At 55.4% G+C, this 56,935-nt stretch carries 60 protein-coding genes and 1 pseudogene (1 of these 61 cut by a window edge); 51 read left to right on the top strand and 10 right to left on the bottom strand.

Going from position 1 to position 56,935, the window contains the following annotated elements:
• The 42 genes from flhB to BUA65_RS07505 all read left to right on the top strand — a co-directional run.
• Positions 1–930: the 3' portion of a flagellar biosynthesis protein FlhB gene (gene flhB, locus BUA65_RS07715; RefSeq protein WP_072868617.1), read on the top strand. 141 nt of this gene lie to the left of the window's left edge; 930 of the gene's 1,071 nt are visible here — the last part of the coding sequence; its start codon lies beyond the left edge, outside the window; the stop codon is at positions 928–930.
• Positions 931–948: 18 nt separating this feature from the next.
• The gene (gene flhA / locus BUA65_RS07710; protein ID WP_072868615.1) at positions 949–3,024 is read left to right on the top strand and encodes a flagellar biosynthesis protein FlhA; all 2,076 of its coding nucleotides are present in this window, start codon (positions 949–951) and stop codon (positions 3,022–3,024) included.
• The gene (locus BUA65_RS07705) at positions 3,021–4,307 is read left to right on the top strand and encodes a flagellar biosynthesis protein FlhF (RefSeq protein ID WP_072868614.1); all 1,287 of its coding nucleotides are present in this window, start codon (positions 3,021–3,023) and stop codon (positions 4,305–4,307) included. Before flhA ends, BUA65_RS07705 begins: the two co-directional genes overlap by 4 nt.
• Complete coding sequence (locus BUA65_RS07700) at positions 4,282–5,214, top strand: MinD/ParA family protein (RefSeq protein ID WP_084062158.1); 933 nt, start codon at positions 4,282–4,284, stop codon at positions 5,212–5,214. Before BUA65_RS07705 ends, BUA65_RS07700 begins: the two co-directional genes overlap by 26 nt.
• 26 nt (positions 5,215–5,240) lie before the next feature.
• Positions 5,241–5,885, top strand: a complete 645-nt coding sequence (locus BUA65_RS07695) for a flagellar brake protein (protein ID WP_072868612.1) — start codon at positions 5,241–5,243, stop codon at positions 5,883–5,885.
• A 4-nt stretch (positions 5,886–5,889) separates the two neighbouring features.
• On the top strand, positions 5,890–6,642 hold the full coding sequence (locus BUA65_RS07690; RefSeq protein ID WP_072868610.1) for a FliA/WhiG family RNA polymerase sigma factor: 753 nt from the start codon (positions 5,890–5,892) through the stop codon (positions 6,640–6,642).
• A 60-nt stretch (positions 6,643–6,702) separates the two neighbouring features.
• A complete protein-coding gene (locus tag BUA65_RS07685) occupies positions 6,703–7,473 on the top strand; it encodes a flagellar hook-basal body protein (RefSeq protein ID WP_072868608.1) in 771 nt (256 codons plus the stop codon).
• A 67-nt stretch (positions 7,474–7,540) separates the two neighbouring features.
• A complete protein-coding gene (gene flgG, locus BUA65_RS07680; protein ID WP_072868607.1) occupies positions 7,541–8,341 on the top strand; it encodes a flagellar basal-body rod protein FlgG in 801 nt (266 codons plus the stop codon).
• A 62-nt stretch (positions 8,342–8,403) separates the two neighbouring features.
• On the top strand, positions 8,404–8,913 hold the full coding sequence (locus BUA65_RS07675) for a chemotaxis protein CheD (protein ID WP_072868605.1): 510 nt from the start codon (positions 8,404–8,406) through the stop codon (positions 8,911–8,913).
• A 2-nt stretch (positions 8,914–8,915) separates the two neighbouring features.
• Complete coding sequence (locus tag BUA65_RS07670) at positions 8,916–9,704, top strand: CheR family methyltransferase (RefSeq protein ID WP_072868603.1); 789 nt, start codon at positions 8,916–8,918, stop codon at positions 9,702–9,704.
• Positions 9,701–10,321: a chemotaxis protein CheC gene (locus BUA65_RS07665; protein ID WP_072868601.1), complete on the top strand. Its 621-nt coding sequence runs from the start codon at positions 9,701–9,703 to the stop codon at positions 10,319–10,321. Before BUA65_RS07670 ends, BUA65_RS07665 begins: the two co-directional genes overlap by 4 nt.
• Positions 10,322–10,351: 30 nt before the next feature.
• On the top strand, positions 10,352–10,726 hold the full coding sequence (locus BUA65_RS07660; RefSeq protein ID WP_072868599.1) for a response regulator: 375 nt from the start codon (positions 10,352–10,354) through the stop codon (positions 10,724–10,726).
• Positions 10,727–10,746: 20 nt separating this feature from the next.
• Positions 10,747–11,742: a flagellar motor switch protein FliM gene (gene fliM / locus BUA65_RS07655; protein ID WP_072868597.1), complete on the top strand. Its 996-nt coding sequence runs from the start codon at positions 10,747–10,749 to the stop codon at positions 11,740–11,742.
• Entirely contained in the window at positions 11,729–12,973 is a 1,245-nt protein-coding gene (fliY, locus tag BUA65_RS07650; protein ID WP_072868595.1) for a flagellar motor switch phosphatase FliY, read from the top strand. Before fliM ends, fliY begins: the two co-directional genes overlap by 14 nt.
• Before the next feature lie 180 nt (positions 12,974–13,153).
• A complete protein-coding gene (locus BUA65_RS07645) occupies positions 13,154–14,707 on the top strand; it encodes an O-antigen ligase family protein (RefSeq protein WP_072868593.1) in 1,554 nt (517 codons plus the stop codon).
• A 91-nt stretch (positions 14,708–14,798) separates the two neighbouring features.
• The gene (locus BUA65_RS07640) at positions 14,799–15,656 is read left to right on the top strand and encodes a tetratricopeptide repeat protein (protein WP_131821477.1); all 858 of its coding nucleotides are present in this window, start codon (positions 14,799–14,801) and stop codon (positions 15,654–15,656) included.
• Positions 15,657–15,675: 19 nt separating this feature from the next.
• Complete coding sequence (locus tag BUA65_RS07635) at positions 15,676–16,452, top strand: ABC transporter permease (protein ID WP_072868590.1); 777 nt, start codon at positions 15,676–15,678, stop codon at positions 16,450–16,452.
• A 10-nt stretch (positions 16,453–16,462) separates the two neighbouring features.
• The gene (locus BUA65_RS07630; protein WP_072868588.1) at positions 16,463–16,669 is read left to right on the top strand and encodes a hypothetical protein; all 207 of its coding nucleotides are present in this window, start codon (positions 16,463–16,465) and stop codon (positions 16,667–16,669) included.
• A gap of 59 nt (positions 16,670–16,728) precedes the next feature.
• Positions 16,729–18,117, top strand: coding sequence for a UDP-glucose dehydrogenase family protein (locus tag BUA65_RS07625; RefSeq protein ID WP_278246271.1), 1,389 nt, complete (start codon positions 16,729–16,731; stop codon positions 18,115–18,117).
• Between the two features lie 54 nt (positions 18,118–18,171).
• Positions 18,172–19,146 (top strand): glycosyltransferase family 2 protein, encoded by a 975-nt coding sequence (locus BUA65_RS07620; protein ID WP_072868584.1) that lies wholly within the window; start codon positions 18,172–18,174, stop codon positions 19,144–19,146.
• 208 nt (positions 19,147–19,354) lie between these two features.
• Complete coding sequence (locus tag BUA65_RS07615; protein WP_165613216.1) at positions 19,355–20,596, top strand: glycosyltransferase family 4 protein; 1,242 nt, start codon at positions 19,355–19,357, stop codon at positions 20,594–20,596.
• Positions 20,593–21,363: a class I SAM-dependent methyltransferase gene (locus BUA65_RS07610; protein WP_072868580.1), complete on the top strand. Its 771-nt coding sequence runs from the start codon at positions 20,593–20,595 to the stop codon at positions 21,361–21,363. Before BUA65_RS07615 ends, BUA65_RS07610 begins: the two co-directional genes overlap by 4 nt.
• A complete protein-coding gene (locus BUA65_RS07605) occupies positions 21,348–22,283 on the top strand; it encodes a lysylphosphatidylglycerol synthase domain-containing protein (protein ID WP_072868579.1) in 936 nt (311 codons plus the stop codon). The genes BUA65_RS07610 and BUA65_RS07605 overlap by 16 nt, the downstream gene beginning before the upstream one ends.
• 497 nt (positions 22,284–22,780) lie before the next feature.
• Positions 22,781–24,991, top strand: a complete 2,211-nt coding sequence (locus tag BUA65_RS07600; protein WP_072868577.1) for a hypothetical protein — start codon at positions 22,781–22,783, stop codon at positions 24,989–24,991.
• Between the two features lie 676 nt (positions 24,992–25,667).
• Entirely contained in the window at positions 25,668–26,405 is a 738-nt protein-coding gene (locus BUA65_RS07590; protein ID WP_072868573.1) for an ABC transporter ATP-binding protein, read from the top strand.
• Positions 26,406–26,517: 112 nt separating this feature from the next.
• On the top strand, positions 26,518–27,498 hold the full coding sequence (gmd, locus tag BUA65_RS07585) for a GDP-mannose 4,6-dehydratase (RefSeq protein ID WP_207543871.1): 981 nt from the start codon (positions 26,518–26,520) through the stop codon (positions 27,496–27,498).
• Entirely contained in the window at positions 27,486–28,430 is a 945-nt protein-coding gene (locus BUA65_RS07580) for a GDP-mannose 4,6-dehydratase (RefSeq protein ID WP_072868570.1), read from the top strand. Before gmd ends, BUA65_RS07580 begins: the two co-directional genes overlap by 13 nt.
• 68 nt (positions 28,431–28,498) lie before the next feature.
• On the top strand, positions 28,499–29,887 hold the full coding sequence (locus BUA65_RS07575; protein WP_072868569.1) for a class I SAM-dependent methyltransferase: 1,389 nt from the start codon (positions 28,499–28,501) through the stop codon (positions 29,885–29,887).
• Positions 29,878–30,981, top strand: a complete 1,104-nt coding sequence (locus BUA65_RS07570; RefSeq protein ID WP_165613215.1) for a glycosyltransferase family 4 protein — start codon at positions 29,878–29,880, stop codon at positions 30,979–30,981. The genes BUA65_RS07575 and BUA65_RS07570 overlap by 10 nt, the downstream gene beginning before the upstream one ends.
• Positions 30,978–32,219 (top strand): glycosyltransferase family 4 protein, encoded by a 1,242-nt coding sequence (locus BUA65_RS07565; protein ID WP_072868567.1) that lies wholly within the window; start codon positions 30,978–30,980, stop codon positions 32,217–32,219. The genes BUA65_RS07570 and BUA65_RS07565 overlap by 4 nt, the downstream gene beginning before the upstream one ends.
• 58 nt (positions 32,220–32,277) lie before the next feature.
• Complete coding sequence (locus BUA65_RS07560) at positions 32,278–33,468, top strand: glycosyltransferase family 4 protein (protein ID WP_072868566.1); 1,191 nt, start codon at positions 32,278–32,280, stop codon at positions 33,466–33,468.
• 51 nt (positions 33,469–33,519) lie between these two features.
• Entirely contained in the window at positions 33,520–34,614 is a 1,095-nt protein-coding gene (locus BUA65_RS07555; RefSeq protein ID WP_072868565.1) for a glycosyltransferase family 4 protein, read from the top strand.
• 83 nt (positions 34,615–34,697) lie between these two features.
• Positions 34,698–36,095 (top strand): phosphomannomutase/phosphoglucomutase, encoded by a 1,398-nt coding sequence (locus BUA65_RS07550; protein WP_072868564.1) that lies wholly within the window; start codon positions 34,698–34,700, stop codon positions 36,093–36,095.
• Positions 36,096–36,188: 93 nt separating this feature from the next.
• Complete coding sequence (locus tag BUA65_RS07545; protein WP_072868563.1) at positions 36,189–37,145, top strand: Rpn family recombination-promoting nuclease/putative transposase; 957 nt, start codon at positions 36,189–36,191, stop codon at positions 37,143–37,145.
• 59 nt (positions 37,146–37,204) lie between these two features.
• Positions 37,205–38,278: a mannose-1-phosphate guanylyltransferase gene (locus BUA65_RS07540; protein ID WP_084062155.1), complete on the top strand. Its 1,074-nt coding sequence runs from the start codon at positions 37,205–37,207 to the stop codon at positions 38,276–38,278.
• Positions 38,279–38,416: 138 nt separating this feature from the next.
• Entirely contained in the window at positions 38,417–38,683 is a 267-nt protein-coding gene (locus BUA65_RS07535) for a type II toxin-antitoxin system Phd/YefM family antitoxin (RefSeq protein WP_072868562.1), read from the top strand.
• Positions 38,680–38,937, top strand: coding sequence for a hypothetical protein (locus BUA65_RS07530; protein ID WP_072868560.1), 258 nt, complete (start codon positions 38,680–38,682; stop codon positions 38,935–38,937). The genes BUA65_RS07535 and BUA65_RS07530 overlap by 4 nt, the downstream gene beginning before the upstream one ends.
• Positions 38,924–40,072 (top strand): glycosyltransferase family 4 protein, encoded by a 1,149-nt coding sequence (locus BUA65_RS07525; RefSeq protein ID WP_072868558.1) that lies wholly within the window; start codon positions 38,924–38,926, stop codon positions 40,070–40,072. The genes BUA65_RS07530 and BUA65_RS07525 overlap by 14 nt, the downstream gene beginning before the upstream one ends.
• A 79-nt stretch (positions 40,073–40,151) precedes the next feature.
• On the top strand, positions 40,152–41,579 hold the full coding sequence (locus BUA65_RS07520; protein WP_072868556.1) for a sugar transferase: 1,428 nt from the start codon (positions 40,152–40,154) through the stop codon (positions 41,577–41,579).
• Positions 41,580–41,707: 128 nt separating this feature from the next.
• Positions 41,708–41,974, top strand: a complete 267-nt coding sequence (locus tag BUA65_RS07515; protein WP_072868554.1) for a type II toxin-antitoxin system Phd/YefM family antitoxin — start codon at positions 41,708–41,710, stop codon at positions 41,972–41,974.
• Positions 41,971–42,408 carry a type II toxin-antitoxin system VapC family toxin gene (locus tag BUA65_RS07510; RefSeq protein ID WP_072868552.1) on the top strand — a complete coding sequence of 146 codons (438 nt, stop codon included), beginning with the start codon at positions 41,971–41,973 and terminating at the stop codon, positions 42,406–42,408. The genes BUA65_RS07515 and BUA65_RS07510 overlap by 4 nt, the downstream gene beginning before the upstream one ends.
• Before the next feature lie 108 nt (positions 42,409–42,516).
• Complete coding sequence (locus tag BUA65_RS07505) at positions 42,517–43,095, top strand: Uma2 family endonuclease (RefSeq protein WP_072868551.1); 579 nt, start codon at positions 42,517–42,519, stop codon at positions 43,093–43,095.
• Positions 43,096–43,136: 41 nt separating this feature from the next.
• On the opposite strand, the gene BUA65_RS07500 is transcribed toward BUA65_RS07505, so the two are convergent.
• Together BUA65_RS07500 and BUA65_RS07495 are read right to left on the bottom strand one after the other, a co-directional pair.
• Entirely contained in the window at positions 43,137–43,496 is a 360-nt protein-coding gene (locus tag BUA65_RS07500; protein WP_072868549.1) for a DUF5615 family PIN-like protein, read from the bottom strand.
• Positions 43,493–43,726, bottom strand: coding sequence for a DUF433 domain-containing protein (locus BUA65_RS07495; protein ID WP_084062154.1), 234 nt, complete (start codon positions 43,724–43,726; stop codon positions 43,493–43,495). The genes BUA65_RS07500 and BUA65_RS07495 overlap by 4 nt, the downstream gene beginning before the upstream one ends.
• Positions 43,727–43,955: 229 nt before the next feature.
• Here BUA65_RS07495 and BUA65_RS07490 point away from each other — a divergent pair, with 229 nt between their 5' ends.
• A complete protein-coding gene (locus tag BUA65_RS07490) occupies positions 43,956–44,135 on the top strand; it encodes a hypothetical protein (protein ID WP_131821475.1) in 180 nt (59 codons plus the stop codon).
• Positions 44,136–44,371: 236 nt separating this feature from the next.
• On the opposite strand, the gene tnpC is transcribed toward BUA65_RS07490, so the two are convergent.
• The 5 genes from tnpC to BUA65_RS07465 form a co-directional block, all read right to left on the bottom strand.
• Positions 44,372–45,943 carry an IS66 family transposase gene (tnpC, locus tag BUA65_RS07485; RefSeq protein ID WP_072868669.1) on the bottom strand — a complete coding sequence of 524 codons (1,572 nt, stop codon included), beginning with the start codon at positions 45,941–45,943 and terminating at the stop codon, positions 44,372–44,374.
• 111 nt (positions 45,944–46,054) lie between these two features.
• Positions 46,055–46,411, bottom strand: a complete 357-nt coding sequence (gene tnpB, locus BUA65_RS07480) for an IS66 family insertion sequence element accessory protein TnpB (protein ID WP_072868544.1) — start codon at positions 46,409–46,411, stop codon at positions 46,055–46,057.
• Positions 46,405–46,731, bottom strand: coding sequence for an IS66 family insertion sequence element accessory protein TnpA (gene tnpA, locus BUA65_RS07475; RefSeq protein WP_072868542.1), 327 nt, complete (start codon positions 46,729–46,731; stop codon positions 46,405–46,407). Before tnpA ends, tnpB begins: the two co-directional genes overlap by 7 nt.
• Positions 46,732–46,820: 89 nt before the next feature.
• Entirely contained in the window at positions 46,821–47,375 is a 555-nt protein-coding gene (locus BUA65_RS07470) for a PIN domain-containing protein (RefSeq protein ID WP_072868540.1), read from the bottom strand.
• Positions 47,344–48,423 (bottom strand): helix-turn-helix domain-containing protein, encoded by a 1,080-nt coding sequence (locus BUA65_RS07465; RefSeq protein WP_278246269.1) that lies wholly within the window; start codon positions 48,421–48,423, stop codon positions 47,344–47,346. The genes BUA65_RS07470 and BUA65_RS07465 overlap by 32 nt, the downstream gene beginning before the upstream one ends.
• Here BUA65_RS07465 and BUA65_RS19105 point away from each other — a divergent pair.
• The 8 genes and pseudogenes from BUA65_RS19105 to BUA65_RS07425 all read left to right on the top strand — a co-directional run.
• Positions 48,383–48,721 (top strand): annotated as a pseudogene (locus BUA65_RS19105) (hypothetical protein); the annotation flags it as partial. The gene BUA65_RS07465 and the pseudogene BUA65_RS19105 sit on opposite strands and share 41 nt — an antisense overlap.
• Positions 48,722–48,762: 41 nt before the next feature.
• Entirely contained in the window at positions 48,763–48,942 is a 180-nt protein-coding gene (locus BUA65_RS07455; protein ID WP_072868536.1) for a hypothetical protein, read from the top strand.
• Positions 48,943–49,136: 194 nt separating this feature from the next.
• Positions 49,137–49,376, top strand: coding sequence for a YlcI/YnfO family protein (locus tag BUA65_RS07450; RefSeq protein WP_072868534.1), 240 nt, complete (start codon positions 49,137–49,139; stop codon positions 49,374–49,376).
• 27 nt (positions 49,377–49,403) lie between these two features.
• The gene (locus BUA65_RS07445; RefSeq protein ID WP_278246270.1) at positions 49,404–49,721 is read left to right on the top strand and encodes a Uma2 family endonuclease; all 318 of its coding nucleotides are present in this window, start codon (positions 49,404–49,406) and stop codon (positions 49,719–49,721) included.
• A 123-nt stretch (positions 49,722–49,844) separates the two neighbouring features.
• Positions 49,845–50,189: an AbrB/MazE/SpoVT family DNA-binding domain-containing protein gene (locus tag BUA65_RS07440; protein ID WP_072868532.1), complete on the top strand. Its 345-nt coding sequence runs from the start codon at positions 49,845–49,847 to the stop codon at positions 50,187–50,189.
• A 311-nt stretch (positions 50,190–50,500) separates the two neighbouring features.
• Positions 50,501–51,685, top strand: a complete 1,185-nt coding sequence (locus BUA65_RS07435) for an outer membrane protein assembly factor BamB family protein (protein ID WP_072868530.1) — start codon at positions 50,501–50,503, stop codon at positions 51,683–51,685.
• Positions 51,686–51,868: 183 nt separating this feature from the next.
• Positions 51,869–53,533 (top strand): S-layer homology domain-containing protein, encoded by a 1,665-nt coding sequence (locus BUA65_RS07430; protein WP_072868528.1) that lies wholly within the window; start codon positions 51,869–51,871, stop codon positions 53,531–53,533.
• 257 nt (positions 53,534–53,790) lie between these two features.
• Positions 53,791–55,674, top strand: coding sequence for a tetratricopeptide repeat protein (locus BUA65_RS07425; RefSeq protein WP_072868527.1), 1,884 nt, complete (start codon positions 53,791–53,793; stop codon positions 55,672–55,674).
• Positions 55,675–55,710: 36 nt separating this feature from the next.
• Here the strand turns inward: BUA65_RS07425 and hepT are convergent, their stop codons facing one another.
• The 3 genes from hepT to BUA65_RS19100 form a co-directional block, all read right to left on the bottom strand.
• Positions 55,711–56,133 carry a type VII toxin-antitoxin system HepT family RNase toxin gene (gene hepT, locus BUA65_RS07420; protein WP_072868525.1) on the bottom strand — a complete coding sequence of 141 codons (423 nt, stop codon included), beginning with the start codon at positions 56,131–56,133 and terminating at the stop codon, positions 55,711–55,713.
• Positions 56,127–56,573 (bottom strand): type VII toxin-antitoxin system MntA family adenylyltransferase antitoxin, encoded by a 447-nt coding sequence (gene mntA, locus BUA65_RS07415; protein ID WP_084062148.1) that lies wholly within the window; start codon positions 56,571–56,573, stop codon positions 56,127–56,129. The genes hepT and mntA overlap by 7 nt, the downstream gene beginning before the upstream one ends.
• Before the next feature lie 95 nt (positions 56,574–56,668).
• Entirely contained in the window at positions 56,669–56,920 is a 252-nt protein-coding gene (locus tag BUA65_RS19100; RefSeq protein ID WP_341349610.1) for a hypothetical protein, read from the bottom strand.
• Positions 56,921–56,935 lie beyond the last annotated feature (15 nt).

The raw sequence follows: 56,935 nt of genomic DNA, 5'->3' as shown, positions 1-56,935 counted from the left end.
TACCTTTTAAGGGGTCCGGCCATGGAAAACTGGCAGAAAGAGCTCACCTGGTATTTCAGCAACTGTCTGGCCTTTGATCTGGCACCCGAACACCTGCCCCGGGTAATTTACGATGTCGCCCGCGGGGCGATATGGATGTGCACGCCGTTTTTTCTGGCGCTCACCGGTGCAGCCCTGGCGGTGCACCTGGTGCAAACAGGCTTCATCTTTGCTCCGGAGGTGATCAAACCCAACCTGGAGCGGCTGAACCCGGTAAGCGGCCTTTCCCGCATGTTCAGTCTGCGCACCCTGGTGGAGCTGGGTAAAAGTATCCTTAAGGTAACGGTGGTGGCGGGGGTCAGTTACCTGGTGGTCAAAGCGCACCTGCATGAGCTGCTGCTGGTTTTTCACCGTGCCCCCCAGGCGGCCTTCGGTACGGTGACCGGCGTCATGCTGGCGGCGGCCGCGGCCGCGGGCGGCACCTTCCTGCTTCTGGCGGTAATTGACCTCTTCTACCAGCGCTGGGAATATATGCGCAGCATGCGCATGACCAAACAGGAGGTAAAGGATGAACTTAAACAGACCGAAGGAGATCCGCTCATCAAAGGCTGGCAAAGGCGCCGCCAGCGGCAGATTCTGCTCAACCGCATCCGTCAGGAAGTGCCCCGGGCTACGGTGGTAATCACCAACCCCACCCACCTGGCGGTAGCCCTGCGCTACGACGAAAAGGAAATGTCCGCACCCCAGGTGGTGGCCAAAGGAGCCGGAGACCTGGCCCGCCGCATCCGGGAGCTGGCCGCCGAGCATAAAGTACCAATCATACATAATCCCGAAGTGGCCCGGACCCTTTACCACCAGGTGGAAATCGGGCAGGAAATCCCGGTGGAACTCTACCAGGCCGTAGCCCAGATCCTGGCCCTGGTCTACCGCCTGAAAAAACGGCCGGTGTAAGTTAAGGAGGGACAAACCATGCCCGCACCCGGCACAACCTTAAGATCACAATTGAAACACAACACCGACCTGCTTATCGCCGGTCTGATCGTGGGCATTGTGCTGATGATCATCATCCCCATGCCCCCCAGGGCTCTGGACGTACTGCTTTCCATCAGCATCACCCTGGGGCTGGTGATCCTGCTGATTACCATGTTCACCACCGAGCCCCTGCAGTTTTCCATCTTTCCGGCCCTGTTGCTGGTGACAACCCTGTACCGTCTGGCCCTGAACATCTCCTCCACCCGGCTGATCCTGGGGCAGGGGTACGCGGGCAATGTCATTGACGCCTTCGGGCATTTTGTGGCCGGGGGCAACTACGTGGTGGGATTCATCGTTTTCATCATCATCACCGTGATCCAGTTTGTGGTAATCACCAGCGGTGCCGGCCGGGTGGCCGAGGTGGCCGCCCGGTTCACCCTGGACGCCATGCCCGGCAAGCAGATGAGCATCGATGCCGACTTCAACTCCGGCCTGATCACCGAGGCCGAGGCCCGGGAAAGACGCAGGAGGCTGCAGCGGGAGGCCGATTTTTACGGCGCCATGGACGGTGCCAGCAAATTTGTGCGGGGAGACGCCATCGCCGGCATCATCATCACCCTGATCAACATCCTGGGGGGCATCGCCATCGGCACCCTGCAGATGGGCATGCCCGTATCGGAAGCCCTGCGCACCTTCACCGTGCTTACCATCGGGGACGGGCTGGTGACCCAGGTGCCTTCGGTGCTCATCTCCACCGCCGCCGGCATCCTGGTCACCAGGGCCACCTCCGATGCCAGCTTCGGCACGGACATCTCCCGGCAGTTTACCGGTTTTCCCCGGATCCTCTACCTGGTAGCGGGGATCCTCTTCGTCCTGGGATGCATCCCGGCCATGCCCAACGTTCTTTTCCTCCTGCTGTCGGGAATCAGTTTTGTCGCCGGAAGAACCTTAGTGCAGGAAAAGCAAAGGGAGGAAGCCCGCCGGCAGGAGGCAAGGGCCAGGCAGCAGGTGCAGGAAACCCGCCGGGAACCGGAAAATGTGACCACGTATTTCCAGGTGGACCCCCTGCAAATTGAAATCGGCTACAACCTCATTCCCCTGACCGACGAGTCCCAGGGCGGGGATCTGCTGCACCGGCTGGCGGCAGTGCGCCGGCAGTGCGCCATAGAAATGGGTATTTACGTGCGGCCCATCCGTATCCGGGACAACCTGCAATTGTCACCCAACGCCTATGTCTTTAAAATCCGGGGAGAACAAACCGCCAGTGGAGAATTGATGCCCGGATACTACCTGGTGATGGACCCTACGGGGCAGGCCACCGATATACCCGGCATACCCACCACCGAACCCACCTTTGGCCTGCCGGCCTGGTGGGTGCCGGCCGGTGAAAAGGAAAAGCTGGAGCTGGCCGGACTTACGGTGGTGGATCCTTCCACCGTTATGGTTACTCACCTGACGGAATTCATCAAGGCCCACGCTCACGAACTGCTGGGCCGCCAGGAAGTGAAGGAACTGCTGGAGGCCATTAAAGAGAAGGATCCGGCGGTGGTGGAAGAACTGGTTCCCGATCTGCTGACCCTGGGCGAAGTGCAGAAGGTGCTGCAAAATCTCCTGCGGGAAAGGGTGCCCATCAGAGACCTGGTGACCATTTGCGAGGCCCTGGCCGATGGAGCCCGCTTAAACCGGGATAGCGATTTTCTTACCGAACACGTACGCAGCCGTCTTTCCCGCACCATCAGCCGGCTCTACCTGACGCCCGAAAACAAACTGGCCGTGCTCACCCTGCACCCCCGGATGGAGCAAACCATTACGGATTCCATCCAGCAGACCCAGATCGGGGCCTACCCGGTGCTGGAACCCGGGCTGGCCAGAAAGATCCTGGAAAGGCTGCAGGAGCAGGCCGAAAAGATAAGCCTGAAGGGCCTGACCCCGGTGGTGCTCTGTTCGCCCCGGATAAGGTTACCCTTCCGGCGGTTGATTGAACGCAGCCTGCCGGCAGTGGCCGTATTATCCCTGAATGAAATCGCACCCGGTATCGAAGTGGAAGTGGTGGGGACGGTGATTGTGGAGTGAAAATTAAAAAATATATCGTCAGGGAAATGCAGGAAGCCATGCGCCTGATCAAGGAGGACATGGGACCCGATGCGGTGATTATCGGCAGCTACCGCCTGCCCAGGAAGAGCATTTTTGATTTTTTCCGCCCGCCGCAACTGGAAGTAACCGCGGCCCTGGACGAGCTGCCTGCGGCCCCCGCCCCGGCGGAGCTACCTCCGGGAAGGCCGCCCGGGGCTGATCCTGCCACGAGGGAAGTGGTAACCGCCGGGACGTTTGCCCCGCCTTCGACCACGCCCCCGGAGGTACGGCGTACACGGAGGGAAGAGGTAATACGGTTGGAAGCGGATGTTTTAAAGATGCATGACCCGGCACAGGCATTGCCTGCCGGTGAAAAAATATCCGAATTCACCTTGGGCACGCCAACCGGACAGGAGGAAAACAATTCCTTCTCCTTTAATACTATCCTGAAACAACAGGAGGAAGCCATGATGGACGGGGACGTTCTTGAAAGATGGCGCCGGCGCCTGCTGGACATGGAAGTGATGGAAGGAGTGGTGGAAAACCTTTTACGCGGTCTCGAGGTAAACGATACCACCGGGGACGGCGAGGACTTTTTGCTCCTGCAATTAAAGGGACGGCTGGCCTCCCTGGTGGAAGATGTCTATTCTGCACGGGACCACAGTGGCAGAATCTATGCCTTTATCGGCCCCACGGGAGCGGGCAAAACCACCACCCTGGCCAAACTGGCCACCAGACAGGCCCTTTTCGACCAGAAAAAAATAGCGCTAATCGCCGTGTACAGCCACCGCTTCGGGGTAGTCGAGGAACTGAAATTTTATGGCCAGACGATCGGCGTGCCTGTAGAAGTGGTAATGACTCCAGCTGAACTGGCATCGGCAGTAGAAGCCCATCAAGACAAAGAAGCCGTTTTCGTCGATACCGAGGGCATTTCCTGCCGCAATGCCAGTCAGCTGCTTAAATTAAAAGGGTTTATGGACGCCCTGCCGCCGTCCCGCCGGATCTTCCTTGTCTTAAGCGCCACCACCCGCAACCGGGATCTTTTACATATGGCCCGGGAATTTGCCCGGGTGGGATATTCGGAGTTCATCTTTACCAAACTGGACGAAACCCAAACCCGGGGAGGGGCGTTAAACCTGATCCACCAGATGCGCCGCCCGCTGGCCTACGTCACCAACGGGCAGAATGTCCCCGACGATATCGCCGGCATGACCCCCCGGCGCCTGGCCGCCCTCCTCCTGGAGGGGGGCGAAAACAATGTGGGGGCGGGCTTCCGGGGTTAAGGGGGGGCGCATCTTCGGCCGCGTACCGGGTGGCAGCCCCCCGGCAGGCGTCAACCCGGATGAAGACGTGGTTCCGTCAGCGGAGTCCCGGACTGCCGTGGCCCGGGTCATCGCCGTCACCAGCGGCAAAGGCGGGGTGGGCAAAAGCAACCTGACGGTAAACCTGGGACTGGCCCTGGCCGCTTTAAATCAGCGGGTGATTATCCTGGACGCCGACCTGGGCCTCGCCAATGTGGAAGTGCTCCTGGGAATAAGCCCTCCCTGTACCCTCTACGACTGCCTCTACAGGGACCGGGATATCCGGGAAGTGCTGGTGCCCGCTCCGGGAGGGGTGCAGTTCATTTCCGGCGGTTCCGGTTTTTTGGAACTGGCCAACCTGGACCGGGCCCGCTGGCAAAGGCTGCTTACATCCCTGGCCCTTTTGGATAACCTGGCCGACTTCATTCTCATCGATACGGGGGCGGGTCTTTCCAAAAATGTGCTGGGCTTTCTGGCTGCCGCCGGGGAAGTAATCGTGGTCATCACCCCTGAACCCACTTCCCTCACCGACGGTTACAGCTTGATCAAGGTACTGGCCCGCTTCAAGGTACACCGGGAGGTCCTGCTTGCAGTCAACCGGGCCGGCAGCGAACAGGAGGCCCTGGCCACGGTCCGCCGGGTGGGAACGGTGGCCGACCGTTTTCTGGGTCTGCCGGTGACCTACCTGGGTGCCATCCATGAAGACCGGGCGGTGATCCGGGCCGTGCGAAACCAGAGGCCTTTTTACCTGGCGGAACCCCGCTCCCAGCCCGCCAGAAGTGTAGCCGCCATGGCCCTCTGCCTCACCGGCGGCGGGTTCCGGGAGGAACCGCCCCGACCGGGATTTCGGGGTTTTGTGCAACGCCTGGCCAGGTTATTTGACCGTTAGGGAAACTGTACGGGAGGTCACGCATATTGTTGGACCAGCTCAGGATAAACCAGAAGATACAGGTGGCAAGGGAGGGGGAAAGGGACTGGTATGCCTCCACCATCCAGGACATCAAAGGCGGTGAACTGCACATCGCCCTGCCCCGCCTGCGGGGGGATGTGCTCGTCTTGACGCCGGGCGATAATGTAAAGATCCGTTTTTTCGACGAAAATGCCAGCTTCATTTTCCCCGCCCGCTGCCTGGGGCGTACCATAGAAGCCATACCACTTTACCGCCTGGCTCCCACGGGAGATTGCCAGCGGGTGCAACAGCGCCAGCACGTGCGTCTGAAGACTCTCCTCGAGGTCCACTACGCCCATCCTCCGGAGAAAAACCGCCGCCCCCGGTACAAAAAATCCTTTACGGTGGACATCAGCGGCGGGGGTATGCTTCTGGCCATGGACGAACCGGTCCTACCCGGCAGGGAACTGCTGGTGGAGTTCAACCTGCCCCTGCGCACCGGTGCCCGGAAAATGGAACTCCGGGGCCGGGTGGTGCGTCTTCAGGAAAGGGAAAAGTCAAAATACCACGTAGCCCTGGAGTTTGTGGATATTACAACCGCCCAGCAGGATCTGATCATGCGCTACATTTTCCAGTGTATGGCCCAACAGACCCGGCTCACCAGGATGTGAGAGCGTGGATAATAAAGAAAAGCTCTGGCAGGAGTACAAGCGAACAAGGAGCCCGGAAATCCGCCACCAGCTCATTCTGTCTTACCTCTGGCTGGTCAAGTATCTGGCCGGCCGGTTGGCTGTCAAGCTGCCTGTATGCTTGAGCCAGGAGGACCTGGAAAGCTGCGGGATTTTTGGATTAATAGAAGCAATTGACAAATTTGACCCCGACCTGGGGTGCAATTTTGAAGCCTACGCCAGTACCCGGGTGCGGGGAGCCATGCTGGATGAGGTGCGCCGGGCCAACTGGGTGCCCCGCACCCTGTGGTACAAATTACAGCGGCTCAGGGTTGCCCGGGATAAGCTGGAAAACCTGCACCAGGAAAAGGTACCCATGGAGGCGGTGGCGCAGGAAATGGGTATTTCCCAGGCCGAAGTGCACTACCTGGACAGCCAGCTGTACCGCCTGTTCACCCTTTCCCTGGATGAAATGGTGGCCACAGGCAACGGTGAGCCCGTCCGGCTGGGGGACCTGTTGCCCGACGAGACCAGCCCCGACCCCCTGGACCGCATTATGGAGGAGGAAAACAAGGAACTGCTGGCCCGGGCCGTGGCCAGCCTGCCGGAAAAGGATCAGCTGGTGCTGGCCCTGTACTACCAGGAGGGGCTCACTTTAAAGGAAATCGGGGCCGTGCTGGAAGTTTCCGAATCAAGGGTATGCCAGCTGCACAGCCGGGCCATCAACCGCCTGCGCAAGAAGCTGGCGGAATTAAGCTGATAAATTTTGAAACCCGTACCGATGGCAATCTCCAATACTTTTTAAGGGGGAACCCTGATCATGATCCGTGGCATTTATACCGCCGCTTCCGGCCTGGGCGTGCAGCAAGCCCGGCTGGACGTGCTGGCCAACAACCTGGCCAACGCCTCTACCAGCGGCTTCAAGGCAGACGGCGTCATTCAAAAACCTTTTCCCGAACTCCTGCTGGTGGAACAGCAGGACCGGGGACCCGCGAGAACCGGGCCCCGCTGGCGCTATGTGGGCGTAACCAACCAGGGCGCAGCCATCACGCGGGTGGTCACCAATTTTTCCCCCGGTTCCCTCAAAGCCACGGGCAAAAACACCCACCTGGCCCTGGCCACCGCCAATGCATTTCTGGTGGTTCAAACACCACAGGGGGAACGTTACACCCGGGATGGAGAGCTGGCCATAGACGGCGAGGGCTACCTGGTGGACTCCCGGGGCAACCGGGTGCTGGGGGAAACCGGGCCGGTGCAGGTGGAGAAGGACGATTTCCACATAACTGCCGGGGGAGAAATTATCCGGCCCGGGCAGGGAACAATAGACCGCCTGCGTATAGTACAGTTTGCCGATCTCAACCTGCTGGCCAAAACCGGAGACAACTACTATACGGCTCCGGCCGGCAGCGCCCAGCCGGCGGTCAATCCCGAAGTGTGCCAGGGCTATCTCGAAGGAGCCAATGTGGACCCCGCTGCTTCCATGGTGCAGCTGGTCAGTGCCATCCGTTCCTACGAGGCCAACCAGCGCATCCTGCAGGCCCAGGACCAGCTTCTGGATCTGGCGGTCAACCGGGTGGGAGCGCTGCGGTAACGCCTTTCCTTCACATAGAAACGACCTGCCGCCCGGGCAACAAAACATATCTTAATGAGGTGATCCCATGCTGCGAGCCCTTTCGACCGGTGCTGCGGGGCTAACTGCCCAGCAGATCCGCCTGGATACCTGCGCCAACAATCTGGCCAACATAAACACATACGGCTACAAAAAGCAGGGGGTCAGTTTTGCCGACCTGCTCTACCAGGAAATGGGCCGGGAAGGTATACCCGCCGAAAGGTTGACCCCGCCGGGAGCAAACACCCCCGGCCCCACGCCCCCGGAGGGAAGTGGTGTGCGGGTGGCCGCCGTTTCCCGGGACTTTCGCCCCGGCGGCTTGGTCCGTACCAACCGGCCGCTTGATGTGGCCATCCAGGGCGAAGGTTTTCTCCGGGTGCTTCTTCCCGGCGGCGAATACGCCTACACCAGAGCCGGCAGGCTGACCGTGGATACGGACGGCCGCCTGGTCACCCTGCAGGGCTATCCCCTGGAACCGGAAATAATTTTGCCCCCCGGATATCAGTCCGTCACCCTTCATTCCGACGGGCGGGTGACGATAATAAACAGTGATCGGCAACAGGAAGAGGTGGGCCGGCTCGCCCTTTACTCCTTTACCAATCCGGCGGGTCTTGCCGCCCGGGGGGAAAACCTCTACCTGGCCACGGCAGCCAGTGGCGAAGCAGCGGAATATTATCCGGGAACCGGCAGCGCGGGTACTTTAATCCAGGGCTGTTTGGAGGCCTCCAACGCAGACCTGACCACCGAGTTAACCGGACTTATCGAAGCCCAGCGCGCCTACCAGATGGATTTACGGGTAATCAGCTCGGCCGATGAAATGTGGAGTATGGCCAACAACCTGCGCAAGTAAAACCGGTACTGGCCGGGGACAGACGAAAAACCCCGGCAGGCAGCCCCAAAAGGAGGAATGGAATGGAGCCGGCCAAGGTTGGTAACAACCCTGTGGAAATACAGGTAGGTATAGCCGATTACAAGATTGGCAGGGAGCCGGCCCGGCTGATTACCCTGGGCCTGGGCTCCTGCGTGGGGGTCAGCCTTTACGATCCCGTGCTTAAACTGGGCGGGCTTTTGCACCTGATGCTTCCCGACAGCACCCAGTTCAACAACGTTACCAAGCCGGCTAAATTTGCCGACCTGGGCATTCCACTATTGATTGACGAGATGAGAAAAAACGGCGCCCATCTGAACCGCCTCCAGGCCAAGCTGGTGGGAGGAGCCCAGATGTTCTCGGGTCTGGACAACAAAATGATCCTGAATATCGGACAGCGCAACGTGGAAAAGGCCCGGGCGCTGTTAAAGGAAGCAGGTATTCCCATCCTGGCCGAAGAGGTGGGAGGCAACCGCGGACGGACCATGATTTTCGACACCAGCAATGGCCAGGTAAGTATCCGCATGCTGGGGAGCAAATTGAAGGTGATTTGACCATGGATTTTACCCGGTTCAAAGAAATGATGCGCCAGCACTTTCGCCTGGACCTGAACAGCTACAAGGAAACCCAGCTCAAAAGGCGGCTGGATGCCTACCTGGTGCGGCAACAGCTTGCCGGTTATGGAGCATTATTCCAAAAACTAAAGGATGACCCCTGGGCTTACCAATCCTTTCTGGACTACCTGACCATAAACGTATCGGAGTTTTTCCGGGACCCGGAAAGGTTCCGGGAGCTGGAGAGCATTATTCTACCGGCCCTTTTAAAAGAAAAAAGAACGTTAAAAATATGGAGCGCCGGCTGCGCAGCGGGTGCCGAACCGTACTCGGTGGCCATCATCCTGGAAGAGCTTACCCCGGGGCACCTGCACCACCTGGAGGCTACGGACATAGATCAAAACATCCTGGTCAAAGCAAAAGAAGGCCGGTATCCTCCCGAGGTTGTACGCAACGTTAGCCCGCAGCGGCTGGCCCGGTTTTTTGACCGGGAAGACGGTCTGTACGTCATAAATGAAAAATTTCGCCGGCGGGTGGCCTTCCGGCGCCACGACCTGCTGAACGATCCTTTTGGTCAGGGTTACGACCTGATCCTGTGCCGCAACGTAACCATTTATTTCACCCGGGAAGCCCAGGACAGGCTGAACGAGAAACTTGCCCGGGCCCTGGCCCCGGGAGGGGTACTGTTTATTGGAGGAAGCGAGATGATCTTTAATTATCAGGAACTGGGGCTGGAAAAATTGCGCACCTGTTTTTACCGCAAGCGGGAGGCAAAGGGGGGGGGCTTTTGAGCTACAGGCATCTTTCACCGGTGGAACTGGACGCCCTTAAAGAAGTTGGCAATATCGGGCTGGGCAACGCCGTAACTTCCCTCGCCCAGCTAATTAACCGGCGGGTGAACATGCGCGTGCCCCGCAGCAGCTTTCTGCCCTTTGAAGAAATGATTGAACTGGTGGGGGGCTACGAGGAGCTGGTGGGATGCGTGAGCCTGCGGGTGCTGGGCGATGCGCCGGGAATAGTCTTATATATTTTTGACGGGGAAAGCACCCTCCACCTGGTGGATATGCTCATGGGGCTGCCGGTGGGAACCACCGAGGAACTGGACGAATTGGCCCAGTCGGCAATAAAGGAAATCGGCAATGTGCTTACGGGTTCCTTTGTCAGCGCCATCAGCATGATGACGGGTTTGAACATGATTACCACCGTGCCGCTGTTTGCCTTCGACATGCTGGGGGCGGTGCTAACTTCCCTGATGGTGGCCGCCGGCAGAGTGGAAGAACAGGTGCTGGTTATTGAAACCGAACTATTCCATGAGGATGAAACATTGATCAAAGGACATTTTTTCCTGCTCACCGAACCGGGTGCCATAGACCGTTTGATGGCCGCTCTCGGTTTCAACGAAGGGTAGAGCGCTCAATATATGTGAGGGGGAAACAGCATGGGTAAAAGGATCCTGGTTGTTGATGACGCCGCCTTCATGCGTATGATGATTAAAAACATCGTCACCAAAAACGGCTACGAAGTGGCGGGGGAAGCCGAAAACGGCAAGCAGGCCGTTGAGATGTACGCCGAATTAAAGCCCGATATTGTCACCATGGACATCACCATGCCCGAGATGGACGGTATTGAGGCGGTTAAGGCCATTAGAGCCATTGATCCCAACGCCAGCATCGTCATGGTCAGTGCCATGGGCCAGCAGGCCATGGTCATGGACGCCATCCAGGCCGGGGCCAGGGACTTCATCGTCAAACCCTTCCAGCAGGACCGTCTCCTGCAGGCCATTGAGCGGGTATTGGCCCGCTCCCGCAAGTAATACAAAAGGGGGCACATTGAATGCAGGAAGTCCTGAGCCAGGGGGAAATAGATTCCCTTCTGGCGGCCCTTACTTCCGGCGAGCTGAGCCTGGAGGAGGTAAAAAAGCCTCCGGCTCCTCCGATTAAACCTTACGACTTCCGCCGGCCGAACAAGTTTTCCAAAGAACACCTGCGCACCCTGGAAATGTTGCACCAGCATTTTGCCCGGCTTTTGTCCAGCTTTCTTTCCGGTTACCTGCGGACGGCGGTCAACGTGGAAATGGCCTCGGTGGGGCAAATGATTTACGAAGAATTTATCCGTTCCATTCCCAGTCCCACAGCCCTGGCCGTCTTTGGTTTAAAGCCCCTGGAAGGCTCGGCCTTGATGGAAATCAACACCCAGGTGGTTTTTCCGATGCTGGACCTGCTTTTTGGGGGACCGGGTACTTCCACCGTTCAGATGAGGGAACTGACGGACATTGAGCTGACCGTGGTAAGACGGCTGGTGGAACGCATTTTAGAGCACCTGGCCCTTGCCTGGCATGATTTTTATACCGTAGAGCCCCGGGTCGAAGCCATCGAATCCAATCCCCGCATGCAACAGCTGTACTCACCCAACGAAGTGGTAGCCCTCATTACCTTTGCCGTAGCCATTAACGAGGAAGAACGGGGCTTTATCAATCTCTGCCTGCCGTACATATTGATGGAGCCGGTGATATCCCGGCTTTCGGTCCGCCAGCAGTTCAGCCGCCAGGTGGGGGGCCCCCGCCCCGAGGATCTGGAGCGGCTGAGCCACTGGCTTGGGTTTTCCCGGGTGGAATTGCAGGTAGTCCTGGGAGAAACGGAAATCACCGTACATGAATTGCTGCAACTGCAGGAAGGTGACGTGCTGGTGTTAAACCGTCATGTAAACCAGGACCTGGACCTTTACGTGGAAGGGGAACGTAAATTTGGCGTGCAGGCCGGTCGGGTGGGGCAAAACCTGGCGGTGCAGGTGGTATCGCTCAGCGGGGAGGAAATGAATGGTGTCCGATAATAGTCAGTTTTTAAGTCAGGAAGAAATAGACGCTCTGTTAAAGGCCGCTGCCGGAGAACCTGCGCCGGAAGCGGCGGACGAGGTGGCGGCCACAGCTGCGCCTGCCCTGGAAGTGGAGGTCCCGGCAGCCGCCCCCGGGGAAAATCCGGAACTGGCAGCGGGGGGACCTGCAGGCACCAGCCATGCAGAGAGTGAAGCGCCCACCACAGGCTGCAGTCCGGCGGTGAACCTGACCCCGGAGGAAAGGGACGCCCTGGGGGAGATCGGCAACATTTCCATGGGGTCGGCAGCAACCACCCTGTCGGAGCTGTTGAACCAAAAAGTAACCATTACCAGTCCCCGGGTATTAACCTGCACCCAGGAGGAGTTTTTTTCCAGTTTCAAAGTGCCCTATGTAATCATTCAGGTGGAGTTTAAGGAAGGGCTCAAGGGGTTCAACGTACTCATCATCCAGTTAAAGGACGCCATGGTCATGGCCGATTTGATGATGGGCGGCGACGGCACCAACGTGGCCGAGCAGATTTCCGAACTGGAGCTTTCAGCCGCATCGGAAGCCATGAACCAGATGATCGGCACGGCCTCCACCTCTCTGGCCACCATCTTCCGCCGTACCATCAACATCTCCCCACCCCAGACCACGGTGCTGGAGGTGTCCGAAGGAGGGGTCGGTTACCGGCTGCCCACCGAAGACCCCATTGTCGTGGTTTCCTTCAAGATGACCATCGGCGATCTGGTGGATACGGAGATCATGCAGATCATGAGTCTGGAGACGGCCAAAGAGGAGGCCGCCATGCTTTTGGGGCAGTTGGTGGCGGAAACGACAGCTCCCCCTCCGGAACCGGCAGCCGGGGAGCAGGAGGCCGCTCCGAAACCAGAACCCCAGCCGGCAGCTGCCCGGGCGGAACCACCCCCGGCAAGTAGCGGCGAAAGGCGTGCTTTTGGCACCTTGAGCGAAGAGGAACAGCGTAAGCTGGAGCTGTTGCTGGACATCCCCTTAAAGGTCAGTGTAGTCTTGGGCCGCACCCGGCGGCCAATTAAAGAGGTACTGAATCTAACTCCGGGAGCCATTGTGGAACTTTCTTCCCTGGTGGATGAGCCGGTGGAGGTGCTGGTTAACGGCACTCTGGTGGCCCGGGGGGAAGTGGTGGTGGTAAACGAGAACTTCGGTGTGCGCATCACCAGCATCATCAGCCCGGAAGAGCGGGTGGAACAGCTGGGAACGCGATATTGATTAACCAAGGCGGGTAGAAACCCCGCCTTAAAAGTAAACGGATCGAATGTATTTTTTTGCAGGAGGATTTTACAACAAAAAAGGAGTTAGATGCAGGAATCATGGAATTATTGTAGAATGGTGTAATCTGTGCATTAAAGTATCCCGACAAAACTTTATAACACAGAAGGAGTTAGACCCATGGCCAAAGCAACTGCTACCGCCCCCCGGGCGGCCCGGACAGGGGAATCAGTGGAGGCCGCGGCTGCTGCCCGCCCCTGGACCTACCAGGTCGCCTTCTGGGGACTGGCAGCGCTGCTCTTTTTCCCACCCTTTTTCCGGGGGCTCTTCTTTCCCCCCGAGCAGGAACTGGCCCTGATGGGCGCGGCGGTGGTCTTCTGGTTCACCTGGCTCTGGAAGCACGGTCGGCGGGATTACAGCTTTTTATCGCATCCCCTGGACTATTTCACCCTGGCCCTGCCGCTGGTGTACATTATTGCCGCCTTTGGTGCGGTCAACTACGGCCTGGCGGTGGACGAGATCGTTAAGAACGTCCTGTATTTCCTGGCCTACTGGGTGGTCGCTCAGGTGGTGGAGCGGGAAGAAGACGCCGGCCGGCTGCTGCATGTCATTTATCTGGCCGCCGCCGGTGCGGCGCTGGCCGGGCTCTTCACGGCCACCGGCTTGGTATATATAAAGGACGGTTTCCTAAACGGGCGCATTTATTCCACCTTCCAGTACCCCAACGCCCTGGCCAGCTACCTGGCCCTGGCGGGCTTCCTGGGGCTATTCTTCTGGTCGCATTATGGTTCCCGCACCGTGGGTGAAACCATCACCGACCGGGCGCTGCTCAAAACCCTGCCCCGGCGCCTCCTGGAATGCCGGCCGTACAGGTATTTTTACGCCGCGGCCAACTTTATCATCCTGGCCGTGTTCTTCGGCACCAGATCCCGCGGCGGCCTGCTCATCACCGGAGCGGTGTTCGTGCTCTACCTGATCGGGCTGCACTGGCAAAAGCGCCTGCCCGTACTGCTGCACGCGCTGTATGTGGGCGGCCTTGGTTATATTGCATCCCATAAGTTCATTGCGGCGGCCATGGCCAAGCAGGTGGGAACGGCCTGGCTCTGGATCTTAGGTGGGCTGGCCCTGGTGCTGGCCGGGCAGTGGGTTTACGCCTTTGCCGGAAAACGCTCTTTATCCCCGTGGCTGGAAGATAAAAAACGGGTGAATATGGCTTTAGCCTCCATGATACTGGCCTGTTTGATTGCAGGCACGGCGGTGTTGACCACACACCCCCAGGCACTGGAGAAGGTGACAAGCTTTACCTACCTGCGCAACGCCTTTGAACGCACCTATTTCGTCCGGGATGCAGTGGCCATGATTAAAGACCGCCCCGTTCTGGGCTGGGGGGGCGGCGGCTGGGAAGAGGCCTACCGGGCCTACCAGGGTTACCTGTACAACTCCAACGAAGTGCACAGCCACTACTTCCAGGTGGCCGTGGAGACCGGCATGGTGGGACTGCTTGTGATGCTGGGCATCTGGGCCTACTTCCTGTGGGCCGCCCACCGGGCGTACTGGAGAGCGCCCGCCGGCAGTACCCGCCGGGCCATGGCCTGGGCCATGACCGCCGGAGCCCTGGCCGTGGGCCTGCACGCAGCAGCTGACTTCGACCTGTCCCTGTCCGCCCTCACCCTGGTCCTGTGGGCACTTTTCGCCTGCACCCGGGCGTTAAGCGATAACAAAATTGAATCATAAACGGGAATGGTGAACATTGGGAAAGAAAAGCAGGCACAAAAAAGAACTAAAAAACGAGAGCTTACCTGTAACAAATCCCCCTGAGCCGGGGGTGACTAAGACCAGGCCTGTACGGAACCAATCTCGCCCGGCGATCCTGGTTACGGCATCTATTACTGCCGCGATGGTGTTCCTTTTTGCCTTTTTTCTGGCCTCGGCCAACAGCTACGCCCGTCAGGCAACTGAATACCTGCAGCAGGGAAACGTCCAGCAGGGCCTGGCCGCCATGCAAAAGGCAGCGGCATATAGTCCCCTCAACGCCGACTACCATACCGTCCTGATGCGCATTTACCTCAGTATGGGCAGGCCCCGGCAGGCCCTGGAGGAAGCCCGCCGGGCCGCCGCCTTAAGCCGTTACAGCGCCGGCCGCCAGGCCGACCTGGCCCGGGCCTCCCTGGCCGCCGGCAGGTATACCGACGCCGTGGCTTACGCCCGCCGGGCAGTGGAACTGGCACCGTATCAGATCGCCTGGTACGAAACCCTGGCCGCCACCTGTGCAGCCGCCGGCAGGGGTGAACTGCAGGCAAGCAACAGGGATGCCGCCCGCCGGCACCTGGAAGAAGCCCTGAAGGTGCCGGAGATGATCCAGGCCCGGGTGGCGGGGCTGGGGGAAGAGGAGAAGAAGCTCTGGGTAGACGCCCCCATGCTCTCTGTTACGCCCGGAGTGCACCTGGGGATGGGGCAGGCCCGGTACCTGCTGGGCGACCTGCCGGGAGCGGAAAAAAGCCTGCAGGCCGCAATGCAGGATAATCAGTTGAAAGGAGAAGCATCCCTCTGGCTGGCCCTGGTGAGAGAAAAGCAGGGTAAAACAGAGGAAGCGAAAAAGCTGGTGAAGGAAGCCGGGCAGATAAACAAAAGTTTGGAAGCGATTTTCCAGCAGTTGAAGGCGGTTCCGGCCTTGCAGGGATAAATCAAGCAGGTGCAATAATATGTGTGAGCAGATCAAAGAGATTTACGCCTACAGGGAAATGCTCAAAAATCTGGTGGCCAAAGAGCTCCGGGCACGCTACAAAGGATCGGTGCTCGGTTTTTTGTGGACATTCTTCAATCCTCTTTTGATGCTGGTTGTTTATAACGTCGTATTTTCTTTTGTCATGCGGGCTCAAATTGAAAACTACGCCATGTTTCTTTTTGTGGCTCTTTTACCCTGGAACTATCTTTCGGTCTCAGTCCTCCAGGGGGCGACCAGCCTGGTGCAGAACGGCGCCCTGATTAAAAAAATCTACTTCCCCCGGGAGGTCCTGCCCCTCTCGGTGGTCCTGGCCAACCTGGTCAACTACCTGTTAAGCCTTTTAATCCTCGTTCCGGCCCTTCTGGCCTTCAAAATTAAGCTCACCGCAGCGCTCCTGGCCTTCCCGGCAGTGCTGCTGGTGGAAACCATGCTGGTGACTTCCCTGGCCCTCTGTGTTTCGGTGACCAACGTTTACTTCCGGGACCTGGAGCACATCGTGGGTATTTTGATGACCGTGTGGTTTTTCCTCACCCCCGTGCTCTACCCGGTGGACATAATACCGGCGAAAGTGAAACCCTTCTTCAACCTCAATCCCGCCACCCCCCTGATGGAAGCCTACCGGGCCATTTTCTTTTACGGCCGCTGGCCCGACTGGACGTCCCTGGGCTACCTAGCCGCGGGCCTGGCAGTTCTTTTGACGCTGAGCCTGATTTTCTTCAGCCGGCTGCAGCGCAACATAGCCGAAGAAATTTAAAGCGGAGGGCATGCCAAACATAAACCTCACATGCCTGGCCCGCATCCGGGAACTGCAGGGGCAGGGGAAGACCATCATCTTCGTCACCCACGCGCCAAAGCAGGTGGATGAACTGTGCAACCTGGCGGTGTGGCTGGAAGAAGGAGCAATAAAAAATCAAGGGGAGGCCAAAGAAGTAGCGCAGGCTTACAGGGAAATTGTGGGGACCGTAGGGTAAAGAAAGTTGTTTTAATGACGAAGGCATTACTTGGTTATACAAAGACATAAAGAGCAGGAATAGAGGTAAGCCGTGCCATGAATGTAACAGTTATTGGAACCGGATATGTTGGCCTCACCACCGGTGCTGCCTTGGCCTATCTGGGGCACCGGGTCACCTGCGTGGACAAAGACCCTGCCAAGCTGGAACTCCTCTGCAGGGGGAAGAGCCCCGTCCACGAGCAGGGTCTGGAAGAATTGATGTCGCTGGCCGGAAGAAACCTCAACTTTGCCCACCGAATTCAGGAGGCTGTAAAAGACGCAGAAGTAATTTTAGTGGCGGTGGGCACACCGGCCAAATCTAACGGGGAGGCGGACACGCAGTACGTGGAGGCTGCCGCCCGGGAAGTGGCCGAGGGCCTGAAAAAAGGCCGACTTCACTGCCTGGCAGTAAAGTCCACCGTGCCTGTCGGTACCAACCGCCGGGTATCCCAGGTGGTAAGGCGGGTCCTGGAGGCCAGGGGTGTGGGAGACAAGACGACCATCCTTGTGGTTTCCAACCCCGAGTTCCTGCGGGAGGGCAGGGCCCTCCATTGCACATTTTACCCCGACCGCATCGTGGTGGGGGCGGAACAACCGGAAGGCGTAGATATGCTGCGGCGGCTTTACCAGCGGATACTGGAGCAGACCTTTGACCCTCCTCCCTTTTTGCCCCGTCCTGAAGGTTACAGTTTGCCACCCCTGGTGAGCACCGATCCTACCAGTGCGGAAATGATTAAATATGCCTCCAACGCTTTCCTGGCCCTCAAGATAAGCTTCATTAACGAAATCGCCGGCTTGTGCGAAAAGGTAGGCGCTGACGTGACAGAAGTGGCACGGGGTATGGGGCTTGACCCACGCATCGGATCCGGTTTTCTCGCCGCAGGACTGGGATGGGGAGGAAGCTGCTTCCCAAAGGACACCGCGGCTCTCCTCGCCATGGCGGAGGAGCACGCCTACACCATGCCCATCGTGTCGGCTTCCCGGGAGGTAAACTCCCGGCAGAGGTACAGGATTGTAGAAAAACTCCAGGAAACCCTGAAGGGAGTGCGGGGCAGGGTAATAGGGGTGCTGGGCCTGGCCTTCAAGCCCGGCACTGACGATGTGCGGGAGTCTCCCGCCCTGGATGTAGTGAGGATTCTGGTCGAGCGGGGCGCCCACGTGCGGGTGCACGACCCGGTAGCCATGGACAACGCGCGGCGGGCTTTAGAAGGATTGGAGGTGGAGTTTTTCCGGGACCCTTACGCCCTGGTCTCAGGCGCCGAAGCCCTGGTGCTGGCCACCGAATGGCCCGAGTACCGGCACCTGGACCTCGCACGCCTGGCGGGAACGATGTGCACCCCGGTTCTGCTAGACGGGCGCAACCTGTTCGACCCTGAAGAAGCCAGGCGAGCGGGCTGGACTTATATGGGAATAGGCCGGTGGGCTTAATCAAACAGACACAGCATCGCAACGGCGCGCTGCTGTCCGATGGGGGAAGGAGAAATGAAGCTCATTATTCAAATCCCATGCTACAACGAGGCAGAAACACTTCCCATCACACTCGCCGCATTGCCGCGTAAGGTGCCGGGATTTGATACCGTTGAGTGGCTGATTATTGACGACGGCAGCCGGGATGATACCGTGAGAATTGCGAAGGAGAACGGGGTAGACCATATTGTTTGCCATACGTGTAACCAGGGGCTGGCGCGGGCCTTCATGACAGGCCTGGAAGCATGCTTGCGCCTCGGCGCCGATGTGATCGTGAATACCGATGCAGATAATCAGTACAATGCAGACGACATCCCCGCTTTGGTGGCTCCCATTTTGGAAGGGAGGGCCGATATTGTCGTCGGAGCCCGCCCCATAGATGCTATTGAGCACTTTTCACCCGTCAAGAAAATGCTTCAAAAGTTGGGGAGTTGGGTGGTACGAATTGTCAGCCGCACCGACGTTCCGGATGCACCCAGCGGCTTTCGCGCCATAAGTCGGGATGCAGCGCAGCGCCTGATGGTATTCAGCGACTATACCTACACGCTAGAAACCATAATCCAGGCCGGTCAGAAAAACATGGCCATCATGTCTGTACCGGTACGTGTAAATAAGGACCTGCGGCCTTCTCGGCTCATTAAAAGTATTCCATCTTATATTGAGCGTTCTATCGTGACAATGGTGCGCATCTTTATCATTTACCGGCCGTTTCGTTTTTTCGCGAGCCTGGGCCTAATATTAACCGGTGCGGGCTTTTTGCTTGGGTTGCGTTACTTGTATTACTACTTCACCGGACGAGGAGAAGGACACGTTCAATCCGTTATTCTGGCGGGGGTGCTGCTCGGCATGGGATTTCAAACGTTTCTGGTGGCTTTCGTGGCCGATCTCCTGGCGGCAAACAGGAAGCTGCTTGAGGATATTCGCTATACGGTAAAGCATATTTTGAGTGAAAACAACAGTTTTTTCAACAAGGAGGGTAAACGTGGCTGATCAAGGGACAGAGGGGCTGTTGTCGTCTTTACTTCGTTCGCAACGGTTAAAGGCGGTCCGACCGTATGTAAAGGGGCAGAGTTCTGGATGTGGGCTGCAGATCCGGGGCGCTGGCAGATATGGAATGCAGCTTAAAGCTTGCCGTGTACAAGAGTTTTCTGTTTGGTGCCAACAAGCTGGCCGTGTTTCGACGAACGGAGGATTTCTCATGAAAATCTCTGGTGGTCATACCGAAAAAGGCGTGGAGGTGGGTAACTGTTATGACAAATACGGGTCACGTAATCCCATAAAGTCGTTAGCCAAAGTCAGTGCTGCTAGTTTGAATGGGAAGATTAATTCAATGAAAAGTCCCGTTAGCAAAAATAAGAAAAAATTACGTGTTATTTTCATCACGCGGAAATGGCCTCCGGCTGTGGGCGGTATGGAGACCTATTCGGTTGAGCTCGTTAACGAACTCAAGCAACACACTGATCTATTAGTGAAATCTCTGCCAGGACGCTCCGATGGTCAGCCGCCTTCGATACTAGCACTTTTTAGGTTTTTCCTCTCGGCGACGGCGTTGATCGCCATCGGACGGCGTGTTGATGTTGTTCATATTGGAGATCTTGTGCTCTGGCCGCTTGCACTTATTGCGCGGATCTTTCAGCCACATGCTCGTATAATTGCTACCGCTTATGGCCTTGATATAGTCTATGGTCTACGTAAAGGCTTGTTGCCTCGCATCTATCGTCTCTACCTAGCCGTATGCGTTCGGTTCTGCCGTCACTTTCTTCGAATTATAGCCATTTCTCACGCAACTGCAGCACTTTGCAGGGGGGCTGGTTTTTCTGATGTCGTGGTAGTGCCCCTTGGCGTGCGCTCAGTGCCTGTTGGGGAGGTTATGGATGTCAACCCTGACCGATATGTGCTTTTTGTAGGGCGTCTTGTACGGCGTAAGGGTGTTAGCTGGTTCATTCGTAATGTGCTACCACGACTTGACCAGGACATAACCTTGAAAATTGCTGGGACTTGCTGGGATAGAACGGAATGGGAGGCCATTACCAGTGACCCGCGTGTTGAGTTCCTTGGAGTGGTTTCCAATAAAGATTTGGTTCACCTTCGCCGTAAGGCATTGGTCGTAATTATGCCAAACGTGGATACCGGTGGTCTTGACTTTGAGGGTTTTGGCCTCACAGCGCTGGAAGCGGCGGCGGACGGTGGTGTATTGCTCGTCAGCGGTATTGATGGCATCGTTGATGCGGTTGTCGACGGCAGAACGGGATTTCTCTTGCCCCCAGGTAATGCCGATGCTTGGGTGAAGAAAATTACCGAGATTGCTGGATGGAGTGTGGAGCAACGTCGCGCCTTTATCGCCGTTGCCCATGAAACGGTTATACGCGACTTCTCATGGGAGCGAGTCGCTCGCGAAACGCTGGCTGCCTATGAAGCGCACGCAGGAGAAAAGAAATGAATGGCGCACTGCCCTCTTCCCATGCCATACTCGATAGGGAATCACGTGAGAAAAAAGCTAAGAAAATTGAAGCTCTTGTCAGACTTTATGCTCATCTTGGTATGCGTGCTATGCTGGACATAGGAACTGGCTCCGGTTACATAGCTGCATATTTTTCCAGATTGGGTTACGGCCCATCAGGGACCTATGCTGTGGACATAACTGATCAACGACAAGTGAAAGAAGGGTTTCAATTTCAGCTAGTGCAAGGCACGCGTCTGCCATACCCAGATGCTGCATTCGATTTCATTATCTCAAATCACGTCGTAGAACATGTTGGGGGGAGTATGGCGCAAATGGAGCACGTACGCGAAATCTACCGCTGCCTGGAACCTGGAGGAGTACTCTATTTCGCGGTGCCAAACCGCTGGCGCCTAATCGAACCGCACTACAAACTTCCTTTTCTGAGTTGGCTGCCCATTCCGCTTGCGTCCGCTTATATGCGGCTCACTAGGCGGGGAACCCGCTACGACTGCCGTCCGCTCTCACGAACTCAGGCCCTGAACCTGCTGGCTTCGCAAGGTTTCAATGTCACCGAAGCCACCCTTGACGCGATCAGACTTGTCGGCGAAATTGAGTATAAAAGTGCCTTGGCGAAACTCATAACGCGATTGCCCAAGGCTTTCTGGAAGATATTCTCATTCTGGATGCCTACCCTCATCTTTGTCGCCCGGAAGCCTCGGGCTGATTCGCCCAATAAGGAGCAGCGGACATGCGTATCTCCCTGAAAAAGCTTGGCATCCCGCTGACCCTGTTGGCCACAGGTTTCTTTATCCGTTACTTCATTGAGCAGTTTCACCGCATCCCTGCGCTCGGATGGAGCGCGCACACACTGCTCGTGCTCCTGTTCACGACCTTCCTCTCTGCGCTATGCGTCGGACTGGGTGGGGTCATCTGGCAGGTACTGCTGCGTAGTCTTGGTGTGAATACAGCTTGGCAACGTATCCAGGTCATCTACTCCGTCGGGCAGTTCGCAAAATATCTCCCCGGCAATGTAGGCCAACATTTCGGTCGGGTGTTCATGGCTCGGGAAGTGGGAATTCCTACGTCCGCAACGGTACAAACCATGTTTCAGGAAATCTCTTGGGGAGTCGCCGTTGGTGCTGGGTTGACCCTGTTTTCCCTCCTGTATCTTATCGAACCTGGGAAACTGCCCGGCGTGCGAATAATCAGCATAGCCTTGTTGTTTCTGGCAACCCTGTTCCTGCCTTGGGTGGCAATACGCTTGATCAACGGTTTCTTTCCCTCGTTGGGCAGCCGGTTTACCGGAGGCGAGCGCCTCGTCGTACCGACCTTGGGTACCCTGGTCAAGGTAATAGGGCTCTTCCTACTCTGTTTCCTGCTCGTGGGCATCGTGCTCGACGTGCAAGCACGCTTTCTTTTCGGCCAAACCGAAAGCCGCATTTTGGTGCTCACCAGCCTCTTTGCCGTCTCCTGGATCGCCGGTTACCTGACGCCCGGTGCGCCGGCGGGACTGGGCGTGCGGGAGTCCGTGTTGGTACTGTTGCTTTCGTCACTTTATGGCAGTGGCGTCGCCGTCGGGCTCAGCCTCACCCTGCGTGTGGCCACGACCTTGGGGGACGGTCTGGCCTTCGCTCTCGGACTACTTGGGTGGCAAGTATCGCGGGTACGGGAGGTCAGACAATGAGAGCAGGCACTGGCATGCAAATCGTACATTGGGGAACCTACGACGGGGGTAAATCTAGGGTGTATATCTCGCCGGGGGTTCATCCAGAAAGATGTAGAGATCATCGAGTGCCACTGTGAGGTCTGGGGTAGCATCGAGGACAAGAGCCGACTGCGCTGGCTTGGCCCGGAAGTGGTGCGGGCGATAGGCTGGCAGGCGGTGTTTCTGGCTGTATCAGGCTGCGTGTTTGTTGGCACTATGGTGCTGGTCGCACCGCAAGCCATCGATACGGCTATATTGCCTGCGGGGCTTACCTGGTTGCCTGGCTTGCGGGTCTTATCACCCCAGGTGCACGGTGGGTATGTGAGTGCGGGAACTGGTGTTGCTGTTTTTGCTTGGTGGCAGGATTACGGAATCTGATTTACTGCTCGCGTAGTGCTTGGGTGGTTGATAACAGTTTTGTGGGATGTGGGGTTTTTGTGTTTGCATCCCTAATGAAGTTGTGGGGTGGATATTACATGTGGGAAGCTAAAAGAACCAGAACGAATTGGAAAGCAATTGCCGTTTTCATGCTGGCGCTGGCTTTTGTGCTGTTTTTGCACGGTGCAGTGCCATTCGTCGCGGTACCAACGTTAGGCCAGGCAGTGGCGGCGACCGGCTATTCTCAGTCGTTCGTGAATGAATCGCTTTTTTCTATTTACGCGAAAAATTTTGGCTTACCAGACCCGGCACCGGCCCTTTGCGGCTTGGTCGTCCTATACCCAGCAGGTTTCCTCATTGCAGCGGGTTTGCATCCGGCGGATGCCTATGCAGCAATGGCAGCGCTTTGGCTGGCGGTGTCGTTTTTCGGGGCCTGGCGCATCGGCTTGATGTTTGGTCTGCGCGCGCCGCTTGCAGCGGTGGGAGCGGTGTTGTGGATGAGCATGCCAGTGGTCTGGGCGCATGCGTGTTATTCCATGTTGTCACTCGGTATTGGGTTATTGTCGTTCTATTTCTGGGCAGCCCTGCGGATATTCACCCTTCTGCCAACCGACCGAGTTGATGCTATCTGTTCGGCCGCGTTGTACGTTGCCGTCTGTCTGATTGCTATCTTCATGGACGGGTACAGTTTCATGATGTTTGCGGTTGGCTCTAGTTTGTTGGCTGCTTATGTGTTTATACGTTTCGCCGAGAGGCGGCGCCATTTGCTAGTGTTTGCATTCCCGCTTCATGTAGTGGGATTGGGGCTGGCCTATGCGCTGTACGCCGTCTATGTCGGAAAACCGCAATTTGAACCAGCACCCTTGGACTTCTTCCGTGGCTGGGGCGTTGATCTGACCTTCCTTGCCATCCCGACCAAGGGGATGCACTGGTTATGGGATGCGTTGGGACTAAGTATGCCTCGATCCGACCGGGAGTTTTTTGGCGATGCGTCAGTGTGGATGACCACATTCTCAATTCCGGTGATTCTTGTTGGACTTGTGGCATGGTGGTGTACGAGGAGAAAGACTAAGCTGGCAGCGGGTTTCTTATTGGTAGCTTTGTTCGGCTTTTATATGTCGCTGGGTCCATCTCTCAAGGTCAATTCGGTCAAGCCACATGAAATGGGTCCACTTATGCCTGCTGAGCTTGCGGTCGCCCCGACCGGCAGTGCTTGGCTATCCGAGAACCTTCCAGGTTTTAAGAATATGCGGGCAGCGTATCGTTGGAGCGCTCTTGGGGTATTCGGCTTCTGGGCGTTGATCGTCTTACTGATTGCCCGCATGGACAGGCGCGCTCAGGTATGGGGTTTTGCATTGCTGTCGCTGCTGATCGTGTCAAACCTGCCTCTACCTGAAAAGCAGTGGATAGAGAAAGTTAATAACCGTGAGATGTTTTTCCGCATCGATGCTGATCTTGTTGACGACATGAAGAAAGTGCTGTATCAGGGTGAATTGGTGGCGTTTCTTCCCTACCGCAATGATTTCCTGGTCAACTATCTTGCTTCACGCCTGAACATTCGTACTTACAATATTGGAGGTGATAAGAACCTGGTCGAAGCACGAAAACACTGGCCTTTGACCATGCGAACTTTCCAAATGGGGAGAGTCAATAGTGGTTTCTCCAACCGGGTGTTGCTTCTTCTCGTACGGCGTGAAGCAGATACAGTCGTGTTGCCCTATATCGACATGCTGTGGGCGGCGCATGCGTGGCCTGCTCCATTGAAGTACAAGCAGGAGTTGGAATCGATTATCAGGGAATTGGCAAAATCTGGTTATGTGCATATCGAGGAGCGGGAGCACTACGCGATTGTTAGACTCTCTAGCAAATATGTTCAAAGTTCAAGCTTGTATAATTTGGAGCGGGATATTTTAAAGATACATGTTTTTCGATTCGACGAAAGCAATACACTCACCCAGGTGGGAATACTCAAAGAGGGGCGGCTTGTTTCCGATGGTCGCGCCGGATTCCTCTTGTTTGGTCCCTATAGCCCAGTGAAAGCCGGGGAGTATCGCCTTGTAGTTAAAGGCTCTGCTTCTGCGGTTGACTCAGCCTGGGTTGACGTTGTCTCGCAAAAAGGTACAGTCCAGCACGCTAAATTCCCCCTTGCGGTGACGACTGAGGGGATATCTGGTGTCCTTGCGGATGGCCTGGTGAGGCTTGAAGCGCCGGTGGACGACCTTGAGGTGCGGGTCTACGTCGGTGCGCAAGATAGGGTGCAATTGGAGGGTTACGAGCTGACCCCGGTTGAGGCTGGTAGGGAGAGGTAATAGGGATCGGCAAACGGGGTCCGGTCTGGAATCTTAACATTTCATTACTTGATGTGATACAAAGCCCTCTGGCAAGACCATTGAGGAGAGAATACCGTCGTGTACTCTATCACATATACATTGAAGCTAAGGACAGGGAGGTTTTTCTTAGTATCCTTAAAGAAGTAAAGATACCATCATCCAGGCCGGGCAGAAGAACATGGCCATCACTTCGGTGCCCATCCGGATGAATAGGGATCTTCGTCCCTCGTGACTGGTGAAGAGTATTCAGTCCTATGTTAAGCGTAGCATTCAGGGTCAGGGGTATGTGCAGTCCCTGATACTCGCCGACGTGCTACTCGGCATGGGTTTTCAGACGTTTCTCATTTTCCTGAGCCGGTCCGTTATATTGAATGAAGCGGTCAGCGATCAGGAGGTTCGGGTGCGAGTGGACGAACTTGCGGATATTGAGCTGCACGGTTACACACTTCGTCCTGTCAATGATTAAAATTAAGCAGGTACCTGTATGGGATTCAAAATAAGGGTGCGAAAAAGAAAGGAATTCCACCTCTTTTGGCGAATAATGTAAAGATTGTATCAGGAAATGTCAAGAGCCGCCCGGATTAGGGGCGCCAGGGGTACCTGGCGTTAAGAAGCATTATTCTCCTTAAAAGAAACATGGCATGGAGTGACCCTCTTGGTAGCAGTTGAAGTCAAGGATGTCTGGAAAAAATTCCGCCTTTACCACGATAAAGCCTATAGCCTTAAGGAACGCGTTATCTTCTGGGGCAGGCAGAAGGCCGAAGACTTCTGGGCCTTGAAAGGCGTAAACCTTACAGTACCCAAGGGGAGCACGGTCGGGCTTATAGGCCGTAACGGCTCAGGTAAAAGCACCCTGCTTAAAATTATAAGCCGGATACTTTACCCTACTAGAGGAGAAGTGAAGGTAAACGGCCGGGTCTCCACTTTACTTGAGCTCGGTGCCGGCTTCCACCCTGACTTTACCGGAAGGGAAAACGTATTTTTAAACGCCTCCATTTTAGGATTAACCCGCAAGCAGACCAAGGAGAAACTAGAGGAAATCATTGCCTTTGCCGAGTTGGGCGACTTTATCGATAACCCCGTGCGCAACTACTCTTCCGGGATGTACATGCGGTTGGGGTTTGCTGTGGCCGTGCACGTGGCCCCGGATATCCTCCTTATCGATGAGGTGTTGGCCGTGGGAGATCTGGCCTTCCAGGAAAAGTGCCTGGCCAAGATAAGGGAGCTACAAAAAAGGGGAACCACTATCATCTTTGTCACCCACTCGCCCGGGCAAGTGGAGGAACTTTGTGACGTAGCCGTGTGGCTGGACCGGGGGGAGGTAAGGATGCAGGGTTCGGCCGCGGAAGTGGCCCGGGCGTATGCGGAATTTGTGGGCGGGGCGGCGGTGTAAAAATTTGCTGCGCCGGCCTTATAGGCTTAAAAAGTTAATACAAAGCTAACGAAATTATACAAAGATGAGCCAAAGACAAAATATAGCAAGAAGAGGAAACGGAGGAAAGAAATTGACTAAAACTGCTTTAATTACCGGCATTACCGGCCAGGATGGAGCATATCTAGCCCAATTTTTATTGAAGAAAGAATACCGCGTTTGCGGGGCCTTTCGCCGCTCCAGCACCGTAAACTTAGAACGCCTGGACTATTTAGGTATAACTGATAAAGTAGAGCTGGTCCCGTTAGACCTCCTTGATCTCGGGAATATCATCCGGGTATTGGAAAAAGTGCAGCCGGACGAGGTATACAACCTGGCTGCACAGAGCTTTGTCGCCGTGTCCTTTGACCAGCCGGTGGCAACGGGAGAAGTTACCGGACTTGGATCGGCCAGGATGCTCGAGGCCATCCGCATTGTCAACCCCAAGATAAAGTTTTATCAGGCGTCCTCCAGTGAAATGTTCGGCAAAGTGCAAGCTGTGCCGCAGAATGAAAAAACGCCCTTTTACCCGCGCAGCCCCTATGCGGCGGCAAAACTTTATGCCCACTGGATGACAGTAAACTACCGGGAGGCCTACGGCATTTTTGCCTGCTCAGGTATCCTCTTTAACCATGAATCTCCTTTACGGGGTCTGGAATTTGTAACCAGAAAAATAACCTATACGGTAGCGCGCATAAAGCATGGGTTGGCAAAGGAGCTGAGGCTGGGTAATCTTGAAGCTAAAAGGGACTGGGGCTACGCCCCCGAATATGTGGAGGCCATGTGGCTTATGCTTCAAGCGGACCAACCTGATGACTATGTGATTGCTACCGGCGAAACCCACAGCGTCCGGGAATTCACTGAAGCGGCCTTTACCTGCGTTGGCCTGGACTGGCGGGACTACGTGGTGGTAGATCCTGCCTTTTACCGCCCGGCTGACGTAGAGCTCTTGGTAGGCGACGCTGCCAGGGCAAGGGAAAAGCTCGGCTGGCAGCCGCGCACGACCTTCAAAGAGTTGGTGCGAATAATGGTCGAGGCCGATTTGGAAAGAGTGAGGAAAGAATGCGGGCAATAATTACCGGCGCGGCTGGTTTTGTAGGTCGCCATATGGTTGAGTTTCTTAAGGGAAAAGGCTACGAGGTGCTGGCAACTTACCATACCCTGCCGCTGGACGACATTAACTTCGAAAAAGCCCAAGTGAAACAAGTAGACGTAAGTAACAGAGGGGCTTTGCGCTCTCTAATCTATGAGTTTGCCCCAGATGAGATTTATCACCTCGCCGGCATTGCCGTTACTACAGGCAGAGACCCGGATGTTTACTACCGGGTCAACTTTTACGGCACCTTGAAGCTATTCGAAGCGGTACGCGAAGTCGCGCCACAGGCCCGGGTGCTTTATGTTGGCTCGGCTGCCGCCTACGGCGCGGTGCCTCCGGAAAAGCAGCCTATCCGGGAAGAGATGCCGCTTACGCCAGTCAATCACTATGCGGCAAGCAAAGCCGCCGCTGACGTGGCGGCTTGCGCCTGCGCCGCGCAGGGGCTACATATCGTCCGGGCACGCCCCTTCAACCATACCGGTCCCGCCCAGACTACCGATTACGTCTGCTCCCGGCTGGCTAAAGAAGTGGCAGAAGTGGCCCTGGGCCGTACCAAACCGGTGATCACCGCCGGGAACCTGGATGCCGCCCGGGACTTCACCGATGTCCGGGATGTGGTGCGCGCGTACTGGCTGCTACTGCAAAAAGGCCGTCCCGGTGAAGCTTACAACATCTGTAGCGGCAGGGCCTATACGGTGAGGGAAATTGCTGAAACCCTGGCCGCAATAGGCGGGGTGAAAATTACTCTACAGTCCTTACCGAAACTCCAGCGCAGGACCGATATCCCGCTCCTGTTAGGCTCGGCTGAAAAGATATGCTGTGATACTGGGTGGCAGCCTGAGATTCCCTTCCAGCAGACCCTGGCGGACCTGCTGGACTGGTGGAAGGGGAAGTTGGTGACGCCAGCTTGATGTCGAATTAAATTACCCTTAAGAAAAATTAGTTACATCGTTTTTGTCCCCGAGGAGGTGTGCTTTTAATGGGAGAGGATCCGGTTATACAAGCTATAAAACGGGATATTGAAGAATTGCTGGTAACTAAGAGGACAGTTACTTCAGGGTTTTCCGCTGCAGCCGATCTTGGAGCTAACGGCCAGGGTGTGATGGAGGAAATCCGGTGGGCGCTGAACCGGGCAGCAGAAAAAGCGCAGGTGGATATGAACCGCATCCCCGTGCGTTCCTTACGCCCTTTCTGGAGCCCTTTCATTACCTTCTTCAAGCGGGCGGTACGGAAAAGCACCTACTGGCTCTACCAGCCCCTTTTCCAGCAGATAACTAATTTCAACATAGCAATTTTAGACTGCCTGGACAGGATCGCCTTGCGGCTGGAAGAAGCTGACCGGGCGACACAGCGGCCGGTGCTGGAGGAAAACGTCGCTGCACTGCAAGAAACACAGCGACAACTCGCTCAGAAAATCGAGCTGTTAGAAAAAGCCTTTCAGGAATGGGATGCCAAAACCAAGCAGGTTCTCACCGAAGTGGCCACCGATAAGGCCGATTTGCAGCGCGAGGTGATTGAGGCCAAGCAGCAGGTCCAGGATACGCTCCGAGAACTTGCTTCCCTGCGCCGCTTGGTGGAGGACTACCGGGCGGAAGCAGCCTTCCTGCGGGCCAAGCTGGCCCTGGCCCTGCAGTACCAGCGCACGGGCAGATGGCCCGTGCCGCAGGAAGAAGAAGGCCCAGGTCACGCACTACGCCCACTTCAGGATCCCGCGGACACCACCTGGCTGTACCATGCCTTCGAGCAGCAGTTCCGCGGCCCGGAGGAACTCATCAAAGAAAGGCAGCGGGCGTACCTACCCGACGTGCAAAAAGCTCACGAAGCTTGCGGCGGCTACCTGCTGGACCTGGGAGCGGGAAGAGGGGAGTTTCTGGAGCTCTGCCGCGAGGCGGGCATCCCCGCCAAAGGGGTGGACTTGAACGAGGCCATGATCAGCCGCTGCCAGGAAAAGGGCCTGGAGGTGGAAAGGGCGGAGGCTATCTCTTATCTCCAATCTCTGCCAGACGAGAGTCTCTGTGCCGTTACCGCCTTCCAGTTAGTTGAACACCTTGCACCCTCGGAACTCTGGCACCTGGTGCAGACGGCCCTGGTCAAGCTTAAGCCCGGCGGGGTAATAATCCTGGAGACGGTGAACCCGCATTCACTGGCGGCGCTGCAAAACTTCTACCTCGATTTAACCCACCAGCGCCCCATCCCCGCTCCGACCTTGCGCTTTTTGCTGGAGGCGGCGGGTTTCAGAAGGGTGGCGGTCAGGTTCAGCTCCCCTGTGCCTGAGGCACTGTGCTTGCAGGGTGATGATCTGAACGTTGCTAAGCTCAACGATCTCCTTTTCGGGTACCAGGATTACGCAGTAGTGGGGTGGCGGTAGTGATTGAGAACTCTTCTATAGCCATTCTGCTACCGAGCCTTTCTTCAGGAGATGCCATAGGGAACGATGTGCTGGAGGAATACAAACTCCTCAGACAAAGGGGAGCTAGGGTATACCTTTACGCTGAGTATTACGAACCCCAGTTTGCTCCTCTTATGGCCAGCATGGATCAAGTAAAAAATGTGGAAGCAATAATTTACCACCACGGAATTGAGTGGCCGGCAGGGGAGAAGCTCCTTAACCAGCATATGGGATCTTACCGGTTTTTGCGCTATCACAATGTAACGCCGCCTCAGTTTTTTGCCGGCTACAGCGCGGAATTAGAAAAACTGGTAAAGCGCGGAAGAGAACAGACTAGGCGTTTGATCAAGCTCTGTACCCATTTTCTTGCCGATTCTCGGTACAACTGTGAGGAGCTGATTAGCGAGGGGGCGCCTCCGGATAAATGCCTGGTAGTGGCTCCCTTTCACCAAGCCGATGAGTTACTTTCTCTACAGGCTGATATTAGAACATTAGAAAGCCTTCTGGCTGACGCCAGACCCATAATTCTTTTTGTTGGGAGGCAGGCCCCCAACAAAGGCTTGCATCATTTTGTCCGCGTGGCCCGCTCTCTGCTGAACCTTTACAGCGCTAAGTTTCGGTTTATTTGGGTAGGCGGCAGGAACCCGCAGCTTGCGAAGTATTACCGCGAGGTGGAGAATTATTTGGCGGCAAACCGCCTTCTTGACCTGGTTACCTTTCCGGGAAAGGTCAGCCAAACGCAGCTCAAGGCCTTTTACATGGCTGCAAGCGTCTTCTTAACGCTCAGCGAACACGAGGGCTTCTGTGTACCCATAATCGAAGCCCAGGCTGTAGGTGTGCCGGTGGTGGCCCTGGGGCGGGCTGCGGTGTCAGAGACAACTGGGGAAAACCAGCTTATCTTCGAAGAGCTGGATTATGAGCGTTTTGCCACGGCTGTAGCGGTGCTCTTGGCCAATCCTGATTACCGGCTTCACCTTGCAAGTCATGGCAAAAATAACTACCATAGGCGTTTTGCGTGGCAGGTTCTGGAGGCTGCCTTCCTCGGGGCTCTGGGAGGAGTGTACTCCTCATGAAGCGAGTGGCTTTAGTGGTTCAGCGGTTTGGCGGTGAGGTTCAGGGCGGGGCAGAAACTTATGCAGGCGTCCTTGCCAGAGTCCTAAAGGCGCCCTGTGAAGTAACTATTTTGACCTCCACTGCGAGGGATCACATCACCTGGGCGAGATATTACCGGGAAGGGGAAAGTGTTGAGGACGGCCTGAGCGTGCTGCGCTTTCACCCCGACTTTGAAACGCCGCCCTATTTTCACGAGTTGAACCGGATTTTCCTAGGCGGGATCAATCCCGAGCGCTTCTTTGAGCTTTCTCCTTTGCAGAAGAGAAGCTGGCAGGAGCGCTGTTTGAGGCTGCCGGTAAGCTTTCAGGAGGAACTCATCCGGTGGCAGGGGCCCTTTTCTTCCGGGTTATTTCAGTACCTCCGGGATAACTGGCCCCTTTACGATGCCGTGATTTTCTTTACCTATCTATACCCCACCACCTATTTCGGGGTGGACTGTGTCGGTGATCCGGGAAGGGTCTTCCTTCATCCCACCCTGCACGACGAAGCCCACGCCTATCTCTCCATATGGCGCAAGTACTCCCGGTATAACCTCTTATTTTCGACACAAGAAGAGGCTGATTTGGCGCGGCGGCTCTGGGGGGAAGTAAAAGGTCGAGTGGTGGGTTACGGTTTGGTCGACCAGAATGCGGGTAGCGAAGGAAGTACGCTCTGCCACAAAACGAAGCATGGCAGTGAAAAGCACTACCTCCTTTATGCCGGACGTATTGATGCTGCTAAGGGGGTAAATATTCTGTTGGATTACTTTAGCCGCTACAAGCTTGAGCACCCCGAGAGCCTGCTCAAACTAAAGCTTATCGGCAGAGCAAGCCTGAACCTGCAGGTGGAGAAAAGTGCAGGGATTGAGCTTTGTGGCTTTGTTTCCGAAGAGGAAAAGCTCCGGCTCATGGCTGGCGCTTTGGCAGTTGTTCTGCCCAGTCCTTACGAGTCCCTTTCCATTGTGGTTTTGGAGGCCTTTATGATGGGTACTCCGGTAGTTGTTAACGGCTATTGCCCGGTGCTGGCTGGGCACGTTAATCGATCAGGCGCCGGATTTGCTTACCGTAACTATCGTGAGTTTGTAGATGCTGTGGAGACCTTGCGTGGCAATCTAGTTTTGAGGAATGAGGTTGGAAAAAAAGGACGGGCTTATTTTCTGGAAAACTACGAGTGGTCGCGCTACAAGGCGAGGCTATTAGAGGCCTTAAATTTAGTGTGAAAAACTGGCTCTGAGTCTTAACTAAATTTTGGTTCTTTAATTTAGAGGGGTACAGTGAATGATGAATGTGGGAGGTAAGAAAAGAAAGATAGCTATTGTTCATCCCCATTTTTGGTGGGGAGGGGGGGAAGCAGTGGCTTTATGGACAGCACAGGCACTTAGTAAGTCATATGACGTAGCTTTCCTCACTTTTGACGATGTCAAGCTGGAGGAACTAGATAATTTTTACGGCACCAGTTTGTACGAAACAGATGTGTCCGTCTGCGTTTTACCTTTACCCCCCTTCCTCAAGAAGAACAAATCAAGGTTTACTATAATAAGGCAACAATACATGATGAGGTGGTGTAAACGCCTCAAAGAACAATTCTCGCTTTTCTTTAGCACCTATAATGAAATGGATTTTGGCATCAGGGGAGTCCAGTACGTCCATTTTCCCTTGCTCGCGGGAGCAGAAGTAGCCAGGCTTGGGGATGCTGAATTTTTTGATGCCTGGTATCACCGATCCTCTTCTGTGCGCTGGTTATACGAAGGTTTTGGTCGGCTCTTAAGTGGATATAACGCTGAACGCATGAAAACAAATGTTACACTGGTAAATTCCAATTGGACGGGTAAGATAGTGCAATCGGCTTATTCTATTTCTACCGTTACTGTTTACCCTCCGGTAGCATGTTTTTTTGGAGATAACGATTTTGGAGACCTAAGTTTTGAAAAAAGGGAAGATGGTTTTGTTACTATCGGCCGCTTTGAGCCTAGCAAAAAAATAGCGGAGATCATTCAAATATTGAGGAGTGTGCGTGAGGCCGGGTTTAACGTCCATCTGCACATTGCTGGTCAAAGATACAACGAGTCCTACTACAAAAGGCTCCTGGAATTGCAAAGAGAGAATGCTTCCTGGATATTCCTAGAAGAATCTCTGGGGCGTACCGACTTGCTCAGGCTTATATCTAGCCACAAATTTGGTATCCACGGAAAAATAAATGAACATTTTGGTATTGCTGTAGCCGAGATGGTTAAAATGGGTTGTGTTGTATTTGTACCTAATAGTGGCGGCCAAGTAGAAATTATTGGTAGCAACCCGCTTTTAGTTTATTCCACATTAGAAGATGCGAGCAAAAAAATAATCGACGTTTTACAGAATAGAGAACTTCAGTATTCACTGCATAGCGAAGCTAAGAAAAGGGGAAAACTTTTTTCTGCTCAAGGATTTATGCAGCAGGCAAAGGAAATCGTTGGAAGTTTACTGGAATAATAAGAACTAAACAATTCGTAATGGTTGCAAAGCAAAGCGGAGGTTCTTTATATGAGACTTGTTTTAATTTACCTGGGCAGGCTTGGTGGCGGTGCGGTGTATAGCCTGGAGGTAGCAAGAGCCCTCGGCAGGAAGTGTGACTTAACTGCCGTCATTTCAGCTCAGGTAGAAAATCTAAATGCTTGGAAGGAGTTGGGGATTAAGATTATAGCCGTTCCAACGTATAAAAATGCTGGAGAATTTATCTTTTCTACTCTATTTCTTTACCGCTGGTGGAGGATAGCTTTAAAAATTAAGCAACTGAAGCCAGAAGTCCTTTATTACCCAATGATTCACTTTTGGACACCCTTGATTAACTGGCACTTTCCACATATTCCCAAAGTAATTACTTTACACGATCCTGTTTTACACCTTGGGGAAAGAAATCCATTGCAAAAGTTTATTCAAGACATTAGTACAGGCCAAGCCACGCGGTTAATAATCCTGAGCAGGATATTTGAAGACTGCTTGATATCTAAAGGAATAGCTCGTTCAAAAATAGACATCATTCCTCATGGAGTATTTTCTTATTATAAAAAGTGGAAAAAAAAGCACACACCTTTCCTTTCAAGTAAAAATATTTTATTTTTCGGAAGAATAACCCCATATAAGGGTCTGAAAGTTCTGTTGCGCTCCTTTCCACTAATTAAAAAAAAGGTGCCGGAAGCAAAGCTCATCATAGCAGGAAGCGGTAATTTAAAGCAATATGGAAAACTCTTCAGGGATTGTTCAGATGATATTCAAATAGTTAACAGATGGATTCCGGAAGAAGATGTTGCTTCCTTTTTTGAACAGGCAAGGCTTGTAGTATTGCCTTACACCGAAGCCACCCAGTCAGGTATAGTCCCCATTGCGTATGCATTCGGTCTGCCTGTTGTCGCTACTGATACGGGAGGACTGAGGGAGCAGGTTATCCATGGTAAGACAGGGTACCTGGTCCCTCCCGGCGATCCAAACAGTATGGCTGAAGCCTGTATCAAATTGCTCCAGGAAGAAGAAACGGCCCGTAAGATGGGCATGGCAGGTTATGAAACAGCAATCAAGGATTGGAACTGGGACGTGATAGCTGAAAAAATACTCTATTCTTGTCAACAGTCCAGGAGCTAGCTTTTTCAGGGCATTATCGGTGACGAAAAGAGCAGTCCTGGCCTGAGTGTAAAATAGAATTAGAACAGGAGGCGATTTTCGACTTGCTCAAGACATCTCCTTTCTTAAACCCCTCAATCTTCCGGGAATACGACATCCGGGGCGTGGCCGGAAAAGACTTAACCTTTGAAACTGCCCGTACCCTGGGAAAAGCCTTCGGCACCTTTCTTTTAGAACAGGGCTTAAGTGAAGTGCTGGTGGGCCGGGACAACCGGGCCAGCTCCGGAGAATTGCGAAACGGAATTTGCGATGGGCTTTTATCAACGGGATGTGATGTTATTGATCTGGGCCTGGTGGTTACACCCATCGTATACTTCGCCCGTTACCACCTGGGCGTAAAAGGCGCCGTGATGGTCACCGGCAGCCACAACCCGCCGGAGGAAAACGGATTTAAGCTCGCTGCGGGCGGTGCGGAAACGATCTACGGGAAAGAAATCCAGAGGCTCAGGGAGATTTGTTCGCTCGGTTCTTTTGCAACCGGCCGGGGGAAAATTAAAACTGCTGACGTTGTTCCCGCCTACCTGGAAATGCTGGCTGATAAAATTAAGCTTGGTCCCCGCCAGTTAAAAGTGGTCGTGGACTGCGGCAACGGTACGGCGGGTTACTTTGCGCCGCAGCTCTTGCGCCGCTGGGGTTGTAACGTGATAGAGCTTTATTGTACTCCCGACCCGGTCTTTCCCCACCACCACCCCGACCCGGTAAAAACGGCCAACCTCCTCGATTTGCAAAAGAAAGTTTTTGAGGAGGGGGCAGACCTGGGCGTGGCCTACGACGGGGATGCCGACCGCCTGGGGGTTGTGGACGACCGGGGGAACGTGGTCTGGGGGGACAGGCTGATGATCCTCTTCTGGCGCGAAATTCTTCCCCGTTTCCCCGGTGCCCCGGTGCTGGTGGAAGTCAAGTGCTCCCAGAGCCTGGTGGAGGAAGTTGCCCGCCTTGGGGGGAAGCCCATTTTTTCCCGCACCGGGCATTCCCTGATCAAGGCCAGAATGCGGGAACTTAACGCTCCCTTTACAGGGGAAATGTCCGGCCACATGTTTTTCGCCGACGAATATTACGGCTACGATGATGCGCTGTATGCTACCGGGAGGCTTTTGCGTATTTTATCAAATACGGAAGAACCTCTTTCTTTGCTTTTGGCTGGCGTGCCGCAATATTACTCCACGGCGGAGACGCGCGTACCCTGTCCGGACGAGGTTAAATTTGCCGTTGTAGAGCAACTTGTTAAGGAGTTTCAGCGCCGATTCGAAGTTATTGACGTGGACGGTGCCCGGGTACTGTTTGAGGACGGGTGGGGACTTGTGCGCGCTTCCAACACGCAGCCCGTGCTGGTGGCCCGCTGCGAGGCGAGGACGCCGGAAGGGCTGCAAAGAATTTGCGACTTGATGAAAAAAGCCATTACCGCCCACCCACAGGTGGAAGATTTCCAGTGGGAGTTTTAGCCGGGTGATGCCGGCAAGCAGAATGACCGCTTCTTGAAACCCTTCTGAACCTGAGGTAAACTGTAACCATAAAGAATATAAGGAGACGGCTCGATGACTGAAAATCAGATCGACCATGACCGCCTGTTTAAAGAATTGCTGGAAACATTTTTTGCCGAATTCATGGAGTTGTTCTTTCCGGAAGCCGCCCGATCCATAGACCTGACCCAGATCAGGTTTCTCCAGCAGGAAATCTTCACCGATGTTACAGCCGGTGACAGGCACAAAGTGGACATTCTGGTGGAAACCAGGCTCAAGGGCCAGCCCGGTTTGATTCTGGTACACATTGAACCGCAATCGTATGTGCAAAAGAATTTTAACGAGCGGATGTTTGTTTACTTCAGCCGGTTATACGAGAAGTACCGGCGGAAAATATTACCGGTGGCCGTGTTCGGCTACGACCGGGTACGGGATGAACCGGACAGCTTCGGGATTGCCTTCCCCTTCCTTGATGTCCTGAATTTCCGGTTTTACAAGCTGGAGCTGAAAAAACTTGACTGGCGGGAGTACATACTTAGCGATAATCCGGTAGCTGCGGCGTTGTTGAGCAAAATGGGCTTCAGGCCGGAAGAAAGGGTGCGCGTAAAGCTGGAGTTCCTGCGCATGCTGGCCCGGATGAAACTGGACCCGGCGCGGATGGAGCTGCTGGCTGTTTTTTTCGAAACCTACCTGAAGCTGAACCGCGAGGAAGAAGAACAACTTTACCGTGAATTGGGCAAAATGGACAAAAAGGAGGTTGACGCCATTATGCAGATAACCACCAGCTGGCATGAAAAAGGTCGTGCGGAAGGTCGTGCCGAAGGCCGTATGGAAGGGCGTATGGAGAAAGCGCGGGAAATCATTTGTAAATATCTGTCCCGTAAGTTTGGGGATAAGTCGGCCGGCTTGCAGCAAAAGGTCGAGCGGATGACCGATTTAGAAACGCTGGACTATATCCTGGAGCAGCTGTTCGCCGCCAGCACTCTGGAAGAAGCTCGGGTCATCATCAATAACGGCGTTAGAGAGCGATAAAGACCGGGGTAAGGACTGCACAAAGCGGTGTATGCCCCGCCGTACGGGGGGATGTGTTTTTGTTTTATGCCGTAATTATGGCCGGTGGGGCGGGGGAGCGCTTCTGGCCCCTTTCCCGGCGGGATAGACCCAAGCAGTTCCTCTCCCTGGTGGGGGAGCGCACCATGCTGCAGCTGACCTTTGACCGGCTGGCAGGGTTGGTACCGCCGGAGAACGTGCTGGTCGTCACCGGTGTCAATTATATCGAAACCGTGCGCCGGCAGTTGCCGGAGATTCCGCCGGAAAACATTGTGGCCGAACCGTGCGGCCGGGATACGGCGGCCGCCGTAGGGCTGGGAGCCCTCCATGTTTTGCGAAAGGATCCCCGGGGGGTAATGGCGGTGCTGCCGGCTGATCACTACATTGTCCATGTGCGGCGGTTTCAATCGGTGCTGCAGGCTGCAGTATCCCTGGCGGCCGGCGGCCAGTGGCTGGTAACCATGGGCATTACCCCCACCCGGCCGGACACGGGATACGGGTACATATGCCAGGGCGAGTTGCTCGAATACCATGAAGGCATACCAGTTTACCGGGTGGAAAGGTTTACGGAAAAGCCGGGGCCGGAAAAAGCCCGGCAGTTTCTGGCTTCAGGCCGCTACCTGTGGAACAGCGGGATGTTTATCTGGCGGGCTGATTTAATTTACCGGTTGATTGAGGAACACCTGCCGGCCCTGGCGGCCGGGCTGGCGGAAATTGGGCGGGCCATGGACCGCAGCTCTTGTCAGGAAGTCTTATCCCGGGTCTACCCGGACCTGCCGGGGGTTTCCATTGACTACGGGATTATGGAAAAGGCCCCCAACGTGCTGGTCCTGCCGGGTGACTTTGGCTGGGACGACGTGGGTTCCTGGCCGGCCCTGGAGCGGTGCCGGGAGACGGAAGAAAACGGCAACGTGATCGAGGCGCGGGGGGTTTTTCTGGAAACCCGCAACAGCATCATCCACGCCCCCGGCAGGCTGGTGGCCACCCTGGGGGTGGAGAACCTGGTAGTGGTGGACGACGGGGAGTGCCTGCTGGTGTGCCGTAAAGACCGCGCCCAGGAGCTGAAGCGTCTCACCGCCGCCCTTAAGGAAGCAGGTCTCGAAGATGCTTTATAGGGAGGTCCCTGCCTTTGATTATGGGAAAAAACAAATTTCCACAGTATTCGGATGGTAAGGCTTTAGCTTCAGGTGAAAACTGATTGTATTTGCTATGTGCCTCCTGCGTGCTATAATGTGGCTGCCGGAGGTGATTCCATGAAGGCGGGTATCAGGGAAGTCAAGAACCGCTTCAGCGAATACCTGAGGCAGGTTAAGCAGGGCGAAATACTTGTCATCACCGAGCGTAACGTCCCCGTTACCAGGCTGGTGCCGGTTCAGGAAAAAGGGCAGCTTCCCGTTTTAACCCTGGTGGATGAGAAATTGGCTTCCTGGCAGGGGGGTAAGCCACGCGGTGCGGCAGTGCCGCCGGCGGTTCCCGGCACTGCCTCGATCGCAGCGCTGGTCGTGGAGGACCGCCGGTGATCTGTTACCTGGACACCAGTACGCTGTGGAGCTTGAGGTGGTTCCGGAAAACAGGCCTTAATCCGCACCGCATTAAGCGAGGGGATGAGATCGATGTGGACGCGGACGTCCCCGTGTACCACGCCACGGCCGAAACCCGCATACCCTACCCGGACGGGGAGATGTTCGCCGCAGTGTCCCGCGTGACGGAGCACTTCCGGAACACCCACCCAGTGATTGACGTTGTCGGGGTATGGTATCATGGAAAAAGTTAGGCTCCTCCAGCTAATTACCCTTTCCGAACTGGGCGGCGCCCAGAAGGTGCTCTACCACCTGGTGGCCGGATTGAACCGGGAGCGCTTTGAGATTACGGTGGCCTGTGCGCCGGGCGGGGAGCTGGTGCACTGGCTTTCCGGGCACGAGGGCGTGAGGATCGTGGAGGTGCCGTATCTCTGCCGGGAGGTGTCGCCTCTAAGGGACCTGTCCGCCTTTTGCTTTTTGCACCGCCTTATGCGCCGGGAACGCTTTCACATCGTGCACTGCCACAGCTCCAAGGCAGGTATCCTGGGGCGCCTGGCGGCCTGCCTGGCCGGGGTACCGGGCATCGTCTTCACCGTTCACGGCTGGGGAATAAACGATTACCAGTCCCGGGCGGCCCGGCTATTATTTGTGCTGGCTGAAAGACTGGCCGGGCGGGCGAGCAGCCGGGTGGTGTGCGTTTCGCAGGCCGATTTACAAAAGGGCCTTGAGCTGGGGCTGGCTCCGCCTTCCCGGCTGGCGGTTATTCACAACGGCCTGCCGGAACCCCCATTCAAGCCGGGTGCCCTGCGCCGGGAGCTGGGCCTGGACGAGGACGCCCTGCTGGTGGGTATGGTGTGCCGGCTGCGTGCGCCAAAGGATCCCCTGTTCTTCCTGCAAACGGCCCGGGCACTGCTTTCCACGGGGAAATGGTCGAACCGCCTTTATTTTGTGCTCATTGGCGACGGCCCTTTAATGGCCGGTTGCCGGGAGTTTGTGGCGCGCCACGGCCTGGCGGGAAAAGTTTTCCTCCCTGGCGGCCGCGAAGATGCCCCGTCCCTTCTGGGCGATCTCGATGTTTTCGTCCTCTTCTCCCTCTGGGAAGGCCTGCCCCTCACCATTATCGAGGCCATGTACGCGGCAAAGCCGGTGGTGGCCGCGGCGGTGGGCGGGGTGGGGGAACTGGTCGTCCCCGGGGAGACGGGGTTCCTGGTCCCGCCCCGGGACCCGGTGGGGGCGGCAAAGGCCCTGGAGGCGCTCCTGGAAGATGCGCGGCTCCGCCGGGAGATGGGGGAAAAGGCCGGGCGGCTGGCCCGGGAAAGGTTTTCGGTGGAACGGATGGTAAAAAACTATACGGCACTGTACGAGGAAATTCTCCCGGCACCCTGTTGAAGGAAAATTGCTCCAACCGTCGAAGTAAGTGAATTAAGTAAAAAGCAGAACCCCAATACATTTACTGGAAGTTTCACCTATGAAAAAATTCCTGCGTCTTTTAAAACCACTTTTTCCCTGGCTTCTGGCACTCGGGGACGCCCTGGGGGTCCTGGGCGGCTATTACCTGGCCTTTATCCTGCGCTTTGCCGGCGTGCTGCCGCCCGAAAACTGGCAGGCCTTTCTGCAGGCGCTTCCGGGCATCGGGGCAGTTACGTGGGGGATCTTCGGTACCCTGGGGCTGTACCAGAGGAGTTACAACGGCTTCATGCCCGTGCTGCGTGCGGCTTTAACCGGCGTGGCGGGCGTGGCTGTGGCCGCCATGGCCCTCACCTTCTGGCTGCGGGGTTTTGCCTTTCCCCGCAGCGTTTTGCTGCTGGCGCCGCCCATCCAGGCGGGGCTGATCTGCCTGTGGCGCTGCTTCTTCTGGCATCTCGAACACCGGATCTACGGCCGGCGGGAGTTGCTGGTGGTGGGGCCGCCGGAGGAGGCCGCAGAAATCCTGGGCAAGGTGCTGGAGCTGCCCCGGGGGTGGTTCAGGGTACGCCGGGTGCTGGCGCCGGGGGAACTGGGAGAATTAAAGAAATGGCTGCCCGCGGTGGATGCCGTGCTGGTGGTGCCCTCCCTTTCCCGGGAGGACAAGGCCGGAGTGGTCGGTGCCTGCCTCAAGGCCCGCCGGGAGGTCTTCCTGGTGCCGGATTTGTACGACATTTTGCTGATCCGGGCCAGCCTGACCCAGCTGGACGACCTGCCGGTGGTGGAGGTGCAGGACATCCGCCTCACCTGGCCGCAGCGGGTGACCAAGCGCGCGATGGATGTGGTGGTGGCAGGTTTGGGTTTGATTCTGGCCGCTCCAGTAATGGCTCTTTGTGCCCTGGCCATAGCCGTCACTTCTCCCGGCCCCGTCTTTTACACCCAGGAGCGAACGGGTTTCCGGGGCAAAACCTTCCGGGTCTATAAGTTTCGTACCATGATCCAGGATGCGGAAAAACAGACCGGGCCGGTACTGGCAGGAGAGAAAGACCCCCGTATCACGCCGGTGGGCCGCATCTTGAGGGCCACCAGATTGGACGAGTTGCCACAGCTTTTCAATGTGCTCAAGGGGGATATGAGCCTGGTAGGTCCCCGGCCCGAACGCCCTTTTTTCGTTAAACAGTTCGCGAGCGAAATACCCGATTATCACTACCGCCACCTGGTAAAGCCCGGGCTTACCGGCCTGGCCCAGGTCAACGGCAAGTATACCACTTCCGCGGCGGACAAGCTCCGCTATGATCTCTACTACATCCGGAACTATTCCCTGCTTTTGGATCTAAAAATCCTGCTGCAGACCATCCCTGTCATCCTGGGGGGTGAGGCGGCCCGGGGACAAAGCGAGGCGGACCCGGAAAAACGCGCAGCGATCCATGCCCTGGTGAACGGTCAGCAGGAAGCAACACCGGGGAACCGGGGGCAGCAATCTGCCTGGTAACATCGATCTGGACTGCGATGAAGAAGACCAGTATTCGGATAGTAAGGCTTTAGCTTCAGGTGGAAACTCAGCTTGTATTTGCTATGTAGCCTCCTGCGTGCTATAATGTGGCTACCGGAGGTGATTTCATGAAGGCGGGTATCAGGGAAGTCAAGAACCGCTTCAGCGAATACCTGAGGCGGGTTAAGCAGGGCGAAATAATTGTCATCACCGAGCGTAACGTCCCCGTTGCCAGGCTGGTGCCGGTTCAGGAAAAAGGGCAGCTTCCCGTTTTAACCCTGGTGGAGGAGAAACTGGCTTCCTGGCAGGGGGGTAAGCCACGCGGTGCGGCAGTGCCGCCGGCGGTTCTCGGCACTGCCTCGATCGCAACGCTGGTCGTGGAGGATCGCCGGTGATCTGTTACCTGGACACCAGCGCACTGGTGAAGCTCTATGTGCACGAACAGGGCTCGGAGACTGTACGTAAACTGGTGGACGCAGCTTCGGTGGTAGCTACCAGCAAGGTGGCTTACCCGGAAGCGCGGGCAGCCTTTGCCCGGGGTTTCCGTGAGGGTCTGCTGGGGGAAAAGGATTACCGCCTGGTTGTGGCGGCCCTGCAGCACGATTGGCCAAGGTATCTCGCCCTGGAAGTATCGGATTCCCTTGCCTGGCTTGCCGGAGAAATGGCCGAGAAACACCGCCTGAGGGGTTTTGACGCCATACATCTTACTGCTGCGATAACCCTGAAGACACAGGTTAAAAGCCGGGTCATAGCAGCCTGCTGGGACGTGAGGTTATGGGAAGCCCTGTGCGCTGTGGAGCTTGAGGTGGTGCCTGAAAACAAGCCATAATCCGCACCGCATTTTAAGCGAGGGGATGAGATCGAGGTGGTGTTACAATAATGCCGCGAAAGAGCCAGTCAGGGCCTTTTCCCGCAAGCATACAGGGGGGTGAAATCGATGAAGGCAGCACTTGCAGAGATCGCCGCTGCCGGCGAAAAAAAATACACCTACGCTGATTATTGTAAGCTCCCCGAGGGGGCACCCTACCAGCTCATTGGAGGTGAATTAGTCGTGACGCCTGCACCGGGAACTTACCACCAGGCTGTTTTGTTTAACCTGGGATTGGAAATGGGAAATTTTGTACGGCAGGAAAACCTGGGAAGAGTGCTCTTCGCCCCAGTTGACGTCTACCTCGGCGAAACCGAAACCTACCAGCCGGATATCATCTTTATCGCCCGGGAGAGAATGAATATCATCGAACCGCAGCGGATAAACGGCGCTCCCGACCTGGTGGTGGAAATTCTCTCCCCGGCCACCGCCTATTACGATCTGCGGAAAAAATTCAAGGTTTACGAGCGGTGCGGCGTCAAGGAATACTGGATCGTGGACCCGGAAGAGAAATCGGTACAGGTTTTTCTGCTCAAGGAGGACAGGTTCGCCCCCGACCAGGAGGCAGAGCGAACAGGCGAAATTTCATCCCGTGTCCTTTCCGGGTTCACCGTTCGTTTGGAAAGCATCTTCGAAGTTAAATGTTAAATGTGAGGGGATAGTGCTTTATGTATGAAAGAAAGAATCTCCTATCGCCCGGTTTCCTTTAGCCAAACACTCTGCACATTATCACGCATAACAACTATGCGTCCCGGCCATTCATCTTCCCGGAACTGATTAATAGCCCTGAGCACGCGCTCATGAATTTTCTTACGATTTGGCTGACGAAGCCGAACGATTATGATGCCATAATGCCGTTCGCTGCGCTTGTTCACAAACCCTTTATCTGTAGTAATAAGCAGGCATTTCAGGCGCAGAACAATTTTCCAAAGATCTCGATCGGCAATTCCTTCTTTTGGCGTTCCCCGGTGATCAAAAACTTCGTGACCCAGTTCCCGCAGGACTTGAACTGTTCGCGATGGGATATTTTCATCCACATAAATTTTCATGATTGCGACATAACCTCAATCGGGGTGATCTGTTCTTCAGCGAGTAAAGCCGCATATTCGAGGCAGGCCAGAATATCCTCCCTTTGCAGGGTTGGATATTCCGCCAGCAATTCTTCAATGGTATCTCCATTCGCCATCATAGCGATAATTTGATGCACAGGAATACGGGTTCCTTTTATGCAGGCCTGACCGTGACAAACAGCCGGGTCAATTGAAATACGCTCAATCATTTCCAACACCTCCTGCTCAACTAAGCCTCAAACAACTCTTCCCGGTTCCCCTGGAGGATACTGGCGATCATCTACAGTTATTTTTACATGCATTATAAGGCAAAAAAACCTGTAAATCAATATCCCGTCTGGAATCGTCCTCAAACCGTACGATGTCGTCTTCCGCCAGTTACCTGCCTGTTTGGCAAGAGACAACTGCACCTCGAAATGTTGACATTTGGAAAAGGTAATGGCTAAAATCGTACCAACAGGTAAGATCTTGCTGCAGACCATCCCTGTCATCCTGGGGGGTAAAGCGGCCCGGGAACAAAGGGAGGTGGACCCGGAAAAGCGCGCAGCGATCCATGCCCTGGTGAACGGTCAGCAGGAAGCAGCACCGGGGAACCGGAGGCGGCAATCTGCCTGGTAATCATCTTGCTATCGGCGTTAAAGGAGATAAACTGCCTTAAGAAATATTAGTGGGGGGCTTCCCCATATTTGGCCCTGGACCATGACCATAAATGGGGATTATTCAGTGACCAATAATGCCCCTTTTTAGATTACCACCTACAGCTTTTCCGAGCCTGTACCCGCTGGACTTTCGGGTTTGCTTTTTCGTAAGCGTAAAATACCCCCCCTTGCATTCAAGGTGGGGGCTAAAACAAGCTAATTATTCATCCGGCATACAGGAGGCAAAGTTTCCGACCACGGCAGGAGTTGATCCAGGGCATCTTTGTCCTGGAGGTCCAGGTTGGGGAGTTTTTCGAAGAGGTGAATGAGGTACTGGAAGGGATTTAACCCGTTTTCTTTGGCTGTTTCTATGATGCTGTAGATAATGGCGCTGGCTTTGGCACCCCGCGGGGTGTTGGCAAACAACCAGTTCTTGCGGCCAATGACAAAGGGTTTGATCGACCGCTCACTCCGGTTGTTATCCAGTTCCAGGCGCCCATCCTGCAAAAAGGCAACCAGTTTATCCCACTGGCTCAGGCAATAGTTAACTGCCTGACCAAAGGAACTTTTGGGCAGTACCTGCGTTTTCTGTTTTTTTAGCCACGCCAAAAAGGCGTCCAGCACAGGCCGGCTGCGCACCTGGCGAATTTGATAGCGTTCTTCCGGTGTTGCCTCTTTCAACTCGCGCTCAATGGCAAAGAGCCGGTTGCAGAACTCCAGCCCCTCCCGGGCGGCTACTGCTTTATTGCGTTTATCTTCCGGCAGGGCCTTTAACGCTTCATCAAACTTGCGCCGGGCATGGGCCCAGCAGCCCACCAGGGTGACATCCGGCAGTTCGTTGTAGCCGGCGTAGCCGTCAACGTGCAGGTAGCCTTTAAAACCTGCCAGGAACCGGCGGGGGTGCTTGCTGGCCCGGGTGGTCTGGTAGTCGCAAAGGATGATTGATGGTCCGTCCCGCCCGGTACGGTAAAGCCAGAGATATGATTTGGTAGCAGCTTCCCTCCCGGGTTCCTGGAGCACCTGTAAGGTCGTCTCGTCGGCATGGAGGATATCTCTTTTAAGCAGGTGTTCATGGAGGCGGTCATAAATATGGGTTAGCCAGGTGTTGGCTCCATGGAGCACCCAGTTGGCCATTGTCTGCCGGGAAAGGTCTATCCCCAAACCTTTAAACTGCTGCTCCTGGCGGTAGAGGGGCAGGCCTGCCCCGTATTTCTGGGTCATGATGTAGGCCAGGAGGGAGGGAGATACCGGGCTGCCGGGAAGTATGGGTGCCGGAATAGGTGCCGTGATAACGGGAGTACTTATCTCTTCCCGCTCGCAGCGGCGGCAGGAATAGACGTAGCGCACATGTTTAACCACTTTCACCTGGGCCGGGATTACTTTTAGTTCCTGCCGTATTTCAGTGCTCATCTCATGCAAAGGACCACCGCAGCACGGGCAGACCCGTTCTTCTTCCGGCAGGCGGTGCTCTACTACTTCTACCGGCAGGTTTTCCAGGTTCATCTCCCGGCGACTGCGCCCTTTGCGGCGCTGGTAGGTGATGGTTTCCAAATCAGGTTCTACTGCCTCAGGCCGGGCTTCCACTTCCGCTTCGTTAAAAAGCGAGAGCTGCTCTTCTTCTAAAGAGTTGGTCCGTTCGCTGGAAACACCGAATTGCCGGCGTTTGCTCAAGCGAAGCTGCTCCATAAACCAATTCAGTTTAGCGGTCAGCTCGGCATTCTGTTGTTCCAGCCATCTGCACTGCTCTTCCAGCTGTAGACAGCGGCTTTGCAGCTCTTCTATATTCATGGCAGCGATAGATTGCGAAGTAGTGTTCATGAATAAAAGATTCGACGAAACCCGTCGAATCCCTCTAGAATCAACCACAAAGTGAAAATATTTCTTTCTGCTGCTTTATTTTTATATTACAGTGCGTGCTTTTACCTCGGGATGAGCTTTAGGCTGTTCTATCGATAGGCCGTCGAGCAGCCAGCGCAGTTCCCGGCGGCTAATGGTAATAGTTGAAGAAGTGCTTCTTTCCGGCCAGGGGAATTTGCCTTTCTCCAGCCGGCGGTAATAGAGCCAAAACCCATTGTGGTCCCAGTGGAGAATTTTAATTTTGTCCCGCTGCCGGTTACAGAAGACGAAAAGGCAGGAAGAGAAGGGGTTCAGCTCAAACCCTTCCTTGACCAACACCGCCAGGCCGTCAATGGACTTGCGCAGGTCGGTGGCACCGCAGGCGAGATAAACCCGGTCGATACTAAATTCATTTAGCATAACGCTACCAGCACCTTAACTACCTGAGAAAGCAAGGCTGGATCAAAGCCGGGTTTTACCTCGATGTTGGCCGGTCCTATTTTGACCAGTAAAGTATGGTCCTCTTCTATAAATGACTGGTTGCTTATTTCCACCGGCAGCCACCGGTTTGATTTTCCTGGGGTAACTCCGTTCCGGTCTTTAAACTTTCGCAGCCAGTACCATAACTGCCTGGGGCTGATGCCTTCATGTGCGGCGCACCATTCTCTGACGCTTTGCCCACTCATCTTGTATTCGGCTATTCGGGTTTCCCATAGTGCTTGCCGTTCGGCTTTGGTCATAAGAAAAAATCCTCCTCATCGAGCTTATTTTCTGAGAAAGATTATCCCTTAAACTTGGGTATTGCGCCAAGGTGGGTTGTGTTTGACGCTTACGCTTTTTCCCCGTGGGCTGTACAACATGAGTGTCCCTGTAAATTTTGACCGTAGCTTTTCGTCCAACGTTTTAGACATCTCTTACACTCATCAAGCGGCAACCTGCTGCCCTTTGTGATCATTTTTGCTAAGGCTTCTGCAGCTTCCCGCACAGAGATTATACGGTATTTCACGAGTTGTTCGAGCAGCCACAGCGTTCCGTGAACCGTTACACATTCTTTCCGTGCCGCTACTCGCAGGTTTTTGTCGCCGGTTAACAAGGTTAAACCTTCTGTTTTAGCTAAGGCCAGGGCAAAAAGATCAACGGTACCGGGCTTTCGGTGAGCGCTTCTGAGCCTCATCACTTCTTCAATTTGCGATCTTCCAAGTTCTACGCTCAGTAAGCCCATTTTGACAAGCTCCTTACCATTAGGTTTCTTCAGTTCTGCCACAATCACATCCGGGCTAACTAACCGAAAGGGGAGGTGGAATATCAATGGCAATAACTCGCCTGCATCAAGGTCTATCCAAATGTTCGCGTCAACTACCAAAGTCGGCGGGAAGTCCGTCATGTTTCTCAGCCACCTCCCGCCAGAATTCCGCGAACGGTTTGCCCAATAGTTCGGCGGCACGTGATTCCGAGATTAACTCTTCTGAAAGTGCCCGCATAATCAGCCTTTCAAAACGCTTGGGCTCTTCGACCGGCAAGGAGTCTCCAGGTTCTTTACGATACCAACCCTTGAGCCGAAACTGACGAAACAAGTTTCTGGCAGACGACTCAGACAAAACACCCAGATCCTTAGCCCGGTAGATCCAAGCTTGCATGCTCAACCCATACTTGTGCTTCAACAGGTGAAGTTCGTAAATACTGAGGGTGCGACGGTGTCCGCCCAACTCCCGGCGGACCGCTTCAGCAGGAGCCAGGAACGCACCAGCAAACCTGTGTGCCACTTTTTCCGGATCTACGCCATTTACTGGTTCTATGACTATATGTCCCAACTCATGAGCTAGGCTGAAGCGTTGGCGATCCCCGTACATACTGCGATTGATTACTATAACTGGTTCGTCCTCTTCAGTCACGAAAGTACAAGCGTCGAAGCTGTCGGGGCCTTCTACCAGTCCGACTTTAACGCCTTTTTCTTCAAGCAGTTCAGTAAGGTTTTCGATGGGATCGGAACCGATATCCCATAGAGTTCTCAATTCGTCCGCTTTCTTTTCGGCTTCATCCAGGGAACCAACCGGACCTTTTACGTTTTTTAGAAGCTCACAGGCTGGGGAGACATCGGGGCGATCGGGGAACAGATCTTCTACTTCTAAATATCGTTCGAGCCAGTCCTCTGCCTGGCTTAAAATACTTTTTTCCATTTTTGACGGCAGGGAAGATCGCTTACGCCAGGCCGGCGTGCGAAGTGACACCCTGCGCATGCGGAAAAAGTATTCTACTTTGACGTCCAATGCGATTGACAGTCGCAAAAGCACACCCGACGAGGGAATATCAAGTCCTCGCTCGTACTTGGAAATTGCCTGAGCGCTGACACCTACCTGTTTAGCTAACGCCCGCAAACTCAGGCCGACAGCCATGCGAGCCTGCTTAATGCGTTTTCCAATTATACCGAACACCTCCTTTGGTTTACATTATATTAACTTAAGTAGCTTTTGTAAACTGAATTTTATTGGTCCTATTACACGGTCGTTGCCGGTGGCAGCCACCCCGGCCTTTCCCCACCACCACCCCGACCCGGTAAAAACGGCCAACCTCCTCGATTTGCAAAAGAAAGTTCTTGAGGAGGAGGCGGATCTGGGCGTAGCCTACGACGGTGATGCCGACCGCCTGAGGGTGGTGGACGACCGGGGGAACGTGGTCTGGGGAGACAAGCTGATGATCCTCTTCTGGCGCGAAATTCTTCCCGTTTCCCCGGATGAAAAAAGCCATTACCGGGCAGCCCCAGGTGGGAGATTTTGAATGAGAATATTAGCCGGGAGATGCCGGCAAGCAGGCGGGATTTGCCCGGTGCCGCCGACAACCTGCTCTACACGGAGCGGGGCAAACTGGCGGCATTAATAAATATAAGGACTTCAGTTCCGGAGCAAAAATTCAAAGACTACCATATTGTGGTAGTTGTTGTTGCTTGGAAGTAGAGCGAAGAGTTGAACGGAGCGGGGTTGTTGTAAAGCGGTAGCGGGGAGATTCGGTAAATGAAAAGGCAAATTGCGGGATTAAAAACCGGGGTTGGGACGGCATAAGCGGCGCATGCCCCGCCATTAAGCAGGAGATTGTAAGGCCTCGTTCCTTATGTTGTACTTAATGTAATACAGGCAGGGGTGTGATGTAGATGACCACTGGAAATTCTAAAATCACAGCCGTAAGGTTGCCTTTGGGGATCGTCCAGAAAATTGACGCCCTGGTGGGTAAAGGGAATCGCTCCCGGTTTATAGCCGCGGCCATCGAAAAAAAGCTCAAACGCAAAGCGCGTCTTGCCCATATCGCAGGTGTGGAAGGTTTCATCGCCGACGATTTAGACACCCTGGCTTTTGTTAACCGCTTAAGGGCTGCGGACGAAAGGAGAAAATAATGGTTAACCGAAACCTACCAGCCGGACATCATCTTTATCGCCCGGGAAAGAATGAATATCATCGAACCGCAGCGGATAAACGGCGCTCCCGACCTGGTGGTGGAAATTCTCTCCCCGGTCACCGCCTATTACGACCTGCGGAAAAAATTCAAGGTTTACGAGCGGTGCGGCGTCAAGGAATACTGGATCGTGGACCCGGAAGAAAAATCGGTACAGGTTTTTCTGATCAAGGAGGGCCGGTTCGTCCTCGACCAGGAGGCAGAGCAAACAGGCGAAATCTCCTCCTGTGTCCTTTCCGGGTTTACCGTTCGTTTGGAAAGCATCTTCGAAAGTTGGCCAGGTTAAACCTTCCCTGTTACAGGGCAATTGTAAAGTGTTGATATTTGAAAAAGGAAAGGCTAAAATTGTACCAACAGGTACGTCTAAGTTGTACATAAAGTTGTACTTCGCGAGAAGGAGGGACAACCGATGAAGATAGCAAAAGCCCACGAAAAGTCCCCGGGTAAGCGGGCGTACCGGGAAGCAAAAAAGAGGCAGTGGGTTTTGAAGCTCAACCCTAAAGGGCAGGCAACCATCCCATTGGAAGTGCGCCGGATGCTCGGTGTCGAAGGCGTGTGCCGGGAGTTGAAGCTGGTTGCGCTGGAAGACGGGTTTCGTCTCCTGCCCCACAAACCGCCGCCTCCCATTCAGAAGTATATAGGTTGCTGCGCCGAGGAACTGGCGGACGTGAGCGACGCCGCGGCCTTCGTCCGGAAGTTGCGCGGCTGGGAACCCGAGCCGGGAGATAAGCGTAATATGTCCCGATTGCGGTAAGACGCTGGGGTTCCCCCGTCATATACTCCCGGACTTTCTGGTCGCCGCCCACGCCCTGCACCGGGCAGACCTGCTACTTACGGCGGATAAAGGAATCCCGCAAAGATACTTCCCCACGTTGAGAATCAGTGACCCGCTGGAACCAACCGGAGACTGAGATCAGAAGCGGACTCTCACCCCAGTATCCTGTGTTCGTGCCCTTAAAAAACGCCGGACTCCTGGAGACGCCGCTGGCCGCGGCGGAGCTTGCGGTATCCGGGTGGTGATTGGTAACGCTGGGGAAATGACTGAACCAGTAAAAGGTGGTCATCATGTGTGGAGTACCGAAGCAATTATTAGCCCGGCTTGTCCTTGGGCTGCTTATCTTTCATCTAATCGTTTCTTCTCCCGCCCGGGCCGCCCAGGAGCTGACCGTCTATTCCCCGGCCGAACAGAAGGGGAAACCGGCGCAGTTTATCTGGCAGTTGTCCGGGGTGGGCCGCCTTTCGGGGGACATAATGGTTGGTCCCAACGGCCTTTTATACCTCCCCGTGGGCAACAAACTGGCGGCGGTGGACACCCGGGGGCGGGTGGTCTGGGAGGGGGCCGGTCCGGCGGGGGGAAGGATGGGCCGGCCGGTTTTCGGTCCCGCCGGTTCTATTTTTTTACCCGGGAGTACCGTGGTGCAGGAAATAAAAATGAACGGGGCGGCGGGGTGGAGTTTCAGTGCCTTCCAGGGTTCCACGGCATCCGGGCCTGCCTGGTTGTCTTCAGGTCCGCGGGGTTACCTTTACCTGCCCCTGCCTGCGGCATTGTACGCCGTGGACACCATTGGCCGGTATAAATGGGCGTTGTTACACTGGGATGCCGGCGATCTGTACCGCGCCGTCCCCCTTAAAGACCGGGCAATTGACGGTTGTGCCGGCGACGAGCGGGCGGTATACGTGGTTTGCAGCCGCAGGCAGGCCGGATCGACCTTGCTGGCTGTGGACGGTGCCGGGAAAATCCTCTGGCGTTACTGGCTGGGAGAGATAAAGGAGGTCCACCTGGTTCCGGGGGGCGACGGCGTTCTCTATGCAACGGTTAATCCGTCGAAACTCGACAAGTTGAATAAAGGGAAGGTATATGCTTTCCGGCCGGAGGACAGCGGCCGGCCCGCCTGGAGCCAGACCATACCCTTCGACGACCTGACCGCTCCGGTTCTTTCCCCGGATAAAACCCTTTATGTTACTGCCGGTGGACGCATTTATGCCCTGGATGCGCCAACCGGGCAGCAAAAATGGTATCAGCCGCTCTTGAATCTGGTTTCAGCCCCGGCGGTGGACGGCAGGCGGAACAGGATTTATGCCGGAACTTCCGACAAACGCCTGCTGGCGGTCGGCACCGGAGGGCGGTTGCTCTGGGAATTGGAGCTGGACGGGGCCGTCGACAGGCCGCCGCTTGTGGACCCGGACGGTTACCTGTACGTAGTCACCGGCAAGGGGAGTTTATACAAAATACTGGACGTTAAGCTATAGCGAAAGATACGCTCATGTAAGTCACCCGAAGGCACCGTCCCTCTGGCCTGTTGTTAACGATGGTGGCACACGTACCGGCGGGTTGGTGTTCTTGATATGAGGCGATGTTATCAGGAAGGCAGTTTCTCTTATATTTTTATATCCTGGATATATCCTGGAGGCAGCCAGGTTGGTGTTTCTGAAATGAGGCGATTTCACCTCCAGTTTGTCCTGCTGATGGCGGGAATTATTGCAGGGATTATGTTTATTTTGCCTCCCCGGGTGGCAGCGGGGGAGTCAGCCGGAACAGAATGGTTTAAGGATATACGGAACCACTGGGCCAGAAGCCACATCCTGCGCCTGGCCGCCCTGGATCTGGTCCGGGGTTATCCCGATGCCACCTACCGGCCCCAACGCCCCCTCACTCAGCTGGAGCTGGTAGCCCTGGTGATGCGGGTGGGCGATTTCGAAAAGGCCGCGGCAGAGGCGGCCCGCCGGGGAACCCAGAGGTACACCGTTGAGGCTGCCGGCACGCCTTCGCCTGCTGGAAGCCCTATCCCCCGGGTTCCCTGGGGCCAGGATTCCTTTACCCTGGCAGTAAAAAAGGAATTTTTGCCCCCGGAGTGGGTGGCATCCTTTAATTCGGAAAAACCGGTAACCCGGGCCGAAGTGGCCGCTTTACTGGCCCGGAGTTTTTACCTGGCCGTACCGGAAGAGGGAGACACTTCCGGCAGTGCCCCTTCCACCGGCGACTTTCCCGACATCGACCGCGCCCCCGCCCCTTACCGCCCCTACATCCGGGCCGTGGCTGCAGCCGGGATCATGTCCGGGTATTCCGACGGCACTTTTCGTCCCGCCCACATATTGAACCGCGCTGAAATGGCGGTCATTCTTTCCAGCCTGCTGGATCGCAACTGGGTTAAAGTGCCGGCGGGCCGTAGGCTGGAGGGTTGGGTTTCCAATGTGCGTATGGACCCGAAAGGCCTGGAACTGGAGCTCACCTCCCTGGTCGGGGTGCAAAAGTTGCGGGTAAGTCCAGATTGTCACTGCTTTGCCAATGCCAGGGAATGCACGTTGCTCCAGGCCGGCAACCACCGGGTGGAAGTCATCCTGGACGGTCGCCGGCAGGTCCGTTGGGTCAACCTGCTGGAGGAACGGAAGATAGCAGGTAATACAGAGAAAGTAACCGGTTCGGTGAAATCCGTAGTCCTGGGTGAAGATAACCTGCTGGTATTGAACGATTTGAACTGCGAGGATCGTATTCTCTCTTTGGCCTGGGATGCGGTGCTGGTGGGGAAAAGGGCCAAACAGGATTTCCGCTCCCTCAAGCCGGGCGACTTTGTGGAAGTGGAGCTTGACGGCGGCCGGGTAAAGCGGGTTACCCTGCTCGAGGTGAAAAAAATCTCGGGTACCGTAGGTACACTCACCAGCAAAACGCTGGGGCTGCTGGGCAGGTCCGGCCAGAAGGGCGGGCCGGATCGCTTCGATTACTGGGACCGGGCCAGAATAGTGGACAAGGAAGACCGGCGCGCCGGGGGCGTTGTACGGGGAGACCGGGTGGAAATTACCTACCTCGATCCTATCCCTGGGGAAATCCAGGACGAACGGGTGCTTCAAATTAAGATAACCTCCCGTCCCGGCCTGAAAAAACAAACGGGCAAACTGCAGGCCATCAAAACAACTGGAGGGACTTACCGCATTATCCTGGAAAAGGACAAGGAGTATGATGTGAACCCCGCGGTGAAGGTAACTGATCCCTTGGGCAACAGAATTGCCTTTTCCGACCTGGACCGGTACATCAAATCCCAGGTCGAGTTGTGGCTGGATGGAGCCGGCGTGGTCATGGAGGTCCGGACTGCAGGGGAATAGCACGCTTCGCACCTGTTAAATAGTATCCCTCTATCCCACCCTCACCAAAGAGATTGCTGCCGGCATGTGTTTATAAGCTTTACCCGCTACCCGGTACGCATTCACCGGTATCCTGCAGGGACCTCACCCCTGAGAAGTTAACGGAGACGCGCGTCAGCGCGGCTACGGCCGGATATAGCACCTCTGGCGGGGAGATGCCCTCAGCAGCTCCCACCTTACGAAAATATTTAGTTTTAAGGAGGCAATCCAACGGAATAATGAAGGTCAATAAAGCTGAGGAACTTGTTTCAAAAGGTAGAGAGTTCTTGGAGAAGGGCGACTTCCGGGCCGCGGAAAAAGCCTTTGCCGCAGCCCTGGAAGAAGACGACGCTGTTCCCACACGCAACAACCTGGCGCTGGCCGTCTTTATGGCCGGGGAGCCCCGGCGCTCCCTTGAGATTCTGGAACCGTACCTGGACCCGGAAAAGGAAGATGCCGGGGCGAATCCCTTTACCTACGCCCTGGCCGCCAGGATTTACCGCTCCCTGGGCCAGGAGGTACAGGCCCGCCGGCGGCTGCAGCAGGCCGTGCGGAGCTTCGAGGAGGGATTGTCGGAACTGCGCCGAAGCCTGGGACAGGTCCCGTATGCATTCCGGGAGTATACGGTGACTATCATGCAGGCGGCCGCCGACCTGAGAGATCACCGGCAGGTGTTCGAACTTTACCGCCGCTGGGAATCTTACCATGTTTCCTGGGAAAACAAATTTCTGGCCGCGGTGGCCTGCTTCAACCTGGACCGCTACAAGCGGGCCGCAACCTTGTGGTCTTCCATAGCACAGGTGTCCAGGCTGTTTTCCGGCATGCAGCAGGTGGCCTTCCTGGTGGAGCGGGGCGTCATCCCGCCCTTTGAAATGGGCTACGAGCGCTATTCCCAGGAAAAAATGCAGGAGATGATTGAAGAGGCCGCGGCCAGCGAGGAAGCGCGCCGGCGGTACGCGCAGGACGGCTTTTTCCGTATGATGCTGCTTGCCTGGCTGCTGGAAGGGGATAACTCCAAAAACGCCGCCCAGGGAGTATATACCCTGGTGTATTACGGCGGCGAGTGGGGCGAAAAGCTGGGGCGGCAGGTGCTTGAATACCCCGGGTTTTCTCCCTCCCTGAAAATTGCGGCAGTGGACGCCCTCATGGCCAGGGGCATCCTGCGGGAAGGCGAGCCCGTTCCCATGTTTATCGACGGGGAGCGGCGGCTGGTGAAAATCAAAAAGACCCCCGTTTTGATGGAACCGGACCAGGAGCTGGACAAAATAGTGGACCGGGCGATTAAGTTGCGGGACGAAGGGAAAATAGACGGAGCTGTGGAGCTGCTGCAGGGTATCTACCGGGAAGGGAAGCTCTACCCCCGGGCGATGATGACCCTCGCCAACCTCCTGCGCCAGAGAGGCGAACTGGAGGAAGCGCTACATTTAATGGAAATGCTGGAGGAGATAGACCCGGACAACCCGGTTCTCCTGTTCAACCTTTCCTCGCTGATGCTGGAAATGGGAGAAATAGAGAAAGCCCGCGAATATTTTGACAGGATCGATGGTCCGGAATTTGAGAAAGAGTTCGCTGAAAAGTTAAAAATTCTGGAAAGGGAAATAGAGCGCTATGAAAATGTTGTTCTCTTGCCGGAAATGATTATGCATGCCTATGAGGAAGATGAGCGCCGGAAAATAGAGGAAAAACCGCTGTCTGTGGACGCCTCCCTTGCCCGGGGATTGAAAAACATGCCCGCCCACTGGCTGGAGGGTGCCTGCAGGCATTACGGTCTCGAGCCCGCGCGGCACCGTCGGCAGCGGGAAGAGCAGTTGCGGGAATTTCTCTCCCGCCGCGACAACCTGGAAAAGGAAGTGGGGGAACTGGAAGAGGAAGAAAGGGAACTTTTAAAATATCTTTTGCAGCGGGGCGGCTGGAGCCGGTTGAACGCCATCACCCGCAAATTCGGCTCTTTAGAAGGGGACGGTTTTTTCTGGCAGGAGCGGGAACCGGAATCTTTTCTGGGCTTCCTGTGGTCCCTGGGCCTGGTGATGGTGGGTAAAGCTACGCTGGAAGGGCGCCGCGTCAAGATTGCCACAATCCCCCTGGAACTGCGGCAACCCCTGAAGGAAATACTGGGCATATAACATTTACGCCACCGGAGGCAATTACGCCCACTCTTATTACTCCCTCAAAAACATGTCCCTGACCATGCCGGCAAACAGGCGTAAATCACCGAGATTGTTTCGTAAAATCCCATACAGGATTTCGGGATCAATTCTGGCGTAATCGTGAACGATAACGTTACGAAATTGCGCCATTTTTTTTAAATTCTCCAGCCTGGCGGGAGGAAGATATCCTGCTTCAGTAAGAACAACCATGATGTCTTTGTAGTCCTGGGGTTCGCGTAGCTGAGAGTCGGCAATAATATGGTTGCCGATATCCAGGCAGGCTTCAACAGCCAGGTGAAGGGTTCGCTCAATGTATCGCCTGATCATTTTGTTTTGTTTTAGTTCCTTTAAGCTGATGTGGGACTGTTCCTCCAGGTCGGTAATGTACTCCGTTAACAGTTTGCATTTTTCCCGTAACAATTCACGATCTACCATTTTTCATCCCCCAGTTTTTTTAACCGTATATCCAGGCGCCGCCGGTCGTACCATTGCATGTCCAGGTAGCGGCGGCGTGACCGCACTTCAAAAGCAACGCGGTAGGGCCTATCTTTGTCCACCAGAAGGAGCCCGTATTTGCGCACCTGATGTTGCAATCCGGGGGAAGCTGTTTCGAGATCGACCACCTGCACAGGGCGCTTGAGCTTTTCTTCCAGGGCAATCTCCATTTCCAGGCGCCGGTTAAAACGGGCAAATTTGTCCTCCATGGAAGGGGTGAACAGCACCGCTATATCTACGTCACTGTCCTGTTTGCCCCGGCCCCGGGCCAGGGAGCCAAACAGGTAGGCCGTTATCACATCTGCTTGCTGTTCCATATAGCTGGTAACCGTGCTTATAATGCTGTTGATACCCGGCATTTCTTTAAAGTCGGCACACAAAATTCACACATCCTTTGGAACTCTTATCGAGTAGGAGGGGGCGGCTAGCCCCCGTCCTCTCACACCACCGGACATGCGGGTCCGCATCCGGCGGTTCACCAAGCTTGACGAAGACTTTGATAGCGTTCGGTTAAGCTCATCAGGCCCTGGGACTGCCAGTAGGCGTTGCCCAGGGCTCTGTTCATTGGCCCGTGGGCCATCCGCCATGGCCCTCTGCGAGCGTTGGCGAATTCATGTACTACCCATTCAGGCAGTCCCAGTGCACGCAGCTCGCGGTATCTTGTCCGCACTCGCTTCCACTGCTTCCAGAGGCACATGCGCAGCCTCCTCCGCATCCAGCCTTCCAGGTTCTTGAAAATGCT

Source organism: Desulfofundulus thermosubterraneus DSM 16057 (assembly GCF_900142025.1).
GTDB classification, from domain to species: domain Bacteria; phylum Bacillota; class Desulfotomaculia; order Desulfotomaculales; family Desulfovirgulaceae; genus Desulfofundulus; species Desulfofundulus thermosubterraneus.
Note: the sequence above shows the minus strand (reverse complement) of the source record. Positions and strands in the feature narration are given on the sequence as shown.

What these genes read in the sequence shown, in the direction of transcription:
- BUA65_RS07545 (WP_072868563.1), top strand. Translation starts at nt 36,189, where the DNA reads ATGACTGAAAATCAGATCGACCATGACCGCCTGTTTAAAGAATTGCTG.
- BUA65_RS07700 (WP_084062158.1), top strand. Translation starts at nt 4,282, where the DNA reads ATGTGGGGGCGGGCTTCCGGGGTTAAGGGGGGGCGCATCTTCGGCCGC.
- BUA65_RS07645 (WP_072868593.1), top strand. Translation starts at nt 13,154, where the DNA reads ATGGCCAAAGCAACTGCTACCGCCCCCCGGGCGGCCCGGACAGGGGAA.
- BUA65_RS07620 (WP_072868584.1), top strand. Translation starts at nt 18,172, where the DNA reads ATGAAGCTCATTATTCAAATCCCATGCTACAACGAGGCAGAAACACTT.
- BUA65_RS07425 (WP_072868527.1), top strand. Translation starts at nt 53,791, where the DNA reads ATGAAGGTCAATAAAGCTGAGGAACTTGTTTCAAAAGGTAGAGAGTTC.
- BUA65_RS07565 (WP_072868567.1), top strand. Translation starts at nt 30,978, where the DNA reads ATGAAGCGAGTGGCTTTAGTGGTTCAGCGGTTTGGCGGTGAGGTTCAG.
- BUA65_RS07630 (WP_072868588.1), top strand. Translation starts at nt 16,463, where the DNA reads ATGCCAAACATAAACCTCACATGCCTGGCCCGCATCCGGGAACTGCAG.
- hepT (WP_072868525.1), bottom strand. Translation starts at nt 56,133, where the DNA reads ATGGTAGATCGTGAATTGTTACGGGAAAAATGCAAACTGTTAACGGAG.
- BUA65_RS07450 (WP_072868534.1), top strand. Translation starts at nt 49,137, where the DNA reads ATGACCACTGGAAATTCTAAAATCACAGCCGTAAGGTTGCCTTTGGGG.
- BUA65_RS07685 (WP_072868608.1), top strand. Translation starts at nt 6,703, where the DNA reads ATGATCCGTGGCATTTATACCGCCGCTTCCGGCCTGGGCGTGCAGCAA.
- BUA65_RS07635 (WP_072868590.1), top strand. Translation starts at nt 15,676, where the DNA reads ATGTGTGAGCAGATCAAAGAGATTTACGCCTACAGGGAAATGCTCAAA.
- tnpC (WP_072868669.1), bottom strand. Translation starts at nt 45,943, where the DNA reads ATGAATATAGAAGAGCTGCAAAGCCGCTGTCTACAGCTGGAAGAGCAG.
- BUA65_RS07560 (WP_072868566.1), top strand. Translation starts at nt 32,278, where the DNA reads ATGATGAATGTGGGAGGTAAGAAAAGAAAGATAGCTATTGTTCATCCC.
- BUA65_RS07435 (WP_072868530.1), top strand. Translation starts at nt 50,501, where the DNA reads ATGTGTGGAGTACCGAAGCAATTATTAGCCCGGCTTGTCCTTGGGCTG.
- BUA65_RS07500 (WP_072868549.1), bottom strand. Translation starts at nt 43,496, where the DNA reads ATGAAAATTTATGTGGATGAAAATATCCCATCGCGAACAGTTCAAGTC.
- flgG (WP_072868607.1), top strand. Translation starts at nt 7,541, where the DNA reads ATGCTGCGAGCCCTTTCGACCGGTGCTGCGGGGCTAACTGCCCAGCAG.
- BUA65_RS07505 (WP_072868551.1), top strand. Translation starts at nt 42,517, where the DNA reads ATGAAGGCAGCACTTGCAGAGATCGCCGCTGCCGGCGAAAAAAAATAC.
- BUA65_RS07470 (WP_072868540.1), bottom strand. Translation starts at nt 47,375, where the DNA reads ATGACGGACTTCCCGCCGACTTTGGTAGTTGACGCGAACATTTGGATA.
- BUA65_RS07535 (WP_072868562.1), top strand. Translation starts at nt 38,417, where the DNA reads ATGAAGGCGGGTATCAGGGAAGTCAAGAACCGCTTCAGCGAATACCTG.
- BUA65_RS07600 (WP_072868577.1), top strand. Translation starts at nt 22,781, where the DNA reads ATGTGGGAAGCTAAAAGAACCAGAACGAATTGGAAAGCAATTGCCGTT.
- BUA65_RS07430 (WP_072868528.1), top strand. Translation starts at nt 51,869, where the DNA reads ATGAGGCGATTTCACCTCCAGTTTGTCCTGCTGATGGCGGGAATTATT.
- fliM (WP_072868597.1), top strand. Translation starts at nt 10,747, where the DNA reads ATGCAGGAAGTCCTGAGCCAGGGGGAAATAGATTCCCTTCTGGCGGCC.
- BUA65_RS07670 (WP_072868603.1), top strand. Translation starts at nt 8,916, where the DNA reads ATGGATTTTACCCGGTTCAAAGAAATGATGCGCCAGCACTTTCGCCTG.
- BUA65_RS07660 (WP_072868599.1), top strand. Translation starts at nt 10,352, where the DNA reads ATGGGTAAAAGGATCCTGGTTGTTGATGACGCCGCCTTCATGCGTATG.
- tnpA (WP_072868542.1), bottom strand. Translation starts at nt 46,731, where the DNA reads ATGACCAAAGCCGAACGGCAAGCACTATGGGAAACCCGAATAGCCGAA.
- tnpB (WP_072868544.1), bottom strand. Translation starts at nt 46,411, where the DNA reads ATGCTAAATGAATTTAGTATCGACCGGGTTTATCTCGCCTGCGGTGCC.
- BUA65_RS07490 (WP_131821475.1), top strand. Translation starts at nt 43,956, where the DNA reads ATGGCTAAAATCGTACCAACAGGTAAGATCTTGCTGCAGACCATCCCT.
- BUA65_RS07575 (WP_072868569.1), top strand. Translation starts at nt 28,499, where the DNA reads ATGGGAGAGGATCCGGTTATACAAGCTATAAAACGGGATATTGAAGAA.
- BUA65_RS07495 (WP_084062154.1), bottom strand. Translation starts at nt 43,726, where the DNA reads ATGATTGAGCGTATTTCAATTGACCCGGCTGTTTGTCACGGTCAGGCC.
- BUA65_RS07610 (WP_072868580.1), top strand. Translation starts at nt 20,593, where the DNA reads ATGAATGGCGCACTGCCCTCTTCCCATGCCATACTCGATAGGGAATCA.
- BUA65_RS07525 (WP_072868558.1), top strand. Translation starts at nt 38,924, where the DNA reads ATGGAAAAAGTTAGGCTCCTCCAGCTAATTACCCTTTCCGAACTGGGC.
- BUA65_RS07580 (WP_072868570.1), top strand. Translation starts at nt 27,486, where the DNA reads ATGCGGGCAATAATTACCGGCGCGGCTGGTTTTGTAGGTCGCCATATG.
- BUA65_RS07615 (WP_165613216.1), top strand. Translation starts at nt 19,355, where the DNA reads ATGAAAATCTCTGGTGGTCATACCGAAAAAGGCGTGGAGGTGGGTAAC.
- BUA65_RS07605 (WP_072868579.1), top strand. Translation starts at nt 21,348, where the DNA reads ATGCGTATCTCCCTGAAAAAGCTTGGCATCCCGCTGACCCTGTTGGCC.
- BUA65_RS07515 (WP_072868554.1), top strand. Translation starts at nt 41,708, where the DNA reads ATGAAGGCGGGTATCAGGGAAGTCAAGAACCGCTTCAGCGAATACCTG.
- BUA65_RS07520 (WP_072868556.1), top strand. Translation starts at nt 40,152, where the DNA reads ATGAAAAAATTCCTGCGTCTTTTAAAACCACTTTTTCCCTGGCTTCTG.
- fliY (WP_072868595.1), top strand. Translation starts at nt 11,729, where the DNA reads ATGGTGTCCGATAATAGTCAGTTTTTAAGTCAGGAAGAAATAGACGCT.
- BUA65_RS07675 (WP_072868605.1), top strand. Translation starts at nt 8,404, where the DNA reads ATGGAGCCGGCCAAGGTTGGTAACAACCCTGTGGAAATACAGGTAGGT.
- BUA65_RS07555 (WP_072868565.1), top strand. Translation starts at nt 33,520, where the DNA reads ATGAGACTTGTTTTAATTTACCTGGGCAGGCTTGGTGGCGGTGCGGTG.
- flhA (WP_072868615.1), top strand. Translation starts at nt 949, where the DNA reads ATGCCCGCACCCGGCACAACCTTAAGATCACAATTGAAACACAACACC.
- BUA65_RS07440 (WP_072868532.1), top strand. Translation starts at nt 49,845, where the DNA reads ATGAAGATAGCAAAAGCCCACGAAAAGTCCCCGGGTAAGCGGGCGTAC.